The organism is Hornefia butyriciproducens, from assembly GCF_009695915.1.
Classification (GTDB): Bacteria; Bacillota; Clostridia; order Peptostreptococcales; family Anaerovoracaceae; genus Aminicella; species Aminicella butyriciproducens.
On the sequence record NZ_VUMZ01000002.1, the window covers coordinates 172,136 to 229,806 of the forward strand.

Sequence of the window (57,671 nt, forward strand, 5' to 3'; positions counted from 1 at the left end):
TATGACTTTATGGTCATGGCCCGGGACTTCGATGTGAAGATGGAATTTGGCGGAAACGATCAGTGGTCCAATATCATCGGCGGCGTCGATCTTACCCGCAAGATGTGCGGTAAAGAAGTCTACGGAATGACCTTTGCGCTGCTGACTAACAGCGAAGGCAAGAAGATGGGAAAAACCGCCAAGGGAGCACTTTGGCTTTCCCCGGAACGGACTTCTCCATATGAATTCTATCAGTACTGGCGTAATGTGGACGACGCTGATGTGGAGAAATGCCTGCGGATGCTCACGTTCCTGCCTATGGATGAAGTCAGACGGCTGTCTGCTCTGGAGGGCGCGGAGATTAACAAAGCCAAGGAAATCCTCGCCTATGAGGTCACCAAACTCGTCCACGGTGAAGAGGAGGCGCGCAAGGCACAGGAAGGTGCGCGGGCGGCTTTCGGCGGCGGCACTGCGACGGAGAATATTCCGACAAAGGAATATCCGGCGGCCGACTTTGCCGGAGAGGGAAAAGGTCTGCTGACACTGATGAAGGAGCTGGGGCTGGCATCCTCCAACGGTGAGGCCCGCAGAACAGTGGAGCAGGGAGGTCTGTCCGTCAACAGCGAGAAAATTACAGACGCTCGGGCTTCGATAACGGCGGAGCATTTCCGGGACGGCGAGATATTAATCCAGAAAGGAAAGAAAAAATTCATCAAGGTCGTGCTCCGTTAGCGGGTGCGTCTGACTGAGATACCGGACCCGGGCTGCATCATCGTCTGAACGGAGGAAGATGCAGCCCGGGTTTTCTGTTGCTGTCTTTATTTTTCAACTTTTATGAACCCCGAACAAAAAAGACTGAAAAAATAACTAAAAATTTTGTATTGTATTATTCGTATAATAGTGAGATAATTAAACAGAAGTACAACTTACCTGGTGGGGGTTATAGTGTGAAAAAGAGTCGCAGTGATGTGTATACGCCGGATGCCCGGGAGACGAAGATCCAGATTTTCAAATTCTTTTTGTTCTCCGTGTCAGCGGGAATCGTGGAGACCGTGTCGTTTACGGTTCTCAAATTGCTGACCAGATGGACATACTGGCCATGTTATTTGATTGCCCTGATTCTTTCAGTGCTCTGGAACTTTACATGGAACCGAGAATTCACATTTAAATCCGCCAACAATGTTCCGATGGCGATGTTCAAGGTATTTCTCTTTTACTGCGTATTCACGCCCGCCTCTACCTGGTGGGGGAATATGCTGACGGACAGAGCGGGATGGAACGACTACGTTGTACTGGGTTTTACAATGTGCATCAATCTCACGACAGAGTATTTGTACGACCGGTTCTTTGTATACCGGGACAGTATGAATACGAATAAGAGAGCGCAGCAGGAAAGGAAGAAAAAAGATGCCGGAAATTAGAGGAAAACGGGCGCGCAGCAGAATGATCATCATGCATGCGGCGAAGGAACTGTTTGAAGAGAAGGGCCTGAATCACGTAACATTCAACGATATTGCCACACGGGCGGACATGTGCAGAACGACGATCTTCAATCACTTCTCCACAATCAACGAGCTGATGCTTGCGGTTATGGAGCAGGAAGTGAACGATGTTCTCTCCTATTGCGGAGATTCCAGACAGGAAGGTGAGGACCTGATCCGCGCCATGTTCGAGATGCTGATCGACGACACCTGTAATTATCCGGTTTTGACCGCCAAGCTCGTGGCAAACAGCATTATCAGTGCGCAGGAGCGCCCGTCCCTGGCTAAGCTGGAAAAGATTATTGCGGATAATCTGCCGGATATGCCGGATCGGGAAAAAGAGCAGAAGGTCATCCAGCTCACCGGAATTTACTATGGGCTGGTTAATCATTACTTCATCAATAACTACGAGTTCGACCGCAGAAAGATGAAGAGAAAATTTAACGAAATGGCGAACAGTATTTTGTAGACGACACGAAAAGTGCCGGCGCGGAGGTGACAAATTATGAATAACTGCGGTATCAGCCGTTGGGACAATCCGAGGGAGATTAACCGGAAACTGTCTCATCTTACGAGTCTGCCGATTTATGAGGTCACAGACGAATATTATGAGGATACGATTCTGAAGTATTACGATGAGAAGTGCGCCGGCTCCCGGAAGATCTACGAGGAAGCGAAACAGTACATCCCGGGAGGCGTACAGCATAATCTCGCTTTCAACAAGCCGTTCCCAGTCTGCTTTGACAGGGCGGAGGGAGCCTATCTGTACGACAGGGACGGAAACCGCTACATTGATTTTCTGCAGGCCGGAGGACCGACGATCCTGGGAAGCAACTATCCGGCGATAAGGAATGCGGCTATCGAGCTGCTGAACACCTGCGGCCCGGTGACGGGCCTTCTCCATGAGGCTGAGCTGATGATCGCCAGGAAGATCCATCAGTGTATGCCGAATGTGGAGATGTTCCGGATGCTGGGGAGCGGCACAGAGTCGGTCATGGCGGCGCTGCGGATTTCGCGCATCGCAACGGGGCACAAAAGAATCATCAAGATCGGAGGAGGCTATCACGGATGGAGCGATCAGATGGTGTACGGGCTGAAGATTCCCGGCAGCAGAAATCTGATGGAATCCCACGGAATTCCCCGCAAGATTTTCGCATATGTGGACGAGGTTCGTCCCAACGACCTGAACATGCTGGAGAATTTCCTGCGGATCAATCGCCTGCGGGGAGGCACAGCGGCTGTGATTGTTGAGCCGGTGGGCCCGGAGAGCGGTACGAGACCGGTGGCGCGGGATTACAACCAGGGCGTTCGCAGGCTGTGCGACATGTACGGCGCGTTGCTGGTATTCGATGAGGTTGTCACAGGTTTCCGTGTGGCGCTGGGTGGTGCGCAGGAATATTTCGATGTGGTGCCGGATCTGACCTGCTTCGGGAAAATCGTTGCAGGCGGTTTCCCGGGAGCCGGGGGCGTCGGCGGAAAGAAAGAATATGCCGGGCTGATGGCGGCAGGCGTAGGCACCATGAAGCACAAAGCATATGTCGGCGGAACGCTGGCAGCCAATCCTTTGTCGGCGCTGGCGGGATATACGGCGATCTGCGAGATCGAGAAAACCAATGCCTGCGAGAAGGCGGGAAGAGCCGGCGACCGTCTGACGGACGGACTCCGGAAGCTCATAGAGCGGTACAGCCTTCCCTTCGTTGCATATAACCAGGGGAGCATCGTGCATCTGGAATGCACCGGCGCCATGAGCTACGATTATTCTTCCTATTTCATCGGAAAGTCGGCGGTCGGACTCCTTATGAACAAAGATATAATGATCGCCCGCAAGGAATCGATGGAGCGTATGGGAGCCGCCTATATGGCCAACGGTATCGTTACTCTGGCGGGAAGCCGGCTGTACACCTCGCTGGCAGATACAGACGAAGTGATCGATGACGCGCTGGATCGCTTCGAGGAAGTGTTCCGGCATGTGGCGAGAACGAATAAAGGTGTGAGAAGATAAAGACAGGGAAAAAGAATGGAAATGAAAGATGTTATTGTTAAGTATGCGTCGATGATGAACGCACTTCCCTATTCGACGGGGAAAAGCCCGCAGATTCTGGTGCGCATCGGCGACCGGTGTCTTGCGACGGATGAGGATGCGGATTTTTCATCGCTGACGGAGGAGGATATTATTGATATCACCAATCAGCCGTCTGTGGAGAAGGATGTGCTGATGACATCCCGGGAGGCCAGGGCGATGATTTTGTCGCGAACGCCTTATGTGGGTATCTGTGTTGCCTCCCGCCGGCGGATCCCCGCGGTTCTGGATGATATGGCGCAGATTATCGGACAGGAAGCCAGGGTCGTGCCGCGGACGTTCCGGGGGATTTCCCGGGCACTGAAGAGTGCGGAGGCGGCATTGGTGCGGCCGGAAGAATCCGGAGGGTATGCGATTACCTGTGGAAGAAATCTGTACGAGGCTTATGTGGCGATGACGGTGCTGGAGAAATCCGCCGAGGTGATTTTGAAGGCGGCTGTTATCGGAGGTGCGAAGCCCATCGGATCACTGGACTGCAGACTGATGCATCAGATCTACCGCAGAAAATATTCAAAGGCAGAGAAGGAGCACAAGGATGATACTGAAGGATGAAAGAGAGGGCCGGGAATTCCTTGTGGAATACGGCCACAAACTGCTTGAAACAGGACTGGTTCAGGGCACTTGGGGAAATCTCTCGGTTCGTCTGGATGACCGGTTCATGATCTGTACCCCGTCCGGATTGGATTACGAAAGAGTGACGCCAGAGGATATGGTTCTGGTGGAAATCGAAACTCTGGACTGGCAGGGCGTGCAAAAACCCACGTCAGAGAAAGCCCTCCACGGCGGAATTTACGCGTCGAGGCCGGAGGTGGGCGCGGTGATTCATACTCATTCCAAATACTGCAGCATTTTCGCCGCGGCAGAAATGCCTCTGGAGGTGGAAGACCCCGAACTGGCCAGGGATATAGGCAGCGGTCTGAAAATCGCCCGGTACGGACTGGCCGGAACGAAGAAACTGACGAGAAACACGCTGACTGCTCTGGGTAGCGCCTCCGGCTGTATCATGTCTCATCATGGCATGATCTGCTGCGGGGCCGACATTGCGGACTGCTATGACAAATGCTGCAAGATTGAGGAGGCCGCACGCCGGTATATCGACAGCCGGCTGTGATGGAGAGCACATGCGCCGGGCGAGGAACGCTGAGCCCGCCGGCGCGGTGACCGGGAAATACCGGAACCGGATTGCGGATGGAAACGTGAACAACCCGTTAAGGCTTCTCTGCCCCTATTGACCAATCATCAGATTATGTTAGAATGATTGTATTGTCAGAAGGAGCGCAGAAGAAAATATGACGGGATTAACTACACAGGAAGTACAGGAAAGAATAAAGCAGGGCAAGGTGAATGAGGAGGTGTCCTCCTCCACCAGATCAGTGAATGAAATTGTAAAATCCAATATTTTTACGTATTTCAATCTCATATTCACGGTTCTGGCTGTCCTGCTTATTGTTGTGGGATCATTCAAGGATCTTTCCTTCATGCTGATTATTTTCGCCAACACCGGCATCGGCATATACCAGGAGATCCGCTCCAAGAATACGCTGGACAACCTGAAATTCTCCAAGATGCCCAGGAGTATCGCGATTCGGGACGGACGCCGGCAGGAGGTGGACACCGACCGTCTGGTACTGGACGATGTGGTCGTTCTGGGAGCCGGCAATCAGATTCCGGCGGATGCGCGGGTGGAGGACGGAAGTGTCAGCGTCAATGAGGCGCTGATCACCGGAGAGTCCGACGAGATTGAAAAGCATCCCGGCGATGAGCTGATGTCCGGAAGCTTTGTGGTTTCCGGCGAATGCGCTGCCCGTCTCACCGCGGTCGGAAAGCATTCCTATATCAATCGGCTGACGGCGGAGGCAACCCGGCAGAAGAAGAACGACAACCAGTCCCAGATGGTGAAATCGCTGGATCGGCTTGTAATGTTCATCGGCATTGCCATCATCCCCATCGGTGGAATCCTGATGTTCCAGCAGATCGCCATTCAGGGTCTGTCCTTCCGGGCCAGCGTGATTGCCATGGTGGCGGCTGTTCTGGGGATGATTCCCGAGGGTCTGTATATGATGGCCAGCATCGCGATGGTCGTCAGCGCCATGCGCCTTGCCCAGAGCGACGTCCTGGTTCAGAATATGCGCTGTATTGAGACGCTGGCGCGGGTGGATGTGCTGTGCGTGGACAAAACAGGAACCATCACGGAGAACGAGATGCAGGTGGCAGGACTGAAATCTGCCACAAAGGAATATTCGGAAGAGGCGTTGCGCCCCTATATCGCAGATCTGGCGCAGAGTCAGAGCCGCGACAATATCACTATGGCGGCTCTTCAGAATTACTTCACAGACGGTTTGGGAAGAGAGCCCTTCCATGTCTGCGGATTTTCCTCGAAATACAAATACTGCGGCGCGAGCTATGAGGACGGCAATTTTGTTCTTGGCGCGCCGGAGTTTGTGCTGGGAGAAAATTTCTCCCGTTACAGTGAATATATTCAGTCTGTCAGCGAACAGGGCTACCGTGTCCTCGCGTTTGCACGCAGCCGGGAAGAGCCCAGAGGGCAGACGCTGACGGAGGAGGTCCGGCTGCTGGCTCTGATTCTGCTGGTCAATCCCATCCGGGAAGGCGCGAAACCCACTTTTGAGTATTTCGCAGAAAACGGAGTGGATGTGAAGGTTATCTCGGGAGACAATCCGGTGACGGTTTCCAATGTGGCGCAGGAGGCGGGCATCGCTGATGCGCAGAATTATGTGGACGCCAGAACACTGAAATCTCAGGATGACGTTGACCGTGCGGTCGGCCGCTACACGGTGTTCGGCCGCGTTACGCCTGAACAGAAGCGAATGTTCGTCAAAGGGCTCCAGAAACAGGGGAAGACCGTCGGCATGACCGGCGACGGCGTGAACGACATTCTGGCGCTGCGGGACGCGGACATCTCCATCGCTATGGCCTCCGGCAGCGAGGCCGCATCTAACGCTGCACAGCTTGTTCTGATGGATTCCGATTTTTCCCGGATGCCGCTGGTCGTCGCGGAGGGACGGCGGGTAGTCAATAACATCATCAAAACCGCAACGCTGTATCTGACCAAGAATATCTTTTCGCTGCTCCTGGCGATGTTTTCCCTGATCAGTGTGCTGCAGTATCCGTTGAAGCCTTCGCAGATTACTCTTATCAGCATGTTCACCATCGGGATTCCAAGCTTTGTGCTCTCCCTGGAACCGAACAGAGACAGGATACGGGGCAGCTTCCTCGGTAACGTCTTCCGGATGGCCACGCCGGCGGGAATTACTTTGTTCCTCTCCGTCAGCTGTCTGTTGGTGTTCGGCGATGTGCTCGAGCTGAAGGCCAGCATGATTTCCACTGCGAGCTCCGCCCTGGTGGCGCTGGTGGAGTTCATGATTCTGGCGAGGGTCGCGAAGCCCATGAACCGGCTGCATCTCGGCATGATGGTCGTTATGGTGGCGGGGTTCTTCTATATGATCATTTTCCACAATTCCCTGTTCGGCATCAGCCCGGTGAACTGGCAGTGCGCGCTGCTTCTGGTGGTGTTCATGATGGCGACCGAGGCGGTCTTCCGCTATTTCTACAAATTCACAGCCTTTGTTGAAAACTTCTTCGGCAGGGAAGCGAGACAGAGAAAGCGTCATTGAATGTGCGGCGTTCTTTGTGACAAAGCTGCGATGGACTTTGCGACAAAGCTGCAGTGATCTTTGTGATAAAGCTGCAGTGATCTTTGTGAAAAAAATCCGTGGCGGCCTTTGAAAAAAAGCTGTGCTGCGCTTTGTGATAAAATGCTTGATTTCTTCGCGGCGCTGCTATATAATAAATGATGCGTCTACGCAGACGCCTGTTTTTGTCGCGGGCAGGTCAGGCAGGACTGAACCACTGTGCGTACCGGAAGCCTTGCGAGCTGAATCAATTTTAGCGATGCCGACCAGGATCGATTTCCCAACCCGTTCGATCTCAGTAGGCAGGGCCGAAACAGAATCCCGGGGGGATTCCCAGTAGGCAGAAAGGAAGTAACATGAAATCTTACATTGCTAAGCCTGCGGAAGTGCAGCGTAAATGGTACGTTGTCGATGCAGAAGGCAAAACTCTCGGAAGACTGGCTTCAGAGGTCGCGTCTGTCCTGAGAGGAAAGAACAAACCGACGTATACTCCGCACGTTGACTGCGGCGACAACGTGATTGTCGTCAATGCGGAAAAGGTCAGCGTTACCGGAAAGAAGAGAAAAGAGAAGACCTATGTATCGTATTCCGGATTCCCGGGTGGTAAGAAGGAAGTAACGTTCGAGGAAATGCAGGCGAAGAAGCCTGAGGAAATTATCCGTCATGCAGTAAAGGGCATGCTCCCGGAGGGCAAGCTCGGCAGACAGATGTTCAAGAAGTTACACGTTTACGCAGGCCCTGAGCACAAGCATGCGGCTCAGAAGCCGGAACCACTGGAATTTTAGGAAAGGGAGGAATAGAATATGGCTAAGACACAGTATCGTGGAACAGGCAGAAGAAAATCTTCCGTTGCCAGAGTCAGACTGCTCCCTGGAACCGGAAAGGTAACGATTAACAAAAAAGACCTGAATGATTATTTCCCGGCAGAGCTGCTGAGACAGGAAGTCGTGAGACCCTTCGGTGTTGCCGGAGCGGAAGGAAAGTTCGACGTCATCGCGCTGGTGAACGGCGGCGGACTGACCGGTCAGGCGGGCGCGCTGAGACACGGAATCTCCAGAGCGCTGTGCGAGGCGGATGCGGATGCTTACAGAGCGCCGCTGAAGGCCGCAGGGTTCCTGACCAGAGACCCGAGAATGAAGGAAAGAAAGAAATACGGCCTCAAGAAAGCCCGTAAAGCATCCCAGTTCTCGAAGCGTTAGTCTCAGTTACCGAAGAAGAACTGTCGAAACTTTAAACCCCCGGAATCGGTTGATTTCCGGGGGTTTTAAAGTGGCGTGCACCGCGGCGCGGCGAATAAGCCGACCGCACGCATTAAGCTCGTCGGACATCCGGCGGGGCAAGACTGACCGCATGAATGAACGGGTTTCTATTTCTTCTGGTTCTTTCTGATTTCGAATATTACGCCCACCGGTCTGGTTATGTGACCTTTGCCGCAGTATTTATCCTTTAGAAGAATTCGTTTCTTCCAGATGTTGAAATAATAGATTTTGTTATTTACATAGGCGCGTGCGTTTCTTTTGCATCCTTTTTTCACGACGACATCCTGCTCGTCGGAAATCGTTCGCTTCTTTGTGATGGAAAATTCATATGCAGCTTTAAGGGCGGCCTTTACTGTTTTTCCGTCAGCGTCTACTCCCGCGGCGGCAGAAAAGGTATGCGTCGTGGAAATTTCCTCGCTTGCTTCGGGGTTCTGCAGCCCGTAGGTTTCCGCAATGGCTGTGATTGCTTTTCTGCCGGTAAAGGAGTGTGTGTAATTGTAATCAGACAGCGTAATAGAAGCCTTTTCAATATCTGCTGCGGTCTCCTCTGAGGGTTGAGGGGATGCCGCAAAGGAAAAGGTGACCGTTGAAGCGATCAGAGCCGATGTGAGAACGGCACAAAAGAATTGCCTTAAATGTGATTTCATAGATACTTCTTTTCATATGCGTAGAAAATGCCTGATTTGAATATACAGAAAAATCCGACGCATGTCAAGGGAACTGTATGAATGTCCTTGCCTTCCTGATAAACGGATATGTAATATGAATTAATTTATCATAAAAGTGATGTAATTTTATTTTCCCAGTAACCAGTCAGACAGGTTTCTGACCTGGATGCCGTTGTAGTTCCCTATAGTGAGCCGATCTCCTGTCAGGACGATTTTCTCGTAGTTGTCCCGGATATTTGAGAGCGGCTTCAACTCGCGGTCGAATGTATCTTTCGCGGTCATATCTGCTGTAACCTGAAAATAGGTATAGGTGCTCTGTTTTTCTGCAACGAAGTCAACCTCGGTATTGCCGATCTTCCCTGTCATAACGCGGAAGCCTCGGCGAAGAAGCTCGAAATAAACCAGGTTCTCCAGTGAAAAACCCAGATCGTATTGAATGCGCGGCAGGATATGGTTCCTTAGACCAAGGTCCACAATATACAGCTTTTGATTCGCTTTCAGAAGCTGTTTTCCCACGATATCAAAACGCTCTGCCGGATAGAAGATAAAGGATTCTGTGAGCGCCTCAACATAATTGCTTACCGTGTTAGCGGAGACTTTTCTTCCGTTTGAGATCAGATAGTTGGTGATGCTCCGGATGGAGACCGGATTTCCGGTCACACTTGCCAGATATTTAGCTATGGTCTTCAGCAGGAGAACGTCCGTGATCTTTCTTTTGTCAGGATCAGTTTCCTTCCTGGCCTGGCGGTCCTCTATGTCCTTTATGATTACGGTATTGTAGATGCCTTCTAAATAGGTGTCTACCTTTTCCGGCGTCCGGTCCATAACGGCAATATAGGGGAGGCCTCCGTCACGCATATATTCCGAAAGACCGCGATCCGGATTCATGCCGGTGATCTTCAGATATTCTTTAAAGGACAGGGGCAGCATCTTGATTTCCACATAACGGCCTGTCAGCAATGTGGCAAGATCCCCCGAAAGCAGGCAGGCGTTGGAACCGGTGATGTAGATGTCTGCGTTCGGCTTGACATACAGACTGTCGACAACCTTTTCAAAGGATGGAACCTTCTGGATTTCATCCAGGAAAATGTAGGTCTTTTTTTCTCCATGCAGATGCTCCTTGAGAAAGGCATAGAGTTTTCGATAGTCCTGCAGCTCCTCATATTCCAATTCTTCGAAATTGACAGAAACGATCTGTTCCTTTGAGATCCCTTTTGCCATAAGCCACGCCTGATATTGCAGCAGCAAGGTGGATTTTCCGCAGCGCCTGATACCGGTGACGACTTTGATTACCTGTTCATCCTTCCACTGAATCAGACGTTCCAGATATTCTTTCCTTTCAACCAAGATGATCACCTCCATCAAGTAGTGTTTCGATTTTAGCATACAAAACGCAAAAAATCAATATATATTCCGAAATGAGAACATAATTGCTGAAAAACAGATTACTGTTCCGAAACGGGAACAATAAGAGAGATTCGCCGGAGAATGTGACAAAGGCAACGGAAATTCTTGAAGTCCGCCCTTTGAACCACTATAATAACTATAACAGCAGCTGCTCATTGAGTCCCCGTCGGACTTGACGGGCGCTGACGGAAGTTTGTCAGCAGCGCCGCAACGCACAATCCGGAAGCAGGGTGCATCGGACTTAGCGGGCGCTGCCGCGGACGGAACCGTCCTGCGCGTACTTTGTACCGGCGGATTCCGCGGGCAAAGAAGAAATCAGCCGAATCAAATCAGGGAAACGGAGAGAGCAATGAAACAGTATGATTATCTGATCGTGGGCGCCGGACTTTTCGGCGCTGTATTTGCAGAGAGGGCGCATCAGGCAGGCAAGCGCGTGCTGGTGATCGACCGCAGGCCGCAGGTGGCAGGCAATGTCTATACAGAAAAAATCGAAGGGATACATGTGCATCGGTATGGCGCCCATATCTTTCATACCAGCGATTCCCGCGTCTGGAATTATGTCGGACAGTTTGCGGATTTCAACCGCTTCACCAACTCCCCCGTGGCGAATTACCACGGCGAGCTGTATTCGTTACCCTTCAATATGTATACCTTCAATAAAATGTGGGGCGTCGTGACGCCGCAGGAAGCGCAGGAAGAAATCCGCCGGCAGCGCCGGGAGGCGGGGATCACGGACCCGAAAAATCTGGAGGAGCAGGCGATCAGCCTCGTCGGAACAGATATCTATGAGAAACTGATCAAGGGCTACACGGAGAAGCAGTGGGGGCGTCCATGCGATCAGCTTCCGGCTTTCATTATCCGCAGGCTGCCGGTCCGATACACCTTTGACAATAATTACTTCAACGCACTCTATCAGGGGATCCCTGTGGGCGGTTATACCCGTATGGTGGAGAATATGCTGCGGGGCGTCGAGGTGCGTCTGGGGGTGGATTATCTGGAGCACAAAGAAGAACTGAACGGCCTCGCAGCAGCGGTTGTGTATACCGGCGCGATCGATGAATTTTTCGGATATCGTCTGGGGAACCTGGAGTACCGGTCCGTCCGGTTTGAAACCGAGGTGCTCGACCGGGAAAATTTCCAGGGGAACGCCGCGGTCAATTACACAGACAGAGAGACCCCGTGGACCCGGATTATCGAGCATAAATGGTTCGAGTTCGGCAGGGACGGGGACGGAAACCCGCTGCCGAAGACCGTCATCAGCAGAGAGTACAGCGCGGAGTGGAAGCCGGGAGATGAGCCGTACTATCCGGTAAACGACGAAAAAAACAGTTCCCTGTACAAAGAATACAGAGAACTGGCAAAGAACGAGCCTAAAGTGATTTTCGGCGGCCGTCTGGGAGAATATCGGTATTACGATATGGACCAGGTGATCGGTGCCGCACTGGCACTGGCCGAACAGCAGCTCTGCAGGTAGTGCGCTGCTTTCGGCTGTTGGCGCATGTTTTACGTTTGTCAACGCCATTAAGTCCGACGGGAAATCAATGAACTGACGTTAATTGAATCCGTAGATCAGGCGGACCACGCGATAACCGCGACATACGATCTCGTGCCCCACTTTTCCGGGAAGCCCGACGCAGCGGACCATCAGACTGTGACGCAGGAAATGATAGATGACCGGATCGGTTTTCTCAATATACCGCCACAGAGCTCCCCGCCTGGCGAAGGCTCTTTTGGTGCCGTCCAGCTGCAGAATCGTATGGGTGATCATGGTCACGATTTCCAGATAGTTGCGCATGTATTTGAAGCATTTGACATGCGGGAATTTCGCATTGGAGAAGATCTCGACCATGATTTTGTTGACGCGGATCTGCTGATCGATGCGGCGGATCATGACTTTTTCATTGACGGACTGATCCTCCCGGCCGATGAAGTAGCGGTAGAAGGGGACGTCCATATAATACATGGTTTTTACAAAGGGAAGCGGCTGGAACGCGAAGATATTGTCCACGTAGAACGTGTGCTCCGGCAGCTTCAGCCCGCATTCCCTGAGCAGCTCCGTCCGGTAGACCATGGAGTGCATCAGGATGTAGTGGGCCTTCTGCAGATGACCGACGTCTTTCCAGCCGAAAAACCGACCCTTTGGGAGGCCCGCAGGGCGCATGACTTTTTTGTGATATGCTCCCGCCTTTTCATAAACGTAGTTGAAAACCAGCAGATCCAGCGGCTGGTCCTGCTCGATGACCAGATTCAGGAAACGGAGTACCTTTCGATAGCTCGCTGAATCTGCCCAGTCATCGCTGTCAACGACCTTGAAGAACCGGCCGGACGCGTTGGCGATTCCGGTGTTCACCGCGGCGCCGTGCCCTCCGTTTTTCTGATGAATGGCCCGGACGATCTGCGGATATCGCGCCGCATATCGGTCGGCGATTCCAGCAGTGCGGTCTGTGGAACCGTCATCCACGATGATAATTTCGACGTCTTCCCCTCCGGGGAGCAGTGATTCGACACACTTTTCCATATATTCTTCCGAGTTAAAACAGGGGATCGCAAAGGTTATTACTTTTTCTTTCAAACTGAATTTCCTTCCGTTCGGGGGGATTATGCGGTAATGTCATCTCTGACTCGGGCAGGCTTTCTGACCTCATAGAAATCAAACTGATCCACACACCATACGATGGCAATGAACATGATGCACGCCGACAGCACGTCCAGAACAGAGTGCTGCTTCAGGAACATCGTGGCCAGTATAATGAGAAGCGAAAGCACGTTTGCTGCGATTAGAACCAGCGGATTCCGCGCCAGCTTGCCGCGGCAGGTGTGCAGCGCTTCCAGTACAACGAGCGTATTGAATACGTGAATGCTCGGTGCGACATTCGTCGGCGTGTCGGTCTGATACAGGCGTGCCACCATTTGACAAAAGATGTTGTCGTTCGGCATTTCAGTCGGACGAAGATAGAGTATCGTCGGGTAGATGGTGGAAGTGATCAGGAAGAACAGCATACCGGCCATCAGAATCAGCGATGTCCGTCGAAAGGCCGCTTCGTCTGCGAACAGAAGATAGATCATAATTGCCGGAACAAAAGCAAACCATAAAAAATACGGCACAATGAAATATTCGCAGAATGGGATAAGACTGTCCAGCGACGAATAGATTACGTGATAGTGACTGCCGGTATTCTGCTCCAGCGCCGAAAACCAGATCATGTAGAATACCATGAACACCAGAAGCGGCGCAGAGATCCTGAGCTTATGCTGTATATCTTTTTTTTCCAGTAAATTCATAATACAACTTTCTCCTGCTCTCTATTGTATTACGGGTTTGTGTTGGTTTTGTAAACAGATGAGTATATAATAACACACAGAACGGTCGACGTGCAAATTACCGGGAAAAATTGGCGGTGTCAATTTGTTGTGGAGTTTTTCGGTTGACAACTCTCTTGTATTTTTAAATTGCTTCTAATTTAGTGTCTGCTCTGAAATAGAAAAAGCCGGATGCTCCTTTGTTGGAGAACACCCGGCTATGTAAAAACCGGCTGATTTCTGCTGAAACCAACCGGCTAAATAGATGATTTATATGTCCGAAATGTTATCTCGCGTCTCTGTCGTTCCTTGCCTTCGGAAAAACAACTGTTGCTGTAGCTCACGTCTTTATTCAGCTTTACCTGCGGAGGAAACTTGAGCATATACTGTTCGCCTTCGTAAATCACGGAGATTTTATTCCCGTTTGCACCGGCGTAGGTCTTTTTTCGCTTTTTCAGTTCTGTAAAATCTATGACGTTCATACCGTTACGCCTTTTCCAATCTCAAATATTTCTCCCGTAAATACCATGCCTGTTCCGGATTGATGATCTGATTGACCTCTGCATTATTGATGTCTGTCTGAAGATTACAGTAATCACAGTCCCAGCGGAGATAAGGTTCTCCGCCATCCAGCTTCTCCCACGCAGCCTTCATGGCGGCAATGGATTCCACCAGAAATGGCGGCAGACCGCGTTCCAGATAGGTCTTATCCTTCGGAAGCCCGGTTGCACTGTCATAAGGGGAAGACAGCTCCATAATGTCCTCCATCGTACAATCCAACGCCTTTGCAAGCTGCTGAACAGTTTTGGCCGAACAGCGTTCGATCTTGCTCCGTCCTGCGCATATATCCATGATTGTAGTCTTTGGCACACCGCTGACTTTTGAAAGATGGTATTTTGTGATCTGTCTTTGGTCAAGCAAAGTCTGCAAGTCCATGTCGTCACCTCCCGCTCATTGTTCACTTTCATTATATCGGTATGCCGACCTAATGTCAACAGTGCAGACTGAAAGACTGTTCCCTTCGTTTCCGAATACCCATGACAAAAAAGATGATACCTGAGATCATCAAACCTGCATCAATATTATTGTCGCAGCATGATGCGGCGGTTTCTTTTTGTGGCAAGGTTTCTCGCTTAATTTCTGCCGGGAAGGGTAATTATACAACAAATAATCGTAAGGAAACTCAGGTAGCCTGACGAGAGATCAGGGAGGAAAACGCTTATGAAATCAATACTGATCCGGGACACGACCCGGGAAGAACGTATCCGCATTGTCACACAGGCGCTGTCCGTGTGCGGCGGGAGTTGCTCCGGATGTAACGGTTGTGACAACATGGGCGGCGGCATCGTGGACAATTTCTACAGACCGTATATCGACGGAGAGAAAGAAATTGCGGAGCTGAACATGGAGTATAATGCACCGTTTGTACGGGGGTGAGAGCGCTATGGAGGAAAAGGAATGCTATATCTTCCGTTGCGAGAAATATCCGCACTGCAAGAAGGCGAAGGGGAAATGCTGCGCCATCGATTTTGATGCGGAGATTCCCAGGGTGCGTGAGGGAGAATGTACAAAGGGAAACGGATATCCTCTGTTTGAGGACGACGGCAGAAGATTTTTCAATCCTGACAACCTGTGATCACGAGTTCCGGTTTTGTCGCGGCCCCGGTGGGCTCCGGTTTTGTTCTGCGCCGCTGGGACCGCCAGCGCCACTCGCACCGCCGGTCGTGCGTAGCGGCTGCGAGACCCATCTGCAGCTGTGCCGTCGGTCGCAAGCGGCGGTTTTGGGCTTCATCTGCAGCCACCGCATCACGACGCGGCGTTTTTCCTCTCTGGCAGGGATTTCCTCCCCGCGCCCGTCATCTTTTGTTTACAAAAATTTAACACCCTCCCGACAGGAAATTTAACATACCTGTTTTACAATCTTTTTAGGAAGAAGAGGAAAACCAATTGATAAGAGCGGACAAACACAGTGAACGGAGGTACGACAATGAATCAGGCAATTATCGATATAGGCTCAAACTCCATGCGTCTCACCGTCTATGATGTGACGGATTCCGGGTTCGAAATTTTGTTTAAGGAAAAGGTCATGGCCAGTCTGGCCGGCTATGTGGAGGACGGGCGTCTTACCGACGAGGGCATGTCTTGTGCGGCGGTGGGACTGCTGCAGTTCAAGTTCATGCTGGAAAGTCTGAAAATTGAAAATGTACATGTCTTTGCCACAGCATCTCTGCGAAACATCAGCAACACTGACGAAGCGGAGACGCGGATCAGCGAACTCACCGGCTTTTCCATTGAGATCCTTTCGGGTAAGGAAGAGGCATACTACGGATATATCGGCGCGATGAAGGAGTTCGAGTGTGCCAGCGGCGCCTTTGTGGACATCGGCGGCGCCAGTACGGAAATCGTCACCTTCGCAGGAGGGAAGGTGGATCGCTCGGGGAGCTATGAAACCGGGTCGCTGCGCCTGTATAAAGACTGCGTCCGCAAGATCCTTCCCGGAGAGCGCGGCATCGCGAGGATCCGGGCAACTGTGGAGAGTAAGATCCCGTCTGCAGCGTTTCGGGACAAAGACATCAAGAGGATCATCTGCGTAGGCGGAACCGCCCGTGCCGTGCTGAAATTAGCCCGCAGAGTGTGTGGTGTTCCGGCAGAGGATCGGGTGATTACACGGAAGCATTTTGATGCTGTGGGAAAGGCTCTGCTGACTGAACGGAAAGAGGCGGCAGATTTGATTCTGAAGGTGGCACCCGAACGGATTCACACCATGATCCCGGGATACCTTATCATGCAGTATATCGTTGAAAGGTTCGACGCTAAAGAGATTGCTATCGGACGGTATGGCGTGAGGGAGGGATATCTGTGCAAAAGAATTCTGAAGTAGAAAAATATAATTTCGCCTATACCTGGAATCGGGAACTGAGCTGGCTGGACTTCAACCGGAGAGTCCTTGAGGAGGGCGCACGGGAAACCGTTCCGGCTCTGGAGCGACTGAAATTCGTCTCGATTTTCTCCAGCAATCTAGACGAGTTTTTTATGGTGCGGGTGGGGAGTCTGTTCGACCTTTCCACTGTTTCACCGGACGAAATTGATAACAAGAGCGGAATGACGCCGGGGAAACAGCTGAAGGAAATTTACAAGGCTATTCCCGGGCTTATCCGCAGAAAGCAGGAGGTTTGGCGGTCGGTACAGGAAAAGCTGAAGCAGTATTCGATTCGGGACCTGACCTATGAGGACCTGACCGAAGAGGAGCAGGCGCGGATAGAGACATATTTCCAGCAATTCATCTATCCCGTGATTTCGCCTCAGGTCGTGGGTTCCCATCATCCGATTCCGCATTTTGTGAACAAAGCCCTGTACGTTACAGCGTTGCTGAAGAACGGCGGAGGGAAGGCGTCGCTGGGATTCATTCCTATTCCGGAGTCGCTGCCGGCATATCTGATTCCTGCCGAAGGGGATGCCGAAAAGGGACGTTATATTCGGATTGAGACGATTCTCACACATTTCGCGCCGGAGCTGTTCGGGCGCTATGATGTAGATGAATGCTGTACAATCTGCGCGACCAGAAACGCGGATATCCAGTTCGACGACGATAAATTTGAGGATGAGGAATCCGATTTCCGTAATCGGGTCAGCACTCTGCTGAAAAAACGCCGCAGTCTGGATATCATGCGGTTGGAAATCGACCGAGAGATCAGCCGGGAGTTTTTTGAAAAGCTTACCCGACGTATCCGTGTCCGAAACCGTCAGGTCTACCGGGATGAGACGCCTTTGAATATGAAATATGTGTTTCAGCTGATCGGCGAACTTCCGGAAAGCCTGTCGACCCCGCTTTTGTACCCGGAATACACTCCACGCTGGCCGGAAAGTCTGACGAAAGGCAGAAGCATCATAGAGCAGGTGAAATCGGGCGATCATCTCCTCTTTTTTCCCTTCGACGCAGTGGATCCGTTCCTGGAACTGCTGAACGAAGCTGCGGACAGGGACGATGTGCTTTCGATTAAAATCACGATCTACCGTCTGGCGTCCACGTCCAGAATCGCTCGGATCCTGTGCCGCGCTGCGGAAAACGGGAAGGATGTTCTGGTAATGATGGAACTCCGCGCCCGGTTCGATGAGGCGAACAACATCGCCTGGTCGAAGGTGATGGAGGAGGCGGGCTGCGAGGTTGTTTACGGCGTTGAGAATTACAAATGTCACAGCAAGGTCTGCCTGATTACACTGAAGGAGCGGGGACATCTGAGTTATATCACGCAGGTCGGCACCGGCAACTATAATGAGAAGACTAACGCGCAGTATACGGATCTGTCACTGATGACGGCTTCCCGGGAGATCGGTGAGGACGGCGTTGCGTTTTTTCGCAACATGCTTGTGAATAATCTGGAGGGCTCGTACAAAGAACTGTTGGTGGCGCCTGCCGGCATTCGGAAGGCTGTGCTGAAGCATATTGATGAGGAAACGGAAAAAGGAAGCGATGGCTATATCTGTATCAAAGCCAACGCGGTGACGGAAAGGCATGTAATCGACCGGCTGCAGAAGGCGTCGGACGCCGGCGTGGAAATTCATCTGATCATCCGGGGGATCTGCTGTATTTGCCCGGAGGTGTCCGGATATACAGAAAATATTCATGTGAAGAGGATCGTCGGAAGATATCTGGAGCACGCCCGGATTTACTGCTTCGGGCGCGGAGAAGAGGCAAAACTGTATATTTCCTCTGCGGATCTGATGACACGGAATCTGCGGCGGCGCGTGGAGGTGGCCTGTCCGGTTCATGACCCGGATATCCGTCAGCAGCTTTTGTGGATTCTGCAGACAGAGCTGCAGGATGAAAGTGAAAGCGGCGGGTTCAGCAGCCAGGATGAATTTATGAAACAGTCAATTCATCGGATTCCGCAGGTTGCCGCAAGACCGGCAGAACCGGCGGAATCCCGGAGACCGGGTCTGCTGGAGAGACTCCGGCGCAGGCTGTCAATCTGACACTTCAGAGTTCCCGAAGAAGCCGGCGACCAAAATCTCCGCAGGAGCGCCGCCGAAGGCTCCGGCATGTGGAACCTTTCAGAGCTCCCGAAGAAGCCGGCGGCCGAAATTTCTGGCGCGCTGCTCCTTCTCTGCATCCATGAATTCCACGTTATATCCGAGGTGACGCTCGGCGATTTTTCCAAGATACTGCAGGCCGGAATGCCTGCAGTATCTTTTCAGTCCTTCTTCCAGAAGATCCGTGCCCTTCTCCGGCCGATAACCGCAGGTGGAGATTAAGGCGATTTTCTTACCTGTCCACAGCGACGGGCCTTTTTCATCGCCGTAATATTTGTTCAGCGCATAGGCGGCCCGGTCCAGACATGCCTTCATCGGGGCGGTGCAGTACCAGACGTAGATCGGCGTGGCAAGCAGAATCAGTTCGCTTGAAAGCATAGAACTGAAAATCCCGCCCATATCGTCGTTCAGAACGCAGGCGGGTGCGGACCAGTCCCTCTGGCATCCGCGGCAGGCGAGACAGGGACGGATGTTCATGTCATACAGATTAAATTCTTCACATTCAGCGTCTGCCCGGGTCAGCTCGCTGATGACCGGCTTCAGAAGGCTGTTGGTGTTCCCTTCAGAGCGCGGACTGCCCTTCAATATGCATACTTTTCTACTCATGTGAAATATTATAAATTCCTCACCGGCAGATGTCAATGAATTCACCTCCCGGAAAATTTTCTGTTTGATACTGGCACTCGATGGGTATGAGTGCTAACAAAGGCAGAAGTATCGGATGAAACCATCCGGGAAATTACATTAGAGATTGAACAAATGGAGGTAATTAGGATGTTTGTAGTACCTGTATATAACGTTATTGTCGTACCGGAGGCGCGCATCCTCTTTCAGACCGACCGGTTTACACAGCTGGCGGGCAGGAGTCCGGAGGAGGGAGAGCATGTCATCTTCCTGGTGCAGAAAAGAGAAGAGAGCCGGGAGGAACTGACTGCGGACAGCTTCTATCCCATCGGCGTTTCCGGCGCCATAAAGGAAGTAAACCCCAACGGATATCTTATTGTGGAGACCACGGCGAGGGTGAACGTGGATTCGGTGAGAATCGGCGAGGAACAAAGAATTGAGCTGAACGTTACGCCGAGGGCGGATATCAGCGATACGGATCCGGAGGATGAACGCGAGAGGCTGGAAAAACTGAAGGCGGCGCTGATCGCCTACACCTCCGGCTTCCAGTGGGGGCCCATCGCCCGCAATTACATCATGCAGTGGCGGAATCTGAACGAGATCGCCGCAGGTATGTCTCAGTGGATGGGCAATCCGCCGGAGGATAAATATGCGATTTTGGCGACGGACAGCAAGTCAGCCAGAAACGACCTGATTGAAAAGGGGATGTATGAATATATCGAAATCGCCCGGCTGACGACTGAGGCGGAGAACGAACAGGAGCAGGACTACCGCAAGGCATATCGGGAGAACGCCATCCGGAAGCAGATGGATTATCTGCAGAAACAGCTGGATGAGATGCATCCGGAGAACGTCAGCGATGCGAGACGATTTGAACTGAAAATCGAGGAATCCGGTATGAACCCGGACGCCCGCCGGGAGGCGGAAAAGGTGCTGAACCGTCTGAAACAGGAAAATCAGAACAGCGCGGAATCCGGAATGCTGTATGATTATCTGGATTTTGTCACCGGCCTGTCCTGGAAAAAGGAGCCGGCGGAGACGATACGCATCAGCGAGGCGCAGGAGATTCTGGACGAGGATCACTTCGGCATGAAGAGGGTCAAGGACCGTATCATTCAGCAGATTGCGGTTATGGATCTGCAGAAGAAACAGTCCGGATCGATTCTTTGTTTCGTCGGCGCTCCCGGCACAGGCAAGACCAGCATCGGACAAAGCATCGCCCGGGCACTTCACAGAAAATACGTGCGGGTCAGCCTCGGCGGAGTACGGGATGAGGCTGATATCCGCGGGCATCGCCGTACCTACATCGGCGCAATGCCCGGCAGAATTATGGACGGCATTGCCAAAAGCGGTGTTTCCAATCCGGTCATGGTTCTGGATGAGGTGGACAAGCTGGGCGAATCGTATAACGGCGATCCGGCGTCGGCGCTTCTGGAAGTATTGGATCCGGAGCAGAACGGCACTTTCACCGACCATTATATGAACGTGCCCTATGACCTGTCCGACGTGTTCTTCATCTGTACGGCCAATACGCTGGATACGATTCCGGAGCCGCTGCTGAACCGTATGGAAGTCATTCGTTTTCCGGGATACACCGCGGCGGACAAATTCCAGATTGCACGGCGGCATCTTCTGCCGAAGGCGATGGAATCCATGGGAATTCGTCCCGAGGATCTGAAGATCAGTGACGACGTGTTGAGAGCGATTATCGATGATTACACTGCCGAGTCCGGCGTTCGCGGGCTGAAGAAACGACTGGATACTTTGTGCCGCGTGGCAGCGGTGGAAATCGTGAAGAGTCGGACAGAGGCTGCCGATGCAAACGGAGAGGTATCTTCCAACGATGCGGCGGGGCCGGGAGTTGTCGTCGCAGTGGAGGATCTGCGCAGATATCTGGATATGACGCCAATCTCCCACGATCATGTGCTGGCGGAGAAAAAGCCCGGAATCGTTACGGGTCTGGCGTGGACCAGTGCCGGAGGAGAGATTCTGTTCATTGAGACTTTGTTTACAAAGGGAAATGGCAAGGTTGTGATTACCGGTCAGCTGGGCGACGTCATGAAGGAGTCTGTGCAGATCGCTGTCAGCCTTGTGAAGTCGCTGTTCCCCGATAAGGAGAAACTGTTTGAGGAAAATGACCTGCACGTTCATGTTCCGGCAGGTGCGGTTCCCAAGGACGGACCGTCGGCGGGCATTACCCTGACAACAGCGCTTGCGTCGCTTGTTACGGGGAACGCGGTCAGTCCGAAGCTTGCGATGACCGGCGAGGTTTCGCTGCGCGGCGTCGTCACGCCGATCGGCGGACTGCCTGAAAAACTGATGGCGGCGCAGCGCGCCGGAGTTGAGACGGTGTTCATTCCGGCGGAAAACGTAAATGATCTGGAGGACGTTCCGCAGGAGGCAAAGGATAAGCTGGAGATTATCCCTGTTTCCGAAGTGAAGGAGGTTCTGCAGAAGGCGGAGATACTGTGACCGCCGATTGCTTTGCCGAAGACCGGCGCTCCGTAACCGGAGCGCTGGTCTTCGGCTGTTTTACGGGTCTGGCGCCGACCGTTCAGACTTTAAGACCGAAGCGGCAGCTGTGGAATCCGACCAAACGACGGGAAGGAAAGAGTTGACGATAAAAAAATATATAGTATCATAAATTTGAAATTTAAAAAAATTATATTCTTATAAGATGGTTTGTATTGTAGTTTGTCTTAGTTTTTTTTTTATTATGGGAGTACCTACATTTGCGATGGATCATCGGGTTTCCTCTTCAGGCCATAAAACTGTTACAAGAGTTATTTCAAAAGAAGATGCAAAAAAACATAAACATTGGAAATATGGGTATTATAAAGGCTATGCAAAAGGATACGTTACATCAACATATAAGCACTATGCAAATGTGAAACTTTACTTCTTAGGTGATTCTGTTAAGTCTTCTGGTAGAAAATGGGGTACAGGAAAAGTCTCTGTGGAAACAGGTTGGGATTACAATGACTGTGATTTAACAGGTGCGGCAGTTGGTAGTAGCATTTTTTATGGTTTTTCGAAATAGGAAAATATTATAATTATTTTACTAAATAATTCTTAAAAATAGTGAGATGTTGATAACCTCTTGACAGTATTTGTATTCTTGGACTATATTGTTTCTTGCTTGCGTATGAATTTAATCAGGCAAGAAACAATATTATATTTAAAGTTATATGGTAGAATACAGAAAGTATATTCCAATGCATGTGCCTCTCTTACATATACAATTTTTTTGGTTTTGATGCTATAATGCAATAAGCAATATACGGTTACGTGAGGATTGTGTTTTTTGGAGATAAGGTTTTGTTATGGTAAAAAAAACAGGCATTTTATTAATTATACTTGTTTTTTTAACAAATGTATCAGCAATGTTTTTGTTGATGACATTGTCAAATTACATTGAGATGAAACGTATAAAAAATTACAACAGTAAGGTTGTGTATTATGAGAATGCCGGTGAATATTCATTAACAGACGATTATGATGGGGAGGAAAGTAATTTTGGGGATTTTATGAATGATCCGGATTCGATGAAAATATTAATGAAGACCTATCGTAAGATCAAGAATATTAAGCATATCACATATATGGAAGTATCGAATCAGGATCTTGAATATGAAGGGCGATTTAAGCTGAGTCGAAACTTTATCAGTGGTAATGATGAGAGAAGCAGGAATCAAAAAATAAAGGGAGAATTCATAACCCCGTTAAAGTCAATTCAGTGTGATCGTTTGTTTTTTAAAATAAAAGGCGTTGAAAAATCTGACCTAGTAACCGGGAAAATGCCTGCGGATAAAAAATATAGTAGTGATATGACAATCCCAGTGTTGGTTGGAAATGCGTATGAACATAAATTTAGGATTGGAGAAGAATTTACTGCATATTATGCGACGGAAAAAATACGATTTAAAGTAAGTGGGATTCTAAAAAAAAGTAAAAAGATTTCTTTTTTAGGACATAAAATGAATTTGGATGAATATATTGTTTTACCGGTAATATCTCCAGGGAGAAAAGATTCTCTTATGTACAAAAAAATACTGATGTCAATTAAATGCGAAGGGTGCATAAAATATAACTCAAAAGAACAGTATATAGAATCGGTACAGGCAATTAAGAGAATTGTTAAAGAAACAGGATTTCGGTATAATGTACCGCGAATCCCGCTTGAAAATAAAAGCATGCTTGGATGGAATTATAAAGCGTCAAAAGCGTTGTTCTTTGCAGCATTACTTAGCTTTGTCATCTTCTCAGGGAGCTTGATTAGGGGTACTGTAAATCGGATTAAATCCCGTGTGGATGTAAGATGGAAACAGTTCGTGTGCGTAACCGCTGTATTTTCTTTTATTGCAGGGTTGGCTATTATACTGAACTTAATACTGTTTTATGCACATTTTGAAGTGATTACTTCTGGCATCAGCAGGTTTCTTTCTATTGTTCTACTTCCGGTAGGCATAGAGTATTATTTGGTTTTAAGGAAAAGGTGGTATGAATGATGACATATGTTATCAGCGGCTATGCCCTTGTCGCGAAGGCTCTGGTTCCCGCCACAGCAGCGTATATTTTGTTCCTGGCGATTCTCGCGGTTTCAGGTAACAGAAAAATGATTTCAGCTCACCTGCTGTATCTGAAGGAGTTCATCTTCCTCGTTTATATTTTGTCGGCGGGGATTATAACAGGTCTTGTCTTCCCGGAAAGCTGGCGATTCGACCCGGATTTTTCCTTCAATCTGACGCCTTTTACAAATGAAAGTCTCACGATGATTTTCTTTAATGTTCTGCTCTTTCTTCCGATGGGGATATTGCTTCCGGCGATTTTCCGCAGAATGAACTCATGGCGGAACATACTGACCGCGGCAGTGCTCATTCCCGTCGGAGTTGAGGTAACACAGATGATTTTCGCGGGGAGACTGGCAGACATTGATGATGTGATTGCCAATTTCCTCGGGTGCATGCTCGGATATGTGGTTTACAGAATACTGCCGGCACTGTTTTGTAACAGAAAGAAACGGCCGGTCGGGCTGGGAACCGCCTCGGTTCTGGTGGACTTCATCGCGCTGTGCTGGGGAGTCACTCTGCGGGGCTGGTGCCTGGGTGATCTGGTGTTCCGGCACCTTGGGCTCTCTGCCTGGTCGAATAACAGTGACGGCGTTTACGCGATGAGCGGGGTGCATTATCCGGAAATCGTGACACTGTTACTGCTCGGAGGGGCTCTGCTGCTGGCCGGGCGATATAACAAAGATTATCTGGCGGCGCCGGGCGCCGTTGTCGCTGTCGCGGGAGGCGTTTATACGATCGTCTCAATGCTGCTCAGCGTTCACTGAGCGGCCGGAGGGCAGCCGGAATTTCAGAAAAGCAATATGGGTTCATGAACCCGAAATATAGGAGGGATATGATGATTTATCTGATCGATTTTGAAAATGTGTCCAACGGAGGCTTCAACGGAATTGAAAACCTGACGGAGAAGGACGAGATTAAACTGTTTTACTCGGAGAAGCGGAGCACGATCTCCATCGGCGTTCACCGGAAGCTGGAGGGCTCCAGAGCGAAAAAGGAATACCTGCCGATTAAGACGGGCGGGAAGAACGCGTTGGATTTCCAGCTTGTGACTTGGCTGGGATATATGATTGCCCGTAATGAGAACGCTGAGTACTGCATCGTCAGCAACGATACAGGCTTTGATTACGCCATCGACTTCTGGGAAAAGCGCGGCGCGCGGGTCATGCGCAGTGCGGATCTGAACGGCGTTCAGATGAAGCACATGCGTGAGAAACTGAAAGAGCTTCTGCCGGCGGAAACCAGAGATGAAGCGGACCGGATCATGGAACTGATCAGCAAATACAAAACCAAGCAGGGCATCAATAACGCGCTGGTCAAAAAATACGGTTCGGAGGACGCCGGCGTGATCTACAAATCAATCCGCCCGATGTTGGCGGGCAAGAAGGGAAAATAACAAAGCCATCCGCAAACAGTGAATACAAAGAAACCTCTCCGACATTCCGGGATGTTGGAGAGGTTTCTGTTTGTAAATCTGTCGGCAGCGTGTTCAGCATCCATTTTACCGTCTTATGAACATTGCCTGAACACTGCCTGAGCACGCATTAATCAATTGTTCTTTCTTTGCCGATACCAAACAAAGGACAGAGCCGAGACACTCAGTAAAAGGACGGAAATCCATCGGACCATATCGGTCGTATCGCCCGTATCCGGTGAATCCGACTGCGATTTCGCTGCTGTTCGTCTTCGCCTTCAGCGGAATTGTTTTGTTGTATCCTTCAAAGTATGCTGCGGCGCTTGACTCCGGCCATGAAACTGTGATCTGATCCCCGTTTTCAATAGCGTGAGAATCGTTGTCCCGGAAGGTCAGTTTTACCTTATATGCGTTTCGGAGTACAAAGGAAAGAAAAAATAATGCACACAGAGACGGGAGTGTGAATCCCGAAGACCTTCGGCGGGCGGGGAGATTATTTTCCTGCGGCTGCAAATTTCATAAGTGATTTCTGTATAGAACTTTCCATCATAATCTGGCAGCCTGCGAGAATCTCTTCGGGGTCTGAACTGAATCGCGTGGAGATATCCTGCCGGATGACTCCGATAAACACATAACAATAGAAGTCGGACATAAAATTAATGGTTTCGGATGAGACGGAGATCCGGCTGTCGTCGGCGCAGCTGCCTGACAGAAGACAGATGCTGCTGTCAATCGCGTCCTTCCGTATACCTGATACTGTGTTTTGGTATTTTTGTACCCTGAATGTGACGATTCCTTCACAAAAGTTCTCAGAAACGACGAAATATCCACCGCTGATCGTCACATTCCGTGAGTATACTTAGAACCGTCAAAAGGAAATGACACAACACAACTAAACATTCTTTTCAACATTCTTTCTCAATAATAAACTCAATAACTCAATCAGAAGAAATCGCCGCAGATGCGGCGATTTCTTCTGTTGTATGCTTTCCGTCCGCTGTCGTGTTCGCCGTCCGTTCGATTTGCCCAGGAGTCTCGAGGGCTGACCTTCTCGCTCTGCCGCAGAGGTCGTTGTTACCGTGTCTATTGCTTGGCAGCGTGTTTTCCGATAAAAAAGAAAGCGGCCGCATGCCTGGGCAAGCAGCGGTCGCTTCGTCTGTTTACGGGCTTATTGCTGAGGAGAGGACTGTGAGTTGTTACAGCGCCCGATTCGATAATTGCAAATTGCAGTGTCTGCCGGTTATTTCAATATTCTGCGCCACCAGTCCCACCAGCTTTGTAATTCCATGGGAAAACCCCCTTTCTGTCAACGAAACCCCTTTCGTGTCAAAGTAAACTAAAATCTATCCCATGGCAATATCATACTATTGCGAAAGGGAAAAAAACAGTTCATATTTATTTAACGGGCGTTTTTTTGATTTAACGGGCGAATATTTCGCTGTTATGAGAGGAAAATATATTGCGGCTGCAGGAGATGTATCTTTCACGGTCGCGAGAGGGGAAAGATATCATGGCAGCGGTAGAAAAATCTTTTGTGATCGTGAGAGGAAAAATCTTGACATGCAAAGGGGGGATGCTATCATGAATTATATGTTGAGTGTGCGGCGGTCTATACTTCTGTCCGGCGGCGTTGGCGTTAGGCGTGGGAGAATTATTATGAGGCAGACGCGGAACGGAAAGAGTCGGCCGGCAGTGTTTCAGGTGCGGGAAAACCCGGAGTGTAAAAGGAAGGTGAACAGGAAAAAGACGTTTTCGTAATCGTGAAGGGACAAGGATTGAATGAAGGATCTTGTTAATATCGGAATATGTGACGATGATGCGGCTGCGCGCAGCGAGCTTGCTGATCTGTGCCGGATGTATGCGTCTCGTACAAAGAGACAGTTCAGAATTCAGTTTTTCACCAGCGCCGCAGAACTGTTGGAACAGGCGGCTATGTCTCCGGGAAATCCGGATCTTCTGTTGCTGGATATCGAAATGGAGACCGGGATGTCCGGCATAGATCTGATGGAATATCTGCAGCTTCATCGCAGCAGCACGCTGATTCTCTTCGTCACCAGCCACGGCGAGCTCGGTCCGGAGGCTTACGGCAGGAACGTATGCGGATTTATTACAAAGCCTGTGGATGAGGAGGCATTTTTTGCCCGTCTTGCATCGACGCTCCAGTTGCTGAATGATGATGACAATATCGTGTATTTTCAGGCAGAACGGGGATATCACCGCGTCTATTACTCTACGGGAGAAAGTGAACTGGAAACCGGGTCGCTGAAGGAACTCGTTTCCCGGCTGGATCCCCGGCTCTTTGTGCAGTGTCACAAATCATACATCATCAATCTTCAGCATGTGCAGAGGTATTCCAGACCCTGGAAGGAGATCACAATGGACAATAATATCGTACTTCCGGTATCGAAGAGAATGCTGACCTCGGTGAAGCGGGCCTATGCCGGCTACTGTGCGTCGAGTTTCAGGAAGAGATGGGGGTGCTGATATGGTGCAGGTGATGACGCAGTTTCTTTCACTGGCGGAATATACGCTGCTGCTGATTATCTTCTACCGGGGAGATTTTGTGCGCAACAGGAACAGAATCCTTGCGCCCGCAGGCGCCGCTGTACTCGCCTTTGTGGCGGCAGGCGTCGCCAGCGTGCTGTTCGATGCCGGGAAGGGAGCGGCCGGAAAATCTGCGCTCGCCGGAAGTCTTCCGTTCAGTGTCGCGGACAATGCGGTAATTCTGAGCACCGGCTTCGCAATCCTGTTCGCGTTTTGTTTTCTGAGATGCAGGCTGCCGGATCGTGTTCTGGCGTTCTGCCTGTGCTACTCCCTTCAGTCGTTTCTGGACGTGATTGTGCTGTTCCTGCTGAACCTGACCGGGCGTAAGGCATTACTGGAGTATTCGCAGTCCACGAATTTTGTTCTGGCGCTGGTCGCGACGCTGGCACTGCTTCTGATTGTATTCTTCCAGAGTCAGAAAAACTGGAGAATTTACATTGGCCGTCTGTCGGTAATCTGCATCACAGCGGTGTCTCTGTTCTTCACATATGTTGTAACGGTAGCCGCGGAAAACACGACGGAGGGCGGCGGGCGTCTTCTGCAGCTTTTTGTCCTCGGATTTATCATGATTGCTGCCTTCAGTCTCGCTATCATCCTGGTGGATTCCGCCCGGCGCAGAGTGTCCTACGAGCAGGCGAGCCTCAATCAGTACGTCGATTCCTATAATACCTATCTGGCCGCTCTGGAAAAGCGCGAAAACGAATATCGCCGGTACCGCCACGACATGCGGCACCATCTGGAGGTGATCAGCGGGCTGGCAGAGCAGCGCGACAACGATAAGCTGCTGGATTACCTGTCCCAGTTCCGGGAACGACCGGAGCTGAACGGTCTGCCGATTTTCCGTTCCGGGAACAAGATTGCGGACGTGATTATTTTCGAGAAATCGCTGGCCGCTTACAACAGTGGGGTTCGGCTGCGCTGCCACGGCCGCCTGTGCGATCCTTATTTCACCTCGGATTATGATTTATGCGTCATTCTGGCGAATCTTCTGGAGAATGCGGTAGAATATACAAAGAACAACGGTTTCGACTCCGTCGAGGTGTATTTTGTGACAGACGAAAACAGGAGCATCATCGAGGTCCGAAACGAAATCCGGGATAACGTCAATGTGAGCCAGAGCGTCCGCTCGACATCCAAAGGCGACCGACGTACCCACGGCCACGGAATCAGCAATGTAAACGCCGCCGTGGCAAGATACGACGGAGATGTGACCTACGACAGGGAGGGCCGGGAATTTGTCGCCCGAGTCCTGATCGCTGGCAAAACCTGAGCGGCAAATCCGCGGATCGCGCCGCAAGGCTACCAATGTTTATTTTGCGCTCTCGTAATCCTCGTTTTCAGATATGCTGCTGAGGATGTCTTCAGCGACTTCCCCCTTTACGAGCTCCGTCTCGAGAGCCGCATCGCGGATCCGGTCCAGACGGCTGTTTCTGAAGTAGAGCCCCATATCGATAGTTATTTCAATAATATTAAGGATATAGAAGACCAGTCCCAGATAAAACAGGGCATTGATATTGTCTCCTGCATTCAGTTGCAGAATCTTGCGTGTGATGCCGAAAACATAGCCGATCCAGAGGAAGACCTCGAAAAACAGACTTTTTCCTTTCGCAGTTCGCGAGACATAGGAACGGTAAATCGAAATCGGCCATGAAAGCCCGAAACAGATAATCATCAATGCCTCTAACAAATTCATTACCATTGCAATACAGCTCCTTTCTCTGAAAATCAGAATCCCCGCACTGCGGTTCGGACTGAGCGCGGATCTGCCGGCAGAATACACCCGAGGTGTCGCAAAGTATCATTATCTTCATTCATTATATGGAAAAACTTGATATCTGTAAAATCAATTGTTATGATAATAGATATATCAATTTGATATGAACTTTCGCCGGAGCCGGCAATCGGCGGGGTTTCGTCAGCGCGGCGAGTCGAGAAGCCGCGATCGGCGGATGAGATGCCTCAACCGGCGGACGAGATGCCGATCCGGAGCCGGCGGTTGTGAATCTGCTGAACCGGGCGAGCCAGGAGGCGAATATGGACGTCAACTATGAACATTATCGGGTATTTTACTTTGTTGTCAAATGTGGCAGCTTCACTAAGGCCGCGGAAGCGCTGAACAGCAGTCAGCCGAATGTTACCCGGACGATGAACCGCCTTGAGGAGGAACTCGGATGCGAGCTTCTCTGTCGTTCTAATCGGGGCGCATCGCTGACAAAGGAAGGGGCTGAGCTTTTTCCGTATGTTGAAACGGCGGTAGAGGCTTTGTCGCGGGGGGAAGGTGTTCTGGCAGAAACGCTGAATCTGCAGCGCGGCTATCTGACTATCGGCGCCAGTGAAAACGCGATGGTCCTCTATCTGACGGAAAAACTGAAGGAGTTCCACGAAACGTACCCGGGAATCCGTCTTCACATTCATAACTATTCTACTTCGCAGGCGCGGGAGCAGCTGCGCCAGGGGAAGATTGATTTTGCGGTTGTGACCACGCCGGTAGCGGATGCGGAAGGCATCGAAGTGAAACGGCTGTTGAAGTTTCAGGAAACGCTGGTGGCCGGCGGTGCGTTTCGCCGCACTGCAAAAGCATGTCGCCGTCTGGCGGATCTGGAGGATTACCCTTTGATTTCACACGGGAAAGGGACTATGACCTTCGAGTTTTACAGGCAGCTGTTTCTGGAACAAGGACTGATTTTCCGTCCGGATATGGAGGTGGCCTCGTCAGATCAGGTTTTGTCGCTGGTGGAGCACGGTCTGGGGCTCGGTTTCCTGCCGGAGCAGATGACAAAAGCCGCAATCCGCAGCGGTCATCTCTCCCGGGTTAGCCTTGAAGAACAAATCCCGATTCGCCATGTTGTCCTTCTGACCCGGCGTGATACCGCGAAGATCGCCGCCCGCCGGTTTGCAAACATGCTGCAGCCCCGATAGTTTTCTGCCGGCCCGTATGGACACTGGCGGCATGCGAAAACTTCGGCAAGAACTGATGCTGCGACGATGTGGAGAGCGGAGCCCGGTGAAGACGACAGACCTCGCCCCTGGAATTTCCTGATTCCGCTTGCGGTCATGATCGCCGCGACGCTGGCAGCGGGAACAGAGGTGCTGGTCGGATCGACGGCCGGCGTCATCACAGCCTTTGTGCTGTATCTGATTCAGCGGAAGATGTCCTTCCGGGAGCTTTTGGAGGCCTGCTACGATGGCATCGTCAGTATGACCTTTGTGATGATCCTCACGTTCCTGGCCTTTGCGGTACAGCAGGTGAATGTCGATCTGGGGCTGGCTAATTTTGTTATCGAGGTCACAAAACCTGTGATGAAGGGTGCGTTCCTTCCAATGGTGGTATTCCTGGTCTGCGGCGTCTATGCGTATGCTACCGGATGCTTCTGGGATCTTGCTGCAATTATTCTGCCGATTGTCATTCCTCTGGCCAATGCGATGGGAGTGGATCCGATTCTAGCGTCGTCAGCGGTCTTTTCGGGAGCGTGTTTCGGCAGCAATACCTGCCTTTACGGCGACGGTGTGATTATGTGTGCGCAGGGCAGCGGAATCAAATCCATCGATCTGATGTTTGCGTCCCTGCCGTACGCAGGGATGAGTGCAGCGGCAACTGCGGTGCTTTATCTCATCACGGGTTTTGTAATGTAGAGTCTGCTCATTAAGTCCCCGTCGGACTTAATGGGCGCTGACGTCAATTTGTCAGCGGTGTTGCGGCGCACCATCCAATGGAAGGGTGCGCCGGCAGGCTGCCGAATATGCTCTTTGCATTATTGATGTTTCAAGCATATTCGGCAGCTGAGCACGGATTAATGCAGCGGGAGGATAATCATGGTGAACAAAATTTTGTTGGATACGTTATCACACCTGGACAACGCATACGGCGTTTCCGGAGACGAGACAGCCGTGGCCGCGGTGCTGCGGAAGGAGATGGAGGGTCTTTACGACGACTACAAAGAAAACGCCCTCGGCAATCAGATTTTCATTAAGTATGGCAGGAACAAAGACAAACGGATTGTTTTGTCGGCACATATGGACGAGATCGGGTTCATTATCAATTATATTGAACCCAACGGCATGGGGCGGTTCCTGCCGGTGGGCTATCACGACGACCGGTGTGCGGTCTGCCAGGACATGGTGGTGATCACAGACAGCGGAGCCGCGGTGTACGGCGTGACAGGGTCGAAACCGGCGCATATCATGACGGAGGAGGATCATCAGAAGGTGGTTCCGATCGATGAACTGTATGTTGATTTCGGTACAGAAAGTGCGGAGGAAACTCGCGCGCTGGGCGTTGAGATCGGGTGCTATATGACCTTTGCACGGCAGGGATATATGCTGAACGGCGGGGATTATTACACTGGGAAGTCGGTGGATGACCGTTCCGGGCTGGCGGTTCTGGTGGAGCTTTTGCGGAGGTTCCGGGACAGGACGCCGGAGTATACGCTGATTGTGGCCGGCTCCACGCAGGAGGAGGTCGGTATGCGTTCCGGCGGGCCGCTGGTAAACGAGTTTGCCCCGGATTTGTATTTGGCGGTGGACGTGACGCTGACCGGCGGCGTGCCGGGAATCGAGGAGCGGCAGCTTTCGGTGATGATGGGGAAGGGTCCCGCGGTCAAATATTATGACTGGGACGGTGCACTGGGAATGACAGGAAACAATGTGCCGCGCCGTCTGACAAACTCTATCATTGAAGTCGCGAAAAAGCACGGTATTCCGTTTCAGAGAGAAGTAATGACCGGCGGAGGAACCGACGCCTGGTCCGCAGCCTTCGCTGGCAAAAGCGTATTGGCCGGCGGAATCAGTATTCCGCAGCGCTATATGCACACGCCGGTTGGAACCGTAAAACTCTCCGACCTGATACAGACGGCAGATCTGCTGGAGGCTTTCGTGCAGGAATACAAATTATAGGACGGAAGTCGTCGGGTCGCATGCGGTCGCGTGGCGGTCTGACATCTGCGTCTGCCGCCTCGGCGGTTCGGCGAAGATGGGATGGTTCCCCGTGCCCTGCGTTCGCCTGAATTTTCTGTCCCAACCATTGCGGAGTGTGCTATAATAAACTAGATACAACGTGTCCGGCCGCTGGGATCCGGCGTGCGGGACAATGGGAGGAATGTGCGGCAGACGCTGATCTGGCGATGGAACGGAGTATGTGATGAATTTAAAGAAAGATCTTGACGTGACGGCTCTGGGCGAGCTGCTCATCGACTTTACAGAATGCGGGTTTTCAGGTCAGGGGAATCCGACTTATGAGGCGAATCCGGGCGGTGCGCCCTGCAATGTCCTGTCGATGCTGACCAGGCTGGGCCGGAAGGTTGCCTTTATCGGCAAGGTGGGGGACGATATTTTTGGCCGGCAGCTGACAAAGGCTGTGGTCGAGCAGGGCATCGACATCGGAGGACTGAGGAAGGACTCGGAAAATCACACCACACTTGCGTTTGTGGAAAAACTTCCTGACGGTGATCGCGACTTCTCATTCTATCGGAAACCCGGTGCGGATATGTCTTTGTTACCTGAGGAAGTGGACATTGACAGAATCCGGCGAGCGAGGATTTTTCACTTTGGCACTCTATCTCTGACGGATGAGCCGGTGCGCAGTGCAACGCGGGAAGCTGTTCATGTTGCGGAGGAATCCGGCTGCATCAGGTCCTTCGATCCAAATCTCCGACCGCCTCTCTGGGAGAGCGAGGAGGAGGCCAGACGTCAGACTGCCTATGGCCTGGAGCATTGTGATGTCCTGAAAATTGCGGACAATGAAATCCGGTGGTTCACGGGCGAGGAGGACTTCGACGCCGGTCTGGATATTCTGCAGAGGGATTATCCGGGAATCCGTCTGATCTGCCTCTCCATGGGACCGGAAGGGAGCCTTGCGAGCTACAAAGGCTTTCGTTTCAGGGTTCCCGCTTTCTTGAATGAGAACACGATTGAAACCACCGGCGCAGGGGATACCTTTGGCGCCTGTGTACTTGACTTTGTTCTGGAGCACGGACTGGATGACCTGTCCGTCGGAGACCTGCGGAGCATGCTTGTATTCGCCAATGCAGCTGCATCTGTTGTGACGACGCGCAGGGGAGCACTTCGGGTAATGCCGACCCGTGAAGAGGTGGAGGAGCTTTGCGGAAGCGTTGAGGGTAGAAAATGAGCAGGAAAACAAAGAACACTTCGGAAAAGAATACGTCCGCCCGCAGACGCGAATCTGCCGCGGAGCGCCGGGAGCGGATTTTTCGGGAACGCCTTGCCGCCTGTTATGATGAGATGAAGTGGCTCTACTGTGAGCTGTATCACAATGATGAGCAGGCGTTTTCCTATTTCACTGAAATGCTCCGCCGGATGTACGCAGAACGGAGCGCCGCTCTGCACAAATGGGATGAGCAGAGAGCAGGATCAGGCTGGTACAAAAGCGGACGGACGCTCGGGATGTGCCTCTATGTTGACAGCTTTGCCGGAATTCTTGAGGGTGTCCGGGAGCATCTGCCATATATCGAGGAATGCGGGGTGAATTATATCCATCTGATGCCGCTTCTGAAAAGCCCGGAGGGTAAGAGCGACGGAGGATATGCGGTTTCGGACTTTACGGAGGTGGACCCCCGGCTGGGGAGCATGAAGGATCTGGCTCGCCTGACGCGGGACTGCCACAAAAAAGGCATCGCCGTCTGTCTTGATTTTGTGATGAATCATACCAGCGATGAGCACGAGTGGGCAAAGAAAGCCAAGGCTGGGGATCCGGACGCTCAGGCACGCTATTTCTTTTTTGACGGATGGGATATTCCCAATCAGTTTGAGCCATATATTCCGGATGTCTTCCCGACGACGGCTCCAGGGAATTTCACCTGGTGCAGTGAGGCCGGAAAAGTGGTTATGACGATGTTCTATCCTTATCAGTGGGATCTGAACTACGCCAACCCGACGGTGTTCAATGATATGACCGCAGCCATGCTCAATCTTTGTAATCACGGAGTGGATATCGTTCGCCTGGATGCAGTGCCCTATATCTGGAAACGCCGCGGCACTGACTGCCGCAACCAGCCCGAGGTCCACAGTCTGGTACGGCTCCTGCGTCTGGCGGCGGGAGTGGTCTGTCCCGGAACGCTGCTGCTGGGCGAGGTGGTGATGGAGCCCGGCAAGGTGATGCCTTATTTCGGCACAGTCGAAAAACCGGAGTGTGATATGCTCTATAATGTCACGACGATGGCGACGACCTGGCACACTGTGGCGACAAAGGATGTCCGGCTTCTGGAGCACCAGCTGAGCATTGTATACGGTCTGCCCCGGGAATTCACCTTCCTGAATTATCTTCGCAGCCACGACGATATCGGCTGGGGCCTGGATTATGACTTTCTGGCGCAGTTTGGTACGGAACAGACAGCCCACAAAAAATTCCTGAACGATTTTCTGACAGGCAAATGGCCGGGCAGTCCCTCCCGCGGAGAGCTTTATAATGACGATCAGCTCCGCGGCGACGCGCGTCTCTGCGGAACAACAGCTTCCCTCTGCGGCATTGAGGCGGCAGAATATGAGGGCGACAAAGAAAAACTCGACTGGACAGTTCGCCGAGACATTATGCTGCACGCGTTTCTTCTGACACAAAGCGGGGTTCCGGTCTTATACAGCGGCGACGAAATCGGTCAGACCAATGATTATACCTATCATGACGATCCCCTTCGCCGAGACGACTCCCGGTATATCCATAGGGGCCGTTTTCATTGGGAGGATGCGGCTCTGCGTAGTGACCCCTCCACCCGTGAAGGCCGGATCTTCCTGTCCCTTCAGAAACTGATCGGCATCCGTGCAGCCCTCCCTGTATTCGACTCTGCCGCCGACTGCTGGATTATTAATACCGGCAGCGACCATGTTCTTGGCATCGGCCGTTACCACCGGGGACAGAAGCTCATTGCGCTGTTCAACTTCGGCGATGACGATCAGGACATCTGGCTGGACGCTGACGAACCCTTACTGGATCTGATGCAGATCCCCACCGGCATCCTCGAAGCTGCCCTGTCCGGTGATGCTGAGGCTGCCGCGACCGGTGCTTCCGTCGGCGATTCTGGCATGGCCCACGCGACAGATGCCGCCGCCGGCACCGCTGAGGTTACCAAGACCGGTGTCGCCGCCGACGGTGCCACATTCGTCGGGATTTCGACGGCGGATCCTTATGGTACGGTGACAGATCCGGATATTATGAAGTCGGATTGGGTTGTAAGACCCGGTCAGATTCATATACGGTGTCATGATTTCAGATGGCTGCTTCATAAATATAATTCGGAGGCCTGAGGCGGAATGCGGCCGTCTGTCATGTTGTGCTGCGGTCGTTCACGCTGTCGGCCTATGCTGTTGCGCTATGCCGCGGTCGTCCTCGCCGCCTGCTTGCTGTTTTGTCCCATCGCCTGCTTATCGGCTATACGCGTTACCGGATTCGTTTCAGGAAAATGTATTCCCGCCAGTGATTAATCAGCCGGGTTCTCTGCCGAACCCTGAGTGGGAATTGGCAACCGTCTTTTGTGGTGCAAAATCCGTCTCTCATCGTGGAAACATGGTCGAGATTGACGATGATACCTTTGTTGATGGAGAGAAAACGCGGGTCGCCGTCCAGCCGTCCGAGCAATTGAGACACCGTCATTCGTGTGCGCCAGGAACGGTTTTCGACATCACGGACAGTCATATAATGGCCGCAGCTCTGGCAGGAAATGAGAAACTTGAGGGGGAGGCGGATGCGCTTCCGGTCGGCAGTGAATTCGAGATATCCGTGATCGTGGAACAGGTAACGACAAAGGTCGTCCATCAGCTTCTGAAAGCGCTGGCAGCTCACCGGCTTTATAAGACAATCGAACGCATGGAGAGAAAAAGCCACCCTAATATGATCCCGATTTTCAGTCAGGAGCACGATCATTGCGGTGCCCGATGCTTTGCGCAGAGTTGCCGCAGTTTCCAGCCCGTTTGATCTTTTCGCTCTGGCTGTATGTTCTGTCTGCGCTGCGCCATCCGCGTTGGTCGTATGTTCTGTCTGCGCTGCGCCTTCTGACACAGTCGTATGCCCTGACTGCGTGGTGCTGTCTGACTCTCCCGGGCCGATGTCCAGAAAAACGACATCGAACCTGCCGAAGTTCTCTGACGCCAGAAATGTATCGCCGCTCTCGAACAAAGTGCAGTCCGCAGCAATCGGTTTATCTGACGCATATTTTTTCAGGAGCATGACAAAATACTCCCGAACTTTGCGTTCTGCATTAACAATTGCAACTTTCAATCGCTTACCTTCACTTTCTTAATATTCAATATCAACTCCTGCCTGACCGTTCGACGAAGCCGAAAAAAGAGTAGTCAAAGCAGGCGTATGCCGAACATAACACCAACCTTCTTGTTTAGTATAGCACCAAAAGTGAGAATTTTCTATACATAATTATAAAATATTGGCAAATTGTTCTCGCCGCTTTTGCACATCCTCGAACTTTCACGTGAACTCGAACCGTTGCGTCTTCAGCCTTCGCAATCCTTTGCGACCTCACCGGCCAAAGATAAAGCTGCTGAATTGCCCGGAGTATCGCTGCAGGAGGCAGAGGACCACTTATTGGATAGTGTGTTAAATTGCCGGTGCGAAGGCCCGGCGAGGAAGGTGGTCAGAGCATCAGAATCAGAAAAAAACAGCAGGAAAATACGGGAGAAAATAACGAAAAAACGGTTATGAGAATTTATTGACGTTGATGACAGAAACGGTCGGAAAAGGGTAGATTTTGCCATTGACAGAAAATTTTCTTTAATTTTTTTTGAAGGGCGTGGAAGCAAGTAAATGCAAGTGTTATGACAGATGAAGCGGGTATCGCGGAACGAGGGAGCACCGCAAAAGGAAGCATTTTATGATATCATTTCTATAAGACGGCTGACGCCAATAGGGTCGACATCAAGGTGAATGCCTGCGATTATAATGCGTCCGGTGTGCCGATACGGGACGGTCGGAATCAGGGCAAATCCTTGCAAATCCTTGCGGGCCCGGTGCAGCCGGTGTGCTGATACCGGGACGGCTGACGCCGGAACGGAAAATCCAGACGGCAATGAAGAATCCGACCTGATGAGCAGAGACTGATTCTTTTATTTTACGCCGGATGGAATTGCGAGAGGCTCGGGGAGCTTGAGACATCAAGGAGTTCGGAAGGCTTTGGGAAATCACAGATCCTGAGGAACTGAGGACCTTGAGAAATGAAGATCTCTGAGGAGTTAAGAGCCTTAAGAAGGTAAGAGACAATTAATTAAGGGTGGATGATTTATGAAAAGAAAGAATGGTAGAAGTATGCTTCGCAGACTCCTGCTGGTGCTGACCGCGGCGATGGTTGCGGTTTTTGTGTCCGCAGCGATGGGCAGTGCGGCCGCACAGGACGAGCCGGAGCACACCAAGACACTGGCCAGCAACCACGACGGAACGTACACGCTGTCGCTGGACGTGAAGGGAACGACGAGAGAGTCGACCACTGATGTTTCCGCGAATGTCATTGTTGTAATGGACATCTCCGGGAGCATGAATAATTATGCGGGAAGCACCACCAGGCTTGACGCCGGAAAGACGGCAGTGAACGGCCTGGCGAAGGAACTGCTGTCTAAGAACACCTCCGCCAATCCTGATTCTGTGCAGATGGCGTTGGTCACATTCTCCACAACGGCGACGACCAACATCTCCAAAACGACGAGCTATACCGCCTTTTCGAGAGCGGTGAACGGGCTCAGCGCATCCGGCGGAACGAACTGGGAGGATGCGCTGCAGGATGTGGAAAACATCTCATTCGGAGATAACGATCCGACCTATGTAATCTTCTGTTCAGACGGAAATCCCACCTTCCGCAATACGAAAGGGGATTATTGGAACATTGATGACGATTATTATTACCGATACGGTGTCTACGGCACAGGCAGCGAGAACGACACAACTGTGGAGCGCTGCTACAATCACGCCAGGGACGATGCAAGAGCCCTTGTGAACAAAGGCAAGCGTCTATATACGATCGGCGTGTTCGGAAACGTGGACCGGATGAAGTCGCTGACAAATTATGCTTACACGGGCAGTGACACCGGGATTCCCGACGATACATATTACTATGCGGCGAGTGATTCCACGGCTCTGAGCAAGGCGCTGAAGGCGATTCTGCAGGAAATTGAGATGGTGGGCATTGGAAAAGTCACCGTAAAGGACGGAACCACCAATCAGGTCACCACCAGCTCCGGTGAGATCTGCTCGCTGCTGTCCGTGGACGAGAAATCCTTTGTTTATACCCTGAAAGATACCGACGGGACGGAGCACACGATTCTTCTGAAAGACGGAAAGATCAGCACAATCGACGGCGGAACCCGAAACGTGAAACTGAAGGGCGGAAAGATCCTGGAGGTTGGAGCGCCGATGCCGGAGGCTTCCTTCAGGGACGGCGCCGTCACGTGGGATCTTACGCATCTGGGGCTTCTGGAGAACGGCGTAACATACAGGGTCAGTTTCATTTGTTATCCGAGCCAGGATACCAACGACCTGATTACCAGCCTGAAGAACAAATGCACGTACAGCGAGATTCCCTCGGCGATGAAAAAGTATTTCAGATCCGGGCTGTCGGATACTGACGTCGTGACCTACGACGATCTGACCTCCGAGGTTCAGAAATACCTCACTTCTGATTACAAGCTGACTACGAATACAGAAGCGACTCTGACCTACGACGATACAGGCACAGAGACCGATGAAACTCAGAATCCGGTGAAATATATCAACCCGGACGGAGTGCCTCTTTCGGTGGACAGCGTCACAATTACCAAAAAATGGGTGAATGACGTGGATTCCCGGGAGGGGAGCGAGGTGCAGCTGAACGTTATTCAGGATGGGAAGACGGAGACGCCCAGCGCCCATGTGACGCTGAACAGCGGCAACAGCTGGTCCGCGTCAACCTATACGGGGAACGGTCTTGCGGTAACGGTCAAAGACGATGCCGGAAAGATTACCGGAATCAAGGTATACAATACCGGACATGATTACGATCTTCAGGAGCCGAAAGCACTTGGATATTTCTGGGAAATCGACGCGGATACTATTCATCCGATGAGGATCGACGGAAAACTTTATACGCTGGCGAAGGTGAGCGGAAGCGATGTTCCCTCCGGAATGGAGGATGACGACACTTACTTCGTTTCCGGAGACGACACCTACTATCGGATCGGTTCTTCCGTCTACAGGGTTCTCTTTGAGGGCGAGGAAAATGCAAACTTCAATATCACAAATTACCGGCAGAGTTCGCTGGAGGTGACAAAGAAGGTGACCTCGGACGCTGATGCTGAGATTCCGGAAGCGCAGTTTGAATACACCTTCAGCGCCGTCTGCAAGGACGGAAGAGATTATGTGTTCGGCGTGCGTGACGAGAAAGGCAATCTGGTCACCGGTCTAAATCCGACCAATTCGATTCCAGAGGAGAAGGACGGCAAAGAAACCGGGCGCTATCAGGCGGGCAGCGGAGTCACGGTTACCGTGAAAATAAAGGCAGGCTGGACGATCAATCTGCTGGATCTGCCTGTCGGAAGCACCTATTCTGTGACGGAGTCCGCTCCGGGCGGAAGCTTCCGTCTCGACACACTGAAAAGTTCGGTTACTCAGGCGGAGAATCCGCCGAAGCAGGCGACCGCGGCGAAAACCGACGGAAGGACAGCCAGCGGAACCATCGATTGTGTAGATACGCAGTACCATGTTGAATACACCAACAAGTATTTTGTCAGAGAGGTTTCCGTATCGAAATCCTGGAATGATGCTCAGAATCAGGACGGAATCCGGCCTGACAGCGTTCGCGTGAAGCTTTATGCGGACGGCGAGGCGGTGAAAGACGCAGACGGCAACGACCTGACGATTACTCTCTCCGCAGACAACGGCTGGAAATCGAGCTTCAAGGGACTTCCCCGCTACAGCGGCGAGAAGGAAATCCAGTACACGGTAGAGGAAGTAAAGGATAATACGATTACCGGAACAGACGGTCCGAATACGTATAAGACGGCCGTGATCGGAAATATGACTGAGGGCTACAGCCTCACCAACACTCATACGCCGGAGACGGTGGACATCAGCGGAACCAAGACGTGGAAGGATGACGAGTATCAGGGAAAGGCCGGGTATACGCGTCCCGACAGCATTCAGGTTACGCTTACCGGTACGGCGGGAGATTCCTCTGCGGCGGTGTATACAGACACTAAGAAGGTGACGGCGGACGACGGCTGGAAATACAGCTGGAAGAATCTGGCGAAGTATTCCAACGGAAAAGAGATAAAGTATACCGTTACAGAGACTGCTCTCAGCGGTTTTGATACGGCTTATGACGGTTACAATATCACGAATACTCCGATGAAGAAGGCGGAGATCGACGCACCGGTCAGCCTGACGCTGTTCAAGAAGGACAGTGCCACAGGCAACGGACTGAACGGAGCGGTATTCACACTGACTGACTCCGGACAGGGCAGCAGGACGTATACCACCGGTACCGACGGCAAGGTTTCCATAGAATTCACAAAGGCGGGAACCTATACGCTGACAGAAACGACAGCGCCGGAGGGATATGAGCCGAACGGGAAATCCTACGAGGTGACCGTAACCAGAAGCGGCGTGGTCAAAGTGGAATTCGACGGACAGAACAAGGTCTGGAACTGGTTCTACAACCTGCTCTTCAGTCCGGAAATCGAAGGAAACACACTGACCGTGGAAAACACGACGACCACGGCCGATGTGAACGTGACCAAGAATTGGGATGATAACGGCGACAAAAATAAGGTACGTCCGGACAGTGTAACGATGCAGCTGTATCAGACTGTCGGCGGAAAGACACAGAAGGTCGACGGAAAGACGCTTACGCTGACCGCAAATGACGCTACATCGGGAGACAGCAATGTCTGGAAAGGGACATTTGAGAAACTTCCGGCTTATGTGGACGGAAATAAGATAGAATATACAATCAAGGAACTGAACAGCAGCGGCACCGCGGTGAACGACGGCGAAAAACTGGACGGCAATTATACCGTGTTCTATTCCGGTGACACGCTGACCGTGACCAACAGCTATACCAACGCCAAAGCGAACCTGAAGGTGAAGAAGAGCTTCAACGGATGGGATGCGCTTCCGGAGGCGGAATTCACGTTCCGGCTGGCTGCGGTGACCGATGGTGCGCCGATGCCGGAGTCCGGTACAGTGAAAGCGACAAAGAACTCTCCCGAGGCTGCGTTCGGCAGCATTACCTACAGCAAGGCGGGTACCTACGAATACACGCTGACAGAGGTGAAGGGCGATCTGGCGGGCGTGACGTACTCCACGGCGAGCCACAAGGTTCTGGTGATCGTGACAGAGGACAGGGAGACGCATAAGCTCTCAGCTGATGTCAAATACGACGGAGAGAGTTCTCTGACGGTTACGAATATCTTCCGGCCGGTTACTCTGTCCGGGGACAAGGCGCTCAGCGTGACCAAGAAGGTCGAGGGCAGAAACGCTTCCGAAGCGTTCCAGTTCAGCCTGATGCCTGCAGAGGACAACCCGCAGGGAGCATCCATCGCGAAGGACGGAAATACGGCAGTCACCAGAAGCAGCATCGCAGACGGCTCCAGTGATACTGTGAAGTTCGGCGATGTGACGTTTACAAGGACAGGTACATATAAATTTGTGGTCAGAGAGACCAATACTGAAGTTCCGCAGGGCTGGACCTACGCGAACGGAGAAAAAGACGCGAAGACTGTCACGGTGACCGTGACAAAGGATGCCGACGGTCAGCTGGCTGCGGCGGTGGCCGATAACAATCCGGTCTTTACCAACAGATATGAAGCGAAGTCTGTGACACTGGGCGGCGACACCGCGCTGAAGGTGACCAAGAAGGTGACCGGCTGGAACGCGAAGGAGGCCTTCTCCTTCCGGCTGACACCGGCTGCCGATAACCCGGAGGGCGCCGTCATCGCAGACGGCGGCGATACCGCGACAACAAAGAGCAGCAGCCTCGCAGCGGGAAGCAGTGAAACCGTCAGCTTCGGTGACGTGACATTCACGAAGGCGGGAACATATGTATTCAATGTCCGGGAAACTAACGCGGATCCCGCCGCGGATTCCGGATGGAGCTATGACAAGACCAGTCATCCGATTACCGTTGTCGTCACCGATAACGGCAAAGGACAGTTGGAGGCTTCCACCGTGGCGAACGGGAAGGATACCAACGATCCGACCGTCGTTAACAGTTACTCCGCGAAGCCTGTGACCCTGGGCGGCGATACCGCGCTGAAGGTGACCAAGAAGGTGACCGGACGTGATGCTCTGAGCGCGTTCACCTTCAGACTGACACCGTCCGACAACAACCCGGAGGGTGCAGTCATGGCAGACGGAGGCGATACCGCGACAACAAAGAGCAGCAGCCTCGCAGCCGGGAGCAGTGAGACCGTCAGCTTCGGCGATGTGACCTTCACAAAGGTCGGTATCTATACCTTTACGGTAAAGGAGACTACGACTGCGAGCAAGGGCGGCTGGACCTATGATAACGGGGAAAAAACCATTACGGTTAAAGTAACGGATGACGGAACCGGTACGCTGAAAGCTGAGGTGACCGGCAACAACCCGACCGTCACTAACAGCTATGAAGCGAAACCCGTGACTCTGGGCGGCGGTACCGCGCTGAAGGTGACCAAGAAGGTGACCGGACATGATTCCGCAGAGGAGTACCGGTTCAGTCTGACGCCTGCGGCGGATAATCCGCAGGGAGGAGCTTCCATCGCGCAGAACGGCGACACAGCGAAGACCACAGGAAAGATTGAGGCCGGAAAGAGCCAGACCGTCAGCTTCGGCGATGTGACCTTCACAAAGGCAGGGACATACCGGTTTATAGTGAAGGAGACGAATGAGAATGCTCCGAACGGCTGGACCTACGCCAATAAGGATGCTGATGCGAAGACAATCACCGTCACCGTGACAGATGACGGGCAGGGACAGCTGCACGCAGAAGCGAATACGACGCCTGAATTTGTCAACAGCTATAAAGCGGAGCCTGCTGTACTGGAAGGCGACACCGCACTGAAGGTAACCAAGGCGGTAGACGGTCATAAGGCTGTGGAACCGTTCACCTTCCGGCTGTCGCTGAAGAGCGGAGCCGCGGAGAACGTCAAAATAAGTGATGACATGGCGGTTACCGGGAACGGCATCGAAGCCGGACACAGCGAGACGCTGAGCTTCGGAAAGGTGACCATCAGCAAGGCAGGCGAATACACCTTTGCGGTAAAGGAGACTACGACACCGAGCAAGGGCGGCTGGACCTATGACAACGGTGAAAAGGTCATCAAGGTCACGGTTGAGGATGATCATAACGGACATTTGATCGCACACGTAGACGGAAATGACCAGACTGTTACGAACAGTTTCAAAGCGGCGACCCTCGAGGACGATGCCGCGGTTGTCGGCACCAAGACACTGTATGGCCGCGACATGCACGAAGGGGAGAAATACGAGTTTACCATCGAAGGAAATAACGATGTGACCCGGGCAGCTGTTGACAGCGGAGAAATCACGATTGAGAAGACCAGAACTTCTGTGACGGGAGGAAAGAACGGGGAACCGACCTCCTTCAGCTTCGGAAAGCTGACCTTCACAGAAGAGGGCGAGTACGAGTTCGCAGTGAAGGAAATCGCCGGACAGTCTGCGGGCCTGACCTATGACAGCAAGATCCATGTGGTTCGCGTCAAAGTGACGAAGGGCGACGGCGGACAGCTTGTGGCGACCGCTGCGGAAAATAAGCCGGCGTTCAAGAACTACTATACGGCGACGGGCAGTATTACGCCTTCCGGTACGAAGAAGCTGCTCAGCAAAAACGGTGCAAGCCTGAGCATGACGGCCGGAGCCTTCACGTTCGATATCCGGTATGCGGACGGCGACCAGGCGAAGGTGCTCAGCGGACAGAACGCGGCAGGGAAGGATGCAGCGATTCAGTTCGGAGCCCTGGAGTATTCCACTGCCGGAGACAACTCTCTGGAGAAACTGGTGGAGAAGGGCTATGCCAAGAAGTCAGTCGAAAACGGCAAAACCGTGTACAGCATCGATTACAAAGTAACCGAAAACGAACCGGAGAACGCGGCGCTGCAGCCGAACACTCAGACGGAGTCCTTCAGCGTGAAGATTACGGTGAATCCGTCCGGAAATCAGTTGAGCGTGGAAAGCGACGGTGCGAAGAAGCTGGATTTCACCAACCGTTATGAGGCTAAAGATGCGGTGATCAACGTGTCGGGTCTGAAGACCATGAGCGGAGACCGGCCGCTGAAGGCAGGCGAATTTACCTTTGCTCTCAAAGGAGAGGATAACGCGCCGATGCCGAAAAACTCTGAGGTGAAGAATGGAGAAGGCGGAGTTGTGAACTTCGGAGACATCACGTTCACAAAGGACGATCTGGGAGACAGCAGCGAAAAGACCTTCACCTACACAGTAAGCGAAACCGGAAATCAGCCAGGCGTGACCAACGACGGCCAGAAAACCTTCAAGGTGACTGTTAAGGACGACGGCAATGGACTTCTGGAGGCGAAGACGGATCCGGAGGGAACTCTGTTCACCTTTGCGAACCGGTACGAGCCGACACCGGGAGAATCCTCGGTAACCGATGATATTTCAGTCACAAAGAAACTGGCCGGAAGAGATCTGGCGGAGGGCGAATTCACCTTCCGGCTGAAGGATGAGACCGGCAGGGTTGTGGATACGGTGAAAAATAAGGCAGACGGAAGTGTGACCTTCTCGAAACTGAAATTCACTGAGGCAGGAACCTATACCTACACGGTTTCCGAGGTCAGGGGCGATAAAGAGCACGTGACCTATGACGGCGCTGAGTACAAAGTTACAGCGACTGTAACCGACGCCTTCGACGGAAAGCCGATGAGTGTCAGCTGGAGCTGCGGAGTCGGGGAGAAGATAACCTTCAATAATACGTACACCAAGCCGATTCCGACACCGTGCTATCTGGACCCGCCGCTCCATAAGGTTGTGAAGGGCAACCCGGCCAAAGACGGAAAATTCACCTTTGTTCTGAAAGGTAAGAGTACCACGGCTGAGGCAGGCAGTCTGCCGATGCCGAAGGGTTCCTCCGGACAGACAAAGACGATTACTGTCCGGGGAGCAGGCTCCTACGAGTTCGGAGTTATCAGGTTCACAGAGCCTGGAACCTACGTCTATACGATGACGGAGAAGGACAACCGCGCAGCCGGTTACACCTACGACACATCGGAATACACCCTGACCTGCATCGTGACAGAGAGCCGCGACAACAGGCTTCATGTGAAGGCTGAGGTCACAAAGGACGGGAACAGAACCGGCAAGGCGAAATTCACGAACCGGTACAAGAAGCCCGAACCAAAGAAGAACGGCCCGGATACCGGCGATCGTTCCGACCTGACGCTGATGATCCTTCTGGGAGCGACCTCTGCGGCTGCTCTGGGAGCACTCTGGGCGTACAGGCGCAAAACAGAATGCGATTGATATAAATAAATGAGAGAATAACTGACCGTTGGCAGCGGTATTAAGTTCGACAGCGCTCATCAGGCGCCGCAGGCACCGAACACCGAACAAGTTCGACAGTGCCGGACAGACGTTGCAGGTACCGAACAAACCCGACAGCGCCCATTGAGCGGACACCGAGTTATTACTCTTCAGTGACAGAGACCGAAGCATCGGAGGGAATATTGACCTCACATACAGAGACGAAACCCCTCTCCCCGGTGCCCCGGTCTCTTCGCGTTATGCTGCGGGTTGCGGGCTGATGATGGAAAGAGCACCGTAGGCGAACGCCGCGGATGTGAACCTGTCGACGAGCGCCGCGAACCGCACGGGAACATTCAGTCACAATACACCATCCCTTCGCAATATCAACATAATTGGAATCCAGAATATGAGATGGAATTATCATATAAAACAAGGAGAATGCAATGAGCAAGAACACAACAAAAAAGAAATCCAGCAGCGTAATCGTGTGGATCTTTTATGTCCTGGCGATTCTGATGCTGGCACTGACCTGCTACATGGTATACTCAGCCATTTCATATCTGGCAAACTATGCGTCTCAGTATGGGACGACACTTTCCAGCATGAAGGGTGATGTATTCCAGTACACACTCCAGCAAGCGGCGCCGTACCTGACGTATACGATTCTGATTTTCGGTATCGGCAAGGTCCTTGACACGGTGAACAAAATTGTTCCCGCCGGGAGTGCAGCATCCGGGGCGGCGTCCTCAGATGTTCAGTCGAAGAAGTCCGTGAAACCGGAAGAAGCTACGGAGACCGCTGCTGCAAGCAAGGCGAAGACAGAGAAAACCGAAAAACCGGCGGAGAAAGCGACAGCTTCGGATAAGCAGAACTCGCCAAAGGAGGCTGCGGAAAAAGATACGGCCTCAGATGAAAAAGCGAATGTCGACGAGTCGGAAAAGGCTGCGGACAATGGGAAGACCGAAGACGAAACAAAAACCGAAGACGATGCGAAGAACGGGGATGCTCCCGCTGCCGCAGATGCCGGAAATAAGTCAAACAAAAAGTCATCGAAGGAAAAATAGCATAGAACGACGCATTGAGACAACGCAGTAATAAGAAAAAAAGGACGCTGCCCGGACTGCAAAAACAGTAGTCCGAGGCGCGTCCTTTTCGGTTGCACCGTGGCGTATAGTCTGCGGTACAATGGCCGCGGCGCCGTCCTCATTAATTGTTCCGGGCTGGCCGCTCCGCGTCTATCGGTGACTGTCGAAAGCAGAGCGGTCGATGTTTTCAATGTTCGAGGAAATCGTGCGTTCGTCACTGGCCGACAGCAGGGCCTCTCTCGCCCGCTTTGCCTTGGGTCCGGAATCATAGCCGCATGGGCCGTTGAAGCACCCGCCGTCGCAGAACATACCTTCGATGAACTGTGCGTCTAGTTTGCCAAGCTTCGCCAGCTCCAGCGTTTTCTTCAGTTCCCGGTGTCCGCTTACGCGTGCGATACGTAATTCGCCATCGAAACCCTGCTCTCGCAGATACTCCTCGCAGGCATCGGCAACACCTCCCGCAGAGGCATAGCGCTTTCCGTAGATACTGCTTTGCTGGTACTCATCCTCTCGCGCCTCGAAATGCACATCCTTCGCCAGCATCATCGCCTCAAATTCATTGAAGGTCAAAGCATAATCCGCATTTCCCGGAATGTTCTCGTACTGAACCTCTGCTTTCTTCGCCATGCAGGGGCCTACAAAGACCGTGACGGCGTAGGGCTCTCTGGCCTTGATCATGCGGGACAGTTGGCACATGGGGCTGACCGTCGTGGAGATAGCGCCCGCCAGTTCCGGATAGAACTTTCGTATGTAATTAACAAAAGCAGGGCAGCAGGAGGTCGTCTTCAATTCGCCTGTCTTCAATGCGTCCTTCCATTCCTCGGCCTCTGAAGCCGTGGTGAGATCCGCGCCCAGTCCGACCTCGAAAAGGTTGTCGAATCCCAGCTGCTTCGCTGCTTTTCTCCAGCTTGCGATGGTGATCTCCTTCCCGTACTGGCCTTCCATCGCGGGTGCCAGCAGCACGTATACCGAACGCTTTGATTTGATCGCTTCGATAACCTGTACGATGGAGCTCTTCCCGGTGATGGCCGCAAAAGGGCAGTTGTGTACACATTGGCCGCACTGGATGCATTTGTCAGTATCAATTTTTGCCAGGCCGTACTCATCATAGGTCAAAGCATCCACAGGGCATGCGGATTTACACGGCCGGCGGATGTGGACGATGGCGTTATACGGACATGCCCGCGCGCACATTCCGCATTCTTTGCATTTGTAGCGGTCAATTTCAGTAAAGTTCTTCCCCGGAATCACCGCGTCGAACCGGCATGCTTCCACACAGGATTTTCCCACGCAGTTCTGGCAGTTGTCAGTCACCAGATAGCTGGAAATCGGGCAGTCTGCACAGGCTGGGTCAATGACCTGAACGATGTTGCCGTTGTCATTCTCCTCCGGCGCCTTGCCCATCGCCGTCCGAACCCTCTGCCGCGTAATCTCACGTTCCCGGTAAACACAGCACCGGTGCTCCGGCAGCGGCCCCGGACAAAGCTGTTCCGGAAGATATTCATACTTCTCCTCCAGCACACCCTCAAAAGCCAGCCGCGCGACCTCACGCCACACCTCATGTTTGATCTGAATAATATTAACGTCAGCGTTCATTCTACTCCTCTCCTGCAGGCACAAAAGAAAACCCGATATGTGTACTGCATCCTTGTTTCATCACACCGCCTACACCATCGATACCACCGACACTACCGATACCGCCGACGCTACTGACACCGTCGACACCGCTAATCAATCCGGCAGGTTCACGACAGACCGGCGAGTGATGCCCCACAACACCTTTGCTTCCGACGTACGGTCGCATTTTGAATGTTATAAAGAAAATATTTCTGACAATATTTTATCAGAAATGCCGCCAATCATCAATTCCGGTTTTCATGGTAGAAAAGTTGTTACAAAACATTTTTTTCTGCTTGAGAACCTGATGAAATGAAGTCAATGTTCAATAATTGACTTTCTGAGTCAGGGTAAGCGACAAGTAGTAAGTCTACAGATTTTCTAATCGATATGCTTTAGGAAGAATTTAATATCGCCAATTTACGATACAATGTGATAACTCTATTGCCGGTGGGATGCCTCGTCATATGCATGTTGTCATATGTACCGCATATTCGTTTTTGACCCAGTCGCAGATGCAGTCGTAAAATTTCCGGGCCGCGGCGGAAAGGTACTGTCGGCCGCGGCAAGCGACGCCCAGGTCCCGGTGGCCGGGCGGATCCAGTGGAACTGCAGTGATTCGACGGTCGAAACCCTGAAGCATCATCATGGACATCAGGCTTGTTCCCAGGCCCTGTTCGACCATGGCGATGACGGCGTGATCGTCGCTTTCCATGAATTTTGTATCCGGCTGAATTCTGTTTTGTGCGAGGATGGCGGTTATCTCATCCTCCACGCCCTCGTACAGTGCGATGTACGGGAGCCGGGGCAGCTCTGCGATGGGGAAGGTGGACAGCTTTGCATGTGGATCGCTGTCGGCGAAAATGCTGACGATGGGGTCCCGATATAAAAAATCAGAATCCAGTTCCGGTGCGCCCGGATAGGCGATAAATCCGACATCCACCCGCCCATCGAGGATCCAGGCGTTGATTTGCTCGTCAGTGCCGTGAAGCAGTTCAAACCGTATGCCGGGATATTCTTTGCGGAACTGTTTGATGATGCCGGGAAGCCACTGAGCGGAGACGCTGTTGAAGGTGCCGACGCGAATCAGACCTTCCCGCAGTCCGGTGATTTCATCGATGCGTTCATTCAGTCGGAGCTGATCGTTCATTACTGTTCGAATAAGCGGCATCAGAATCTGACCCTCTGCGGTCAGACGTACCCCGCTGCGACCGCGAAGCAGAAGTTTGACACCCCATTCCTGCTCCAGAGAATTAAGCGCACGCGTGAGACCGGACTGGGAGTAGCCCAGCTCGCGGGCGGCTTCAGTCATGGTGCCGCTTTCCACGGCCCGAACCAGCGCTTCATACTGCGTAATATTCATATGTGCCTCCTTCTGAATGACCTGCATCAGGATGCTTGCGTAATATTCATCGTGAATCCTGTACTTGCCGATTATCCCGTATTTCGTGCCGCTTTGATTCACGGTATGCTGTCCATCTCAGGGGTTGTGCCGCTTTGATTCCCGGTATGCTGTCCATCTCAGGGGTTGTGCCGCTGCGATTCACGGTATACTGTCCGCCTTAGGGGTCGAACTGTCGCGCGATTGCGAGGGTCTGCATAGAGGGCTCGCGCCTGATGTGCCTCGCGGCCGTATTCTATATCAAAGTCGGAAAAGTGCGCGAAAAACATATCCGTATGCAGCACTTTTTATGCGAAAAGCGCATGAAAAATATGATTAAGTTGCGTTTGACGAATATCTAAGCCTATTATATAGTAAACGTATAAAAAGTCAATTCGCTTTCCGCAGACTTGATTGGAGAGCTCCGCGAGATAGCCGGAGAACGTTCGGAGGCTGTTACCGGGGGCGAAGCGCGGAGAACGCTCGGAGGTCGTTGCACCGGGGGGCGGAGCCCGACGAACAGGATTTTGTAGAAGAGGCAGCGTAGAAGCTGTAAAGATGAGTACAGATAATAAGGAGGTTATGATGTTTACTAAAGCGATTACAAGGAAGCCGTGCCGTGCGCTGATCGATGGAATCACGACGGCAATGTATGACGATGCGACGCCGGTTTATGAAAGGGCAGTCGAGGAGCATGACGCTTATGTCGCCACGCTGAAGGAGCTCGGACTTGAGGTGGAGGAGCTGGACGCGGATGAGAGATATCCGGATTCCTGTTTCGTGGAGGATCCGGCGGTGGTTATGGAGCGCTGCGCCATCATCACCAATCCGGCGAGAGATTCCAGGAACGGTGAGAAGGATGAGATTCTGCCGGTGATCAAAAAATTCTACAGCGATGATCAGATTTTCTTCATCGAAGCGCCCGGAACAATGGAAGGCGGAGACGTGATGAGGGTCGGGGATCATTTCTATATCGGGCAGTCTGAGCGCACTAACGCGGAAGCGGCGAAACAGTTCAACGAGATCGTGACAAAATTCGGCTACACTTCCTCCACGGTTCCTGTGACAGAGGGGCTGCATCTGAAGGATTTCGTGATTTATCTTGAGAATAATAACATGCTGGTAAGCCCGGTCATGAATGAGCAGCCGGCATTCAAAGACTTCAACCGTTATGTGGTTGAGCAGGATGAACTGTACGCGATTAACAGCCTGTACATTAACGGAACCGTCATCGTACCGGAGGGATATCCCAAAACGCAGAAATATATTGAAGACCTGGGTTATACCGTTAAGCTGGTAGACACCAGTGAGTTCCGCAAAATCGACGGCAGTCTGACCTGCCTTTCTCTGCGGTTTTAAGCGGCGAAACCGGAGACGCCTCGGCGGTGTTCTCCCCGACGGCCGCGCAAGAAGGCAATGGCCGTTCGCCGACATTCCCGGCGCCTCGGCAGCGGTGTAATGTAAGATGGGGAGAGGATCGCCGTGCGGCGGTCCTCTCCTGTGAAATCAGGACTTTTGGAGGATTCATTTATGGAACAAGAAGAAAAAAAGCTTGGTGTCGTGAAACTGACGTTTTTCGCCATCGGCACGACTCTGGCGACCGGAGTTTTCAGTATTTCCGGGGATTTTGCCGCAGCGGGCGCGCATGCGGGTGCGGTGCTGATCGGATGGGGGATCTGCCTCGTCGGTATGCTGGGTCTGGCGATGACCTTTTATAAGCTGAGTGTCGTGAGACCGGATCTGACCAGCGGAATATCCAACTATGCGAGAGAAGGATTCGGGCAGTATATCGGGTTTATCTCCGCATGGGGTTACTGGATCAGCGCGGTGCTGGCACAGGTAACCTTTGTGGCGCTGCTGTTCGCCGCACTGGGGAATTTCTTTCCGGTCTTCGGAGAAGGGAATAATCTGGCATCTGCTGTAGTTGCCTCCGCCTTCATCTGGGCGCTGACCTGGCTTGTGTACCGCGGCGTGAATGCGGCGGTGGGACTGAATATGTTCGTCGTGATCGTTAAGGTGATCCCGATTATTTTCGCGATCCTGGCGATCATTCTTGCAGGTGCGTTCAAATGGGAGAACTTCACGGCGAACTTCTGGGGCGCTTCGGACAGCGGTTCTTTGTTCGCGCAGATTAAATCCACGGTACAGATTACCGTATGGACTTTTGTCGGCATTGAGGGCGCGGTGGTCCTCTCAGGACGCGGCAGAACGACGAAAGCCGCAGGACAGGCCACAATCTACTCGTTCCTGTCGCTGATCGCGCTGTACATTCTGATTTCCGTCCTCAGTATGGGTGCTGTTCCCTTCGACGTATTGGCGAAGCTGAGCAATCCTCCTCTGGCCGGCGTTATGGAATATGTGGTCGGTCCCTGGGGCGGCGCGCTGGTCAACATCGCGGTCATCATGTCCCTGATCGGAGCCATGCTCCCGTACGTGATTCTTTGTACAGACAGCTCCTACGAACCTGCGAAGCAGGGAATCTTCCCACGGTTTCTGACAAAAATGAGCCGGCACAATACGCCGGTGTGGTCGATTGTGGGCACGTCGCTGGTGGTTCAGCTGTTTATCATCATCATGTATTTCAACAGCAGTACCTATCAGATTCTGTATGCGCTGTCCGCCAGCACGATCATGTTTCCGTATGTATTCTCCGCCTGCTTTTATCTCAAACTCTGCTGCAAAGGCGAGGGACTGGAGCCGGGGAACAAAAACAGATTCGGTATGTGGCTGACCGCCGTCATCGGCACCGTTTACGGGTTCTGGCTGCTATACGGGAGCGGATGGCAGTACATCCTGATTACCAGCACGCTGTATTTTCCGGGCACGATTCTGTTCTACATCAGCAAGAGGGAACGGAACCGGAAGATTTTTGAAACAAAGACAGACTGGACGGCGTTCCTTCTGGTCGGAGTTCTGTTCGTCATCTCGCTGGTGTGCCTGAAAACAGGCGCGATTCAGCCGTTCTGATCCGGGTGCACGCGACATCCTCGGGACCCGCGGTCGTTCACCGTTTTTCTCAGCGCCGTTCGCTGCGCTGCCACGCGGCAAATCCGGTTAATCTGTCCGTCCGGGTTTCAGAACCGTGAAAGGTGGTATACAAAAACATATTTTAATGCGTATGATGCGCGAGGTAACGCGGGGAGACTGAAGTGGACAACAGCAGAGAAAACTGGAAAGCGGTCAGCCGCCATTTGTTTGACGGAAACTTTGGACTAGAACGGGAAACGATGCGGATAGATGAGAAGGGAGCACTGGCACAGTCGGCGCATCCTTTCGCCAGCAGCGGTCATATCAGCCGCGATTTCAGCGAGAATCAGACGGAGTTTATTACCGGGATCAGGCAGACGCCGGAGGCTGTCTGTGAAGAACTGGAGCAGCTTCACCGCAGAGCGCTTCGGAAACTCAGCGCACACCCCGGCGGTCCGGAATACCTGTGGCCGTTTTCGAATCCTCCGCAGATTTTCAGCGACAACGACAATCCGGTGGCGCAGTTCAACGGCGATTCACGCTGGAAGACAGAGTACCGGAAGTATCTGAAGGGAAAATACGGAAGCCGGCTGATGCTGTACAGCGGCGTTCATGTGAATTTCTCCTTTTCTGAGGAATTCCTGCAGGCTCTTTACGAGCAGTGCTGCATCGGTATCGAAGACCGGACCAGTTTCGTGAATCATGTGTATCTGGATCTGAACGCCTGGGGAACACGGTACGCCTGGCTTGTCGTGTACCTGACCGCAGCCAGCCCGGTCTATCACAGCTCGCTGACCGGCGGCCGGGATGAGCGCGGGATCACCGGGACGGAGGCCGGAGATGCCAGCGGAGCGCCGGGGACAACGGCGAGACCTGAGAAAACCGATGCCGACGGAGCACCGGGAGCATCGGATGAATCTGCGGGATCCGGCGCTATTGAAACATCGGGAGCGCCGAGGGCATCGGATGAATCTGCGGGATCCGGCGCTATTGAAACATCGGGAACTGTGGTAAGCCGATACGCCAGCCCCCGATGCGGCTGGGACGGGTATTGGAACACCTTCGACCCGATTCTGGATTATTCGGACCTCGGCTCTTATGTGGAATCGATTTTAAAGTATGTGGAAAGCGGCGCGCTGCTGTATCCCGCTGAGCTTTATTATCCGGTACGCATCAAGCCGATGGGGAGATACAGTCTGGATACATTGCTGCATTATGGCGTGAATCATATTGAATTCCGTACTGTGGACGCGAATCCCTTCGAGCCCACTGGAGTGTGTGTGGAGGATGTACGTTTCCTGCACCTTTTGATTTTGTATTTGCTTTTCAGACCGGACAGAAAATTCACGGAAGAGGAACAGAAGCAGGCGCTGGCGGATATGAAGACTGCCGCACTGATGGATGACGGAACGATTCTCTCCAATGGGCTGTCTGTTCATGACAGCGCCGCCCGCGCGCTGGCGGAAATACAGCGGTTCTTCCTGGAACGGGAGATGGGTGAGGCGGATCGGACGCGCGTCATGAAGACGCTGGAATATCAGAAGGCCAAACTGGTACGGGGAGGACGCTATGTTGACCGCGTCGCGGCGGATTTCGCTGAAGATTATCAGGACCGCGGTCTGGCGCTGGCAAAAAAATACGCGGCGGAGCTGCTGGGATAAGCCGCTCGCCGCGTCGTGCCGATTCGGTTGATTCGTATGTCTGCGCCGTCACACCGGCGCGCGAAACAGGGCGAAAGCCCTGTTTTTTACTTTACCCGGATTTTGTTGCCCGCCATTTAGGTGCCTAAATGTAATAGCTTGCCACACTCCGTTCGTTTCCGTAGGAGACGATCAGAGTCTCGCGGGAAAGGCGGGTGTAGGCGCCTGCGTATTTTCCGTTGTAGGCGTAAAGTCCGGTCATGTTGATGTAGTTGTGGAACCGGCCGTCGCCGAACATGAAATCGATGTTCCGGCTTTCGTATGGGCGGCAGTATTCCTGACAGATGAAACCGTTGCCGTAATATTCGCGGCATATTTTCTCCCATTCCTCCGGGCTGTGGCCGAGTCCGTCGGCTACGCCGCTGGCGCCGTAGGAGTCGTTGGGTTTCAGAATGTACCGGTCTTTGTTGTTCAGAACCTCATCTAGTTCGATGCTCCCGGGTCCGAAATCGCAGGTGTAGGGAATATGCTCTCTGATGAAGTCTATTTCCCTGTCACTGAGAAACTCCTGTGTTCGGGGAAGGTGCATGATCGTGAAAAAGGCTTTGTTATGAACCACCTGGGTCCGCAGTGATCCGGCAAGAAAGACGTGTCTGTCCTGTATCGCACTTATCAGAGGCTGGATCTCATCAAAATGTGCCATCAGATCGGAGGTCACCGCCCGACGGTAGACCGCATCGATGACCGCCCCGTCTTTTGTTCTCAGATGTTCTCCGTCGTAGTGAAGCTCCCGTGCGTCACAGACGCAGCAGTCGTAGCCGGCCTTCCGGAAGTGCCGGGCGAATTCCTGAAATTCGGTGAGGGTCCCGGTGTCCAGAAAATCGACGACCGCGACAGCGGGATGGGCGACTCTGTCTTTGTATCCGGAGTAGATGTCCATGAAAGCCGATACCCAGGAGTCGAAGAGCTCTCTCTGGGTCAGTCCGTATTTCTGCCGGATGTACATATGAGCGGGATTGTCTTCCATGAGCCGGTTCCAGACGACGTCCTCGTTCATGGCACTGGTGCCGTCGGTGTTGATTTCACAAAATTTGTAGCTTCCCGTGTCCTCGTTGTAGAAGATGTCAAAGCGGGCGATGGGAAGGGGTTGGTCGTAGCCCGGGTCCGTCAGAATCAGTTCCTCCAGCTCCCGGCTGAAGGGGAACAGGCTACGGTAGCCGGCGTCGGCAAGGTAGCGGTGGATGACCTTGCGGCAGATGCTGTGCATGGTGGAGACGACATCGGCGAAGATTTTTTCATCCTCCTCAGTGTAGATCTTCTGCATCGTCAGCGGACGCGCCAGCAGGTGACCGTTGCAGTACAAAGGTGAGTCCGGAAGTTTTTCCCGGATCGCCAGGCAGGCTGCTTTTACTTCATCGTAATGCGCGGTGATATAGCGCTCGCAGTCCTCGTTGATTTCTTTTCGGGTATTTTTCATATTCATATCATTAGTATAGCAGAAATTTGATGAAAATGTTATAATATTTCGGGACGCCGTTGGGCGAACGGTTTCAAGACGGCGAGCCCCGGACAGATGGTTTCGAGACAACGAGGCCGCAGGAAGACGGCTCAGGAGACCGCAAACGGGCGGCTGAAACAGGCATACAGGGGAGGTCAGAGAAATAATCGGATGAAAAAAAGTGTCGCATATGGACTGGTGATGGTGGTTTCAGTATTTTGGGGAATGTCGTTTATTGTCCTGACACAGCTGTTGAAATGGCTGGGAACGATGGAGATTCTGGCACTCCGGTGGACGCTCGCGTCTGTTATTTTCGCATGTCTGATCGGCACAGGGCGAATCCGCATTAATCTGCGCGGGAAGAATATGAAGTTCCTGCTCCTCACGGGCCTCACAGAGCCGTGCATTTATTCAGTTTTTGAGATTTACGGTCTGAAATACTCTTCAGCTTCCATCAGCTCTATCTTTATCGCTACGATTCCGTGCGCAACACTGCTGGTCTCGATTTTGTTTTTTCACAAAAAACCCGGTCGGATGGGCGTACTCAGCATTCTTCTGGCGTTTGCCGGGGTTGTGGTGACTACTGTGTTTTCACCGGCGTTTATCGGCGGTGGTCAGACTCTGGGCTATCTGTTCATGACCGGTGCGGTGATGGCCGGTACTGTATTCGGCTTTTTCAGTTCTAAATCCGGTGAGGAATATGAGCCGATGGCCATTACGGCCATGATGTCGTTCATGGGAATGATTCTGTTTAATGGAATCTGTCTGCTGGAGGGCGGACGGGGTCAGATGTATGTGACCTTTTTCACCCATTGGCAGGTGGCGGCGGGCATTGCCTTTCTGGGAATCTGCTGCTCTGTAATCTGCTACGCAGGATTCAATAAGCTTCTTTGTACTTTGGATATTTCTATCGCGAATAATCTCACCTCTGCAATGATAACGATCATCGGTGTCGTCGCCGGTGTCACGGTAAACGGAGATCCTGCGGGACTCTATACTGTGATCGGATTGACGA

General features: G+C 52.2%; 46 protein-coding genes (2 of these 46 running past the window's edge). 34 read left to right on the top strand and 12 right to left on the bottom strand.

Annotated elements, in window-relative coordinates:
• The 9 genes from tyrS to rpsI form a co-directional block, all read left to right on the top strand.
• On the top strand, window positions 1–711 hold the 3' portion of the coding sequence (tyrS, locus tag FYJ64_RS03155; protein WP_154573804.1) for a tyrosine--tRNA ligase. The gene continues 624 nt to the left of window position 1, outside the view; the window shows 711 of its 1,335 coding nt (coding positions 625–1,335); its start codon lies beyond the left edge, outside the window; its stop codon occupies window positions 709–711.
• 215 nt (window positions 712–926) lie between these two features.
• Window positions 927–1,400 (top strand): GtrA family protein, encoded by a 474-nt coding sequence (locus tag FYJ64_RS03160; RefSeq protein ID WP_202816875.1) that lies wholly within the window; start codon window positions 927–929, stop codon window positions 1,398–1,400.
• Entirely contained in the window at window positions 1,387–1,929 is a 543-nt protein-coding gene (locus tag FYJ64_RS03165; protein ID WP_154573806.1) for a TetR/AcrR family transcriptional regulator, read from the top strand. The genes FYJ64_RS03160 and FYJ64_RS03165 overlap by 14 nt, the downstream gene beginning before the upstream one ends.
• Window positions 1,930–1,965: 36 nt before the next feature.
• On the top strand, window positions 1,966–3,462 hold the full coding sequence (locus tag FYJ64_RS03170) for an aspartate aminotransferase family protein (protein ID WP_154573807.1): 1,497 nt from the start codon (window positions 1,966–1,968) through the stop codon (window positions 3,460–3,462).
• A 15-nt stretch (window positions 3,463–3,477) separates the two neighbouring features.
• Window positions 3,478–4,092: a hypothetical protein gene (locus tag FYJ64_RS03175; protein ID WP_154573808.1), complete on the top strand. Its 615-nt coding sequence runs from the start codon at window positions 3,478–3,480 to the stop codon at window positions 4,090–4,092.
• Entirely contained in the window at window positions 4,076–4,651 is a 576-nt protein-coding gene (locus FYJ64_RS03180) for a class II aldolase/adducin family protein (protein WP_154573809.1), read from the top strand. Before FYJ64_RS03175 ends, FYJ64_RS03180 begins: the two co-directional genes overlap by 17 nt.
• A gap of 178 nt (window positions 4,652–4,829) precedes the next feature.
• Entirely contained in the window at window positions 4,830–7,175 is a 2,346-nt protein-coding gene (locus FYJ64_RS03185) for an HAD-IC family P-type ATPase (protein ID WP_154573810.1), read from the top strand.
• Between the two features lie 374 nt (window positions 7,176–7,549).
• Complete coding sequence (gene rplM, locus FYJ64_RS03190) at window positions 7,550–7,978, top strand: 50S ribosomal protein L13 (RefSeq protein WP_075712928.1); 429 nt, start codon at window positions 7,550–7,552, stop codon at window positions 7,976–7,978.
• Between the two features lie 18 nt (window positions 7,979–7,996).
• Window positions 7,997–8,392 carry a 30S ribosomal protein S9 gene (gene rpsI, locus FYJ64_RS03195; protein ID WP_075712926.1) on the top strand — a complete coding sequence of 132 codons (396 nt, stop codon included), beginning with the start codon at window positions 7,997–7,999 and terminating at the stop codon, window positions 8,390–8,392.
• 167 nt (window positions 8,393–8,559) lie between these two features.
• Here rpsI and FYJ64_RS03200 read toward each other — a convergent pair whose 3' ends face one another.
• Window positions 8,560–9,099: a hypothetical protein gene (locus FYJ64_RS03200; protein WP_154573811.1), complete on the bottom strand. Its 540-nt coding sequence runs from the start codon at window positions 9,097–9,099 to the stop codon at window positions 8,560–8,562.
• 147 nt (window positions 9,100–9,246) lie between these two features.
• Window positions 9,247–10,467 (bottom strand): ATP-binding protein, encoded by a 1,221-nt coding sequence (locus tag FYJ64_RS03205; RefSeq protein WP_235897094.1) that lies wholly within the window; start codon window positions 10,465–10,467, stop codon window positions 9,247–9,249.
• Between the two features lie 409 nt (window positions 10,468–10,876).
• Between FYJ64_RS03205 and glf the strand changes: the two genes are divergently transcribed.
• Window positions 10,877–12,001: a UDP-galactopyranose mutase gene (glf, locus tag FYJ64_RS03210; RefSeq protein WP_154573812.1), complete on the top strand. Its 1,125-nt coding sequence runs from the start codon at window positions 10,877–10,879 to the stop codon at window positions 11,999–12,001.
• 78 nt (window positions 12,002–12,079) lie between these two features.
• Here the strand turns inward: glf and FYJ64_RS03215 are convergent, their stop codons facing one another.
• The 4 genes from FYJ64_RS03215 to FYJ64_RS03230 form a co-directional block, all read right to left on the bottom strand.
• Window positions 12,080–13,099, bottom strand: a complete 1,020-nt coding sequence (locus FYJ64_RS03215; RefSeq protein ID WP_268891389.1) for a glycosyltransferase family 2 protein — start codon at window positions 13,097–13,099, stop codon at window positions 12,080–12,082.
• Window positions 13,100–13,125: 26 nt separating this feature from the next.
• Complete coding sequence (locus FYJ64_RS03220; protein ID WP_154573814.1) at window positions 13,126–13,809, bottom strand: phosphatase PAP2 family protein; 684 nt, start codon at window positions 13,807–13,809, stop codon at window positions 13,126–13,128.
• Between the two features lie 275 nt (window positions 13,810–14,084).
• The gene (locus FYJ64_RS03225) at window positions 14,085–14,309 is read right to left on the bottom strand and encodes a hypothetical protein (RefSeq protein WP_328596982.1); all 225 of its coding nucleotides are present in this window, start codon (window positions 14,307–14,309) and stop codon (window positions 14,085–14,087) included.
• 4 nt (window positions 14,310–14,313) lie between these two features.
• A complete protein-coding gene (locus FYJ64_RS03230; protein ID WP_154573815.1) occupies window positions 14,314–14,763 on the bottom strand; it encodes a helix-turn-helix domain-containing protein in 450 nt (149 codons plus the stop codon).
• A 285-nt stretch (window positions 14,764–15,048) separates the two neighbouring features.
• On the opposite strand from FYJ64_RS03230, the gene FYJ64_RS03235 reads away from it, so the two are divergent.
• The 4 genes from FYJ64_RS03235 to ppk1 all read left to right on the top strand — a co-directional run bounded on the left by FYJ64_RS03235 (window position 15,049) and on the right by ppk1 (window position 18,801).
• Window positions 15,049–15,264 (top strand): hypothetical protein, encoded by a 216-nt coding sequence (locus FYJ64_RS03235; RefSeq protein ID WP_154573816.1) that lies wholly within the window; start codon window positions 15,049–15,051, stop codon window positions 15,262–15,264.
• Window positions 15,265–15,271: 7 nt separating this feature from the next.
• Window positions 15,272–15,463 carry a hypothetical protein gene (locus FYJ64_RS03240; RefSeq protein ID WP_154573817.1) on the top strand — a complete coding sequence of 64 codons (192 nt, stop codon included), beginning with the start codon at window positions 15,272–15,274 and terminating at the stop codon, window positions 15,461–15,463.
• A gap of 351 nt (window positions 15,464–15,814) precedes the next feature.
• Window positions 15,815–16,708 carry a Ppx/GppA phosphatase family protein gene (locus FYJ64_RS03245; RefSeq protein WP_154573818.1) on the top strand — a complete coding sequence of 298 codons (894 nt, stop codon included), beginning with the start codon at window positions 15,815–15,817 and terminating at the stop codon, window positions 16,706–16,708.
• A complete protein-coding gene (ppk1, locus tag FYJ64_RS03250) occupies window positions 16,687–18,801 on the top strand; it encodes a polyphosphate kinase 1 (protein ID WP_328596983.1) in 2,115 nt (704 codons plus the stop codon). Before FYJ64_RS03245 ends, ppk1 begins: the two co-directional genes overlap by 22 nt.
• Window positions 18,802–18,879: 78 nt before the next feature.
• On the opposite strand, the gene FYJ64_RS03255 is transcribed toward ppk1, so the two are convergent.
• A complete protein-coding gene (locus FYJ64_RS03255; RefSeq protein ID WP_154573819.1) occupies window positions 18,880–19,464 on the bottom strand; it encodes a flavodoxin family protein in 585 nt (194 codons plus the stop codon).
• A 168-nt stretch (window positions 19,465–19,632) separates the two neighbouring features.
• Between FYJ64_RS03255 and lon the strand changes: the two genes are divergently transcribed.
• From lon to FYJ64_RS03295, 8 genes are all read left to right on the top strand, one after another.
• Complete coding sequence (gene lon, locus FYJ64_RS03260; protein WP_154573820.1) at window positions 19,633–21,954, top strand: endopeptidase La; 2,322 nt, start codon at window positions 19,633–19,635, stop codon at window positions 21,952–21,954.
• 205 nt (window positions 21,955–22,159) lie between these two features.
• Complete coding sequence (locus FYJ64_RS03265; RefSeq protein ID WP_154573821.1) at window positions 22,160–22,522, top strand: hypothetical protein; 363 nt, start codon at window positions 22,160–22,162, stop codon at window positions 22,520–22,522.
• A gap of 283 nt (window positions 22,523–22,805) precedes the next feature.
• Window positions 22,806–23,990: a hypothetical protein gene (locus tag FYJ64_RS03270; RefSeq protein WP_154573822.1), complete on the top strand. Its 1,185-nt coding sequence runs from the start codon at window positions 22,806–22,808 to the stop codon at window positions 23,988–23,990.
• The gene (locus FYJ64_RS03275; RefSeq protein ID WP_154573823.1) at window positions 23,987–24,817 is read left to right on the top strand and encodes a VanZ family protein; all 831 of its coding nucleotides are present in this window, start codon (window positions 23,987–23,989) and stop codon (window positions 24,815–24,817) included. The genes FYJ64_RS03270 and FYJ64_RS03275 overlap by 4 nt, the downstream gene beginning before the upstream one ends.
• A 71-nt stretch (window positions 24,818–24,888) precedes the next feature.
• A complete protein-coding gene (locus FYJ64_RS03280; RefSeq protein WP_206045522.1) occupies window positions 24,889–25,446 on the top strand; it encodes a PIN domain-containing protein in 558 nt (185 codons plus the stop codon).
• A 1,368-nt stretch (window positions 25,447–26,814) separates the two neighbouring features.
• Window positions 26,815–27,222, top strand: coding sequence for a hypothetical protein (locus FYJ64_RS03285; RefSeq protein WP_154573825.1), 408 nt, complete (start codon window positions 26,815–26,817; stop codon window positions 27,220–27,222).
• Between the two features lie 21 nt (window positions 27,223–27,243).
• Window positions 27,244–27,948 carry a LytR/AlgR family response regulator transcription factor gene (locus FYJ64_RS03290; protein ID WP_154573826.1) on the top strand — a complete coding sequence of 235 codons (705 nt, stop codon included), beginning with the start codon at window positions 27,244–27,246 and terminating at the stop codon, window positions 27,946–27,948.
• Window position 27,949: 1 nt separating this feature from the next.
• Window positions 27,950–29,278 (top strand): sensor histidine kinase, encoded by a 1,329-nt coding sequence (locus tag FYJ64_RS03295; RefSeq protein ID WP_206045523.1) that lies wholly within the window; start codon window positions 27,950–27,952, stop codon window positions 29,276–29,278.
• Between the two features lie 39 nt (window positions 29,279–29,317).
• Here FYJ64_RS03295 and FYJ64_RS03300 read toward each other — a convergent pair whose 3' ends face one another.
• Window positions 29,318–29,707, bottom strand: a complete 390-nt coding sequence (locus FYJ64_RS03300; protein WP_321040465.1) for a hypothetical protein — start codon at window positions 29,705–29,707, stop codon at window positions 29,318–29,320.
• A 335-nt stretch (window positions 29,708–30,042) separates the two neighbouring features.
• Here FYJ64_RS03300 and FYJ64_RS03305 point away from each other — a divergent pair, with 335 nt between their 5' ends.
• The 5 genes from FYJ64_RS03305 to FYJ64_RS03325 all read left to right on the top strand — a co-directional run bounded on the left by FYJ64_RS03305 (window position 30,043) and on the right by FYJ64_RS03325 (window position 36,261).
• On the top strand, window positions 30,043–30,927 hold the full coding sequence (locus tag FYJ64_RS03305) for a LysR family transcriptional regulator (protein WP_154573828.1): 885 nt from the start codon (window positions 30,043–30,045) through the stop codon (window positions 30,925–30,927).
• A 66-nt stretch (window positions 30,928–30,993) separates the two neighbouring features.
• A complete protein-coding gene (locus tag FYJ64_RS03310; protein ID WP_154573829.1) occupies window positions 30,994–31,641 on the top strand; it encodes a Na+/H+ antiporter NhaC family protein in 648 nt (215 codons plus the stop codon).
• A 180-nt stretch (window positions 31,642–31,821) separates the two neighbouring features.
• Window positions 31,822–32,901, top strand: coding sequence for a M42 family metallopeptidase (locus tag FYJ64_RS03315; RefSeq protein ID WP_154573830.1), 1,080 nt, complete (start codon window positions 31,822–31,824; stop codon window positions 32,899–32,901).
• A 244-nt stretch (window positions 32,902–33,145) separates the two neighbouring features.
• Window positions 33,146–34,132 (top strand): carbohydrate kinase family protein, encoded by a 987-nt coding sequence (locus FYJ64_RS03320; protein WP_154573831.1) that lies wholly within the window; start codon window positions 33,146–33,148, stop codon window positions 34,130–34,132.
• Window positions 34,129–36,261 carry an alpha-amylase family protein gene (locus FYJ64_RS03325; protein WP_154573832.1) on the top strand — a complete coding sequence of 711 codons (2,133 nt, stop codon included), beginning with the start codon at window positions 34,129–34,131 and terminating at the stop codon, window positions 36,259–36,261. The genes FYJ64_RS03320 and FYJ64_RS03325 overlap by 4 nt, the downstream gene beginning before the upstream one ends.
• A 133-nt stretch (window positions 36,262–36,394) precedes the next feature.
• Here FYJ64_RS03325 and FYJ64_RS03330 read toward each other — a convergent pair whose 3' ends face one another.
• Window positions 36,395–37,231 (bottom strand): LytR/AlgR family response regulator transcription factor, encoded by an 837-nt coding sequence (locus FYJ64_RS03330; RefSeq protein ID WP_154573833.1) that lies wholly within the window; start codon window positions 37,229–37,231, stop codon window positions 36,395–36,397.
• Between the two features lie 1,014 nt (window positions 37,232–38,245).
• Between FYJ64_RS03330 and FYJ64_RS03335 the strand changes: the two genes are divergently transcribed.
• Both FYJ64_RS03335 and FYJ64_RS03340 read left to right on the top strand, forming a co-directional pair.
• Window positions 38,246–46,465, top strand: coding sequence for a Spy0128 family protein (locus FYJ64_RS03335; protein ID WP_154573834.1), 8,220 nt, complete (start codon window positions 38,246–38,248; stop codon window positions 46,463–46,465).
• A gap of 446 nt (window positions 46,466–46,911) precedes the next feature.
• Entirely contained in the window at window positions 46,912–47,532 is a 621-nt protein-coding gene (locus FYJ64_RS03340) for a hypothetical protein (protein ID WP_154573835.1), read from the top strand.
• Between the two features lie 171 nt (window positions 47,533–47,703).
• On the opposite strand, the gene FYJ64_RS03345 is transcribed toward FYJ64_RS03340, so the two are convergent.
• Entirely contained in the window at window positions 47,704–49,149 is a 1,446-nt protein-coding gene (locus FYJ64_RS03345; protein WP_154573836.1) for a 4Fe-4S dicluster domain-containing protein, read from the bottom strand.
• A 37-nt stretch (window positions 49,150–49,186) separates the two neighbouring features.
• On the opposite strand from FYJ64_RS03345, the gene FYJ64_RS03350 reads away from it, so the two are divergent.
• The gene (locus FYJ64_RS03350) at window positions 49,187–49,486 is read left to right on the top strand and encodes a hypothetical protein (RefSeq protein ID WP_154573837.1); all 300 of its coding nucleotides are present in this window, start codon (window positions 49,187–49,189) and stop codon (window positions 49,484–49,486) included.
• A 147-nt stretch (window positions 49,487–49,633) separates the two neighbouring features.
• Here the strand turns inward: FYJ64_RS03350 and FYJ64_RS03355 are convergent, their stop codons facing one another.
• A complete protein-coding gene (locus FYJ64_RS03355; protein WP_206045524.1) occupies window positions 49,634–50,533 on the bottom strand; it encodes a LysR family transcriptional regulator in 900 nt (299 codons plus the stop codon).
• 576 nt (window positions 50,534–51,109) lie between these two features.
• Here FYJ64_RS03355 and FYJ64_RS03360 point away from each other — a divergent pair.
• From FYJ64_RS03360 to FYJ64_RS03370, 3 genes are all read left to right on the top strand, one after another.
• Window positions 51,110–51,910 carry a dimethylarginine dimethylaminohydrolase family protein gene (locus tag FYJ64_RS03360; RefSeq protein ID WP_235897095.1) on the top strand — a complete coding sequence of 267 codons (801 nt, stop codon included), beginning with the start codon at window positions 51,110–51,112 and terminating at the stop codon, window positions 51,908–51,910.
• A gap of 171 nt (window positions 51,911–52,081) precedes the next feature.
• Window positions 52,082–53,518: a basic amino acid/polyamine antiporter gene (locus tag FYJ64_RS03365; protein ID WP_154573839.1), complete on the top strand. Its 1,437-nt coding sequence runs from the start codon at window positions 52,082–52,084 to the stop codon at window positions 53,516–53,518.
• Window positions 53,519–53,700: 182 nt separating this feature from the next.
• A complete protein-coding gene (locus FYJ64_RS03370; RefSeq protein ID WP_154573840.1) occupies window positions 53,701–55,179 on the top strand; it encodes a hypothetical protein in 1,479 nt (492 codons plus the stop codon).
• Between the two features lie 124 nt (window positions 55,180–55,303).
• On the opposite strand, the gene FYJ64_RS03375 is transcribed toward FYJ64_RS03370, so the two are convergent.
• The gene (locus tag FYJ64_RS03375; protein WP_206045525.1) at window positions 55,304–56,635 is read right to left on the bottom strand and encodes a glutathionylspermidine synthase family protein; all 1,332 of its coding nucleotides are present in this window, start codon (window positions 56,633–56,635) and stop codon (window positions 55,304–55,306) included.
• A 192-nt stretch (window positions 56,636–56,827) separates the two neighbouring features.
• Here FYJ64_RS03375 and FYJ64_RS03380 point away from each other — a divergent pair, with 192 nt between their 5' ends.
• Window positions 56,828–57,671: the 5' portion of a DMT family transporter gene (locus FYJ64_RS03380; protein WP_206045526.1), read on the top strand. The gene runs 41 nt beyond the window's last position; the window shows 844 of its 885 coding nt (coding positions 1–844); the start codon lies at window positions 56,828–56,830; its stop codon lies off the right edge, out of view.

What these genes read in the sequence shown, in the direction of transcription:
- FYJ64_RS03165 (WP_154573806.1), top strand. Translation starts at nt 1,387, where the DNA reads ATGCCGGAAATTAGAGGAAAACGGGCGCGCAGCAGAATGATCATCATG.
- FYJ64_RS03170 (WP_154573807.1), top strand. Translation starts at nt 1,966, where the DNA reads ATGAATAACTGCGGTATCAGCCGTTGGGACAATCCGAGGGAGATTAAC.
- FYJ64_RS03175 (WP_154573808.1), top strand. Translation starts at nt 3,478, where the DNA reads ATGGAAATGAAAGATGTTATTGTTAAGTATGCGTCGATGATGAACGCA.
- FYJ64_RS03180 (WP_154573809.1), top strand. Translation starts at nt 4,076, where the DNA reads ATGATACTGAAGGATGAAAGAGAGGGCCGGGAATTCCTTGTGGAATAC.
- FYJ64_RS03185 (WP_154573810.1), top strand. Translation starts at nt 4,830, where the DNA reads ATGACGGGATTAACTACACAGGAAGTACAGGAAAGAATAAAGCAGGGC.
- rplM (WP_075712928.1), top strand. Translation starts at nt 7,550, where the DNA reads ATGAAATCTTACATTGCTAAGCCTGCGGAAGTGCAGCGTAAATGGTAC.
- rpsI (WP_075712926.1), top strand. Translation starts at nt 7,997, where the DNA reads ATGGCTAAGACACAGTATCGTGGAACAGGCAGAAGAAAATCTTCCGTT.
- FYJ64_RS03200 (WP_154573811.1), bottom strand. Translation starts at nt 9,099, where the DNA reads ATGAAATCACATTTAAGGCAATTCTTTTGTGCCGTTCTCACATCGGCT.
- glf (WP_154573812.1), top strand. Translation starts at nt 10,877, where the DNA reads ATGAAACAGTATGATTATCTGATCGTGGGCGCCGGACTTTTCGGCGCT.
- FYJ64_RS03220 (WP_154573814.1), bottom strand. Translation starts at nt 13,809, where the DNA reads ATGAATTTACTGGAAAAAAAAGATATACAGCATAAGCTCAGGATCTCT.
- FYJ64_RS03225 (WP_328596982.1), bottom strand. Translation starts at nt 14,309, where the DNA reads ATGAACGTCATAGATTTTACAGAACTGAAAAAGCGAAAAAAGACCTAC.
- FYJ64_RS03230 (WP_154573815.1), bottom strand. Translation starts at nt 14,763, where the DNA reads ATGGACTTGCAGACTTTGCTTGACCAAAGACAGATCACAAAATACCAT.
- FYJ64_RS03235 (WP_154573816.1), top strand. Translation starts at nt 15,049, where the DNA reads ATGAAATCAATACTGATCCGGGACACGACCCGGGAAGAACGTATCCGC.
- FYJ64_RS03240 (WP_154573817.1), top strand. Translation starts at nt 15,272, where the DNA reads ATGGAGGAAAAGGAATGCTATATCTTCCGTTGCGAGAAATATCCGCAC.
- FYJ64_RS03245 (WP_154573818.1), top strand. Translation starts at nt 15,815, where the DNA reads ATGAATCAGGCAATTATCGATATAGGCTCAAACTCCATGCGTCTCACC.
- FYJ64_RS03255 (WP_154573819.1), bottom strand. Translation starts at nt 19,464, where the DNA reads ATGAGTAGAAAAGTATGCATATTGAAGGGCAGTCCGCGCTCTGAAGGG.
- lon (WP_154573820.1), top strand. Translation starts at nt 19,633, where the DNA reads ATGTTTGTAGTACCTGTATATAACGTTATTGTCGTACCGGAGGCGCGC.
- FYJ64_RS03265 (WP_154573821.1), top strand. Translation starts at nt 22,160, where the DNA reads ATGGTTTGTATTGTAGTTTGTCTTAGTTTTTTTTTTATTATGGGAGTA.
- FYJ64_RS03270 (WP_154573822.1), top strand. Translation starts at nt 22,806, where the DNA reads ATGGTAAAAAAAACAGGCATTTTATTAATTATACTTGTTTTTTTAACA.
- FYJ64_RS03275 (WP_154573823.1), top strand. Translation starts at nt 23,987, where the DNA reads ATGATGACATATGTTATCAGCGGCTATGCCCTTGTCGCGAAGGCTCTG.
- FYJ64_RS03280 (WP_206045522.1), top strand. Translation starts at nt 24,889, where the DNA reads ATGATTTATCTGATCGATTTTGAAAATGTGTCCAACGGAGGCTTCAAC.
- FYJ64_RS03285 (WP_154573825.1), top strand. Translation starts at nt 26,815, where the DNA reads ATGGCAATATCATACTATTGCGAAAGGGAAAAAAACAGTTCATATTTA.
- FYJ64_RS03290 (WP_154573826.1), top strand. Translation starts at nt 27,244, where the DNA reads ATGAAGGATCTTGTTAATATCGGAATATGTGACGATGATGCGGCTGCG.
- FYJ64_RS03295 (WP_206045523.1), top strand. Translation starts at nt 27,950, where the DNA reads ATGGTGCAGGTGATGACGCAGTTTCTTTCACTGGCGGAATATACGCTG.
- FYJ64_RS03300 (WP_321040465.1), bottom strand. Translation starts at nt 29,707, where the DNA reads ATGGTAATGAATTTGTTAGAGGCATTGATGATTATCTGTTTCGGGCTT.
- FYJ64_RS03305 (WP_154573828.1), top strand. Translation starts at nt 30,043, where the DNA reads ATGGACGTCAACTATGAACATTATCGGGTATTTTACTTTGTTGTCAAA.
- FYJ64_RS03310 (WP_154573829.1), top strand. Translation starts at nt 30,994, where the DNA reads ATGTGGAGAGCGGAGCCCGGTGAAGACGACAGACCTCGCCCCTGGAAT.
- FYJ64_RS03315 (WP_154573830.1), top strand. Translation starts at nt 31,822, where the DNA reads ATGGTGAACAAAATTTTGTTGGATACGTTATCACACCTGGACAACGCA.
- FYJ64_RS03320 (WP_154573831.1), top strand. Translation starts at nt 33,146, where the DNA reads ATGAATTTAAAGAAAGATCTTGACGTGACGGCTCTGGGCGAGCTGCTC.
- FYJ64_RS03325 (WP_154573832.1), top strand. Translation starts at nt 34,129, where the DNA reads ATGAGCAGGAAAACAAAGAACACTTCGGAAAAGAATACGTCCGCCCGC.
- FYJ64_RS03335 (WP_154573834.1), top strand. Translation starts at nt 38,246, where the DNA reads ATGAAAAGAAAGAATGGTAGAAGTATGCTTCGCAGACTCCTGCTGGTG.
- FYJ64_RS03340 (WP_154573835.1), top strand. Translation starts at nt 46,912, where the DNA reads ATGAGCAAGAACACAACAAAAAAGAAATCCAGCAGCGTAATCGTGTGG.
- FYJ64_RS03345 (WP_154573836.1), bottom strand. Translation starts at nt 49,149, where the DNA reads ATGAACGCTGACGTTAATATTATTCAGATCAAACATGAGGTGTGGCGT.
- FYJ64_RS03350 (WP_154573837.1), top strand. Translation starts at nt 49,187, where the DNA reads ATGTGTACTGCATCCTTGTTTCATCACACCGCCTACACCATCGATACC.
- FYJ64_RS03355 (WP_206045524.1), bottom strand. Translation starts at nt 50,533, where the DNA reads ATGAATATTACGCAGTATGAAGCGCTGGTTCGGGCCGTGGAAAGCGGC.
- FYJ64_RS03360 (WP_235897095.1), top strand. Translation starts at nt 51,110, where the DNA reads ATGAGTACAGATAATAAGGAGGTTATGATGTTTACTAAAGCGATTACA.
- FYJ64_RS03365 (WP_154573839.1), top strand. Translation starts at nt 52,082, where the DNA reads ATGGAACAAGAAGAAAAAAAGCTTGGTGTCGTGAAACTGACGTTTTTC.
- FYJ64_RS03375 (WP_206045525.1), bottom strand. Translation starts at nt 56,635, where the DNA reads ATGAAAAATACCCGAAAAGAAATCAACGAGGACTGCGAGCGCTATATC.